We start from the raw sequence: 57,671 nt of genomic DNA, 5'->3' as shown, positions 1-57,671 counted from the left end.
AGAGGTATATCCGCATGGATTTGAAGAAATTCCAAATCGTCGGCCTGACGTAACCAAACTAAAAGAAATTTTACAGTTTCAGCCAAGTACGTCATGGGAGAAAGGTTTAAACGAAACTATAGCTTGGTTTCGTGGTACCAAAAATAAATAAGTTATTGTTTAATGAGTTATAAAGTAAACAAAAAAGAGTCCTGAATTACTAGAGACTCTTTTTTACTGTAAGTTCCTAAAAGATTTTAGTGCAAATATATTACTAGAAATTAGTTCGCCTAGGTATGTTTATTGCCACTAGTTAATAGTTTTGATTTTACTAGTTAGTAGATATGTATATATAGCCGTGCCTTTCTTTGTTATTCCACATAATTTAGTAATGAAAATATAAATGAAATGGAGGGAAATTAATGGCTTGTACAAGTAGGAAATGCTTTAATATTTGTTTAGAAACCAAGATTAATCCAAATGGCGGCGCAGAAATAGTTGTAAGATGCAATGATGAGTGTTCGTCTAATTTTAAAGTCATACCGTTTATTGCATGTATTGATATTACATTAAATGATGATTTGAGTTTTTCATCTGAACTGTTTAGTCTTACAAAAAGATAGTTAGATAGTTACTATTAAGCGTTTTTCTTATTTTATTTAACTAATGAAATATACCGTTACCTTAATTTGTTAAGTGCATATTCTATAAGTAGATGTTAACAGAAAGGAGGGACAGTTATGGCGTGTACTACAAATAATGTTTGTTTTGATGTATGTCTTGTGATTACCATTACTCCTGGAGGCGGAGTGACGGTAGGCGTAAATTGTGGTGGAACATGTGGGACAAGTCCTACTATTGTAATAGAACCTAGTGGAGCAATTGTTATTACATTACCATTAGTGGCATGTTTCTCAATCACATTAAATGATGACTTAAGTGTTTCATCTCTATTAACAAGTCTTTCTTTTCAAACTTCTTAAATTAGCAAATTCTTAGAAATGTAGTAAATAAAAAAATTCCTTCTTTATTTACTACTAATGAATAGTAAGATGTATAAAAATAGGAAAAAAAAGACGGTGTTAATCCGTCTTTTTTTCCTATTTTTATTTGAATTAATCCTATAAATTTGGGGGAATTATAAAATTAAAAAAGTCCCCTTTTTCCTTTTTGATTGATGAGATAAGAAATTCCTTCTATATGATCGCCAATAATTTGTTGTGTCGATAACGGAAGTTCTCCGTTTTTAGAAAAATGTTTTTCTGGACGAACACGATTCATTGTATCTATCCCAACTGAATGAACATTTTTAACTTTAAAACCTTCTATAATTGTTCTAACCTGACTTAATACTGGCGAGGTAAGTGCATCAAAACCAATTTTGTTAATAAAGTTCCGACTAAAAGCATGAGGGACTGCAATTGTTGAACCCATGCCTAAATCTTTACGATTACATGCTAAATTAACAGCATATTTGCAAGCAGTCATAATAGAATAAGGAAAACGATACATATAGTAATGTTCTAATTTGTTTAAAGCTAGATCTACACCATTTTGAACGGAATGAACGAAGGGTAATAAATTGGTCTAGAAATCAAAAAATCACCGTCAATAAACAATAAAATATCACCTTTTGCAAAATATGCACCAATAGCACGTCCAGTATCATTTCCAAGTGCCTCTTGGTAGGTGATAACAGTCACTCCGCACTTGTTCGCGATTTCTTCTGTATGATCTGTTGTTCCATTAACTACAATAATAATCTCAAGAGGATTTAATTTTCGTGTTTCTTGAATAACAGCTTCAATTGTACTTTCTTCATTTTGGACAGGAATTATAACGGATAATTGTTTCCCCCCGTAAGTATTAGAGTATAGTTCCTGACCTGTAGTGATTTTTGGCATATATTTTTGTTTTTTGAGTTTTAATCCTTCAACAATATCTCGCCGTCTGTTCCTATCTGTATATTGAGCTCGTGAATTTTGTTTATCACTAATCCACTTTGCTAATGCTTCAATGTGATTGCCAATGATTTGCTTTTCATAAACGGAAAGTGGTGTAGAGGGGGATAAATTTTGTTGTGGGTTGTAGCGATTTGATGGCATTGCATCAATCTCCATATCATGAGAAATACGAAACCCATTTTTAATAGCCTTTAACTGTGCTAGGATTGGATTTGCTAAACTATCAGCATCAATTCTCTCAACAGCTTTTTTTGGCATTGCGTAAGGAGAGAATACTAAGGAATCTATGTTTAAATCAGGGCGATGAAAAAAATGATTAGATATTTGCTGCCATATAGTTGCTGTGTCAGGGCGCTGTCTTTTGTAAAAAATATAATTTAAATTATTTAATACCATATCCATATTTTCTTCTAATAATGGTCGAATAAATTTTTTTAATGTAGAAGGTGGAATAACAACAGTAGTGTCTAAAAATAGCAAGTTATCCCCTTTAGCTTTTTTTGCCCCTATAGCATGGCTTACGTTATGATTAACCGGTTCATCACATGAAAGGATTCTACAACCGTAAGACTTTGCTATTCCAAAAGAACTATCAATATATCCGTTTATCACAATGATGATTTCTAAAGGTTCAAGCTGTAGGTACGATTGTAAAATGCTTGCTAGTGTTTTCACTTCATTATGGATAGGAATAATAATCGAAATAGACTTTTTGTGCATGACGATTCTCCTTTTTAAAATGAGGTAACTCTGGATGGAGATTACAAATAAAATAGGGAGAAAGGGATTGTTTATTTTTGCATTTGTGTGCTACACCTTTTGAGTAATTGAACAGTTACTTATTTTTTTTCGGATTCTTGATTGGTATTGGATGAATTTGAATTTTTTGCTATCCCTGAAGCAATTAAATTATTTAGGGCACCAAGATCAAGTTTTATAGGAATAGAGTTACCCATCGAGCTTTTTCCTTCTTCTTGTTTAGCATTTAATACCGTCATTATATTTTTGATTTCTTTGTATTGTTTTAATAAAAGGACGAATCTGCCTATTATCAATAGAAAAGAAACTGGAAGAGTTAGAGGGAAAGTATGATATGTTTGTGAAGAGAAATATAATAGAATAAATATAAAAAATGTGCTAACAAGTTTGCAAACGAACTGGTTAACACACATACGAAATAGATATAAAATATCTCTGATATATCTCTTAAAAAAACAGACTTAATCAAATAGATGAGACACGTAAACTATTAAAGGCTTAATGGATAATGGAACCATGCAGAGTAGATTGGGGAATACTAGATATTCAAATTTCTCTTATTCAATAATGAGATAATAAAATTTCACGTACCTTATATGAAAATAAAAAACAAATTTAAGCAATAGGGGATTTTAATAAAGAATGACCTTTGAATTATTTGAAGTTAATATATAAAATTATATTGATATAGATATAATTACTAGTTAAAAATGTAGATTAAATTTGATGTGGTTAAAGGTGAAAATTTCGATTTTACTTTACTTGAAACAAAATTGCTGAAAACTTTTAAAGAAGTGGATAATGTAGCAATAGTCGAAAAGGTTGAAGATAAACTTTTTGAAAGAGATGATGTGCGAACCCATTTAGCGGAGATTACTATCAATGTTACAGGAAAGAATATTGGATATAGATCAGTTTCAGCTAGTATATTTTTTGTTCTAGACAGTCTATCAATAAAGCTATTCAATATTAATATTAGTGTACATTAAGTATCCCAAATGGATGTTTTTAATTTGTTAAAAGTTAAAAAGAAATTCCGCATTGAACCAGTGAACATTCTAATTAGACAAGCATATGATGAATTCATGGGACGAATTATCATATGAGATGAAACTTTGGAGCACCATATTTATTTGTTAAAGGGTACCTTTTTTTGCACTTTTTAATAAGGACAGGCATATATTAGAGAATGGGGTAGCCCCACTTCATATATTTGAGCATCTGGAATCGTCAGGTGCTCTTTATTTTTTGGAAAAATGAATATTTATATTAAATGATTATATAAATAGATAAAATATAGTTATTTGATTCAGATTTAAACCAAGGGGTACAAATTCGCTGTGTCGTGAAAAGGATTTGTTTAAACAATGGAAGGCAGATTTACAAGCTGTTGTAGAAGAGGGTGAAGAAAAAAGCTAAGAAAAAGAATATGAAGTATAGCATTCCTGGTAATACAGCTGACTTCATGAATGGAAAAGATACTTTTCGTAAAGAGAATGGGTATTGAAGCAAAGTAATTAATAATTTGAGGATAAATGATTTTGATTAAGTGTATAGGAACTATAGTAGGCGCTGTCGTGATTTGGGCTGTGTCTTATTTTTTATTAAGAAAATATAACAAATTAAACAAACACAATGAACGAAAAAATACCTGAGACTATTGCCACAGGTAGACTTGTATAATTAATAAAAGCAATTATATTAATGTACTATTTTTGATGTCCACTAATACTTACCATCAGATTTGGTTCGGTTGCCACACAGACCTCATAAGCAAGAAATTGTACACAATATAAAATAGTAAAATAAATATCTAATCCCTTAACGTACAAGGAATCGGATATTTTGTTTCTAAATTGTGTCCAAACGTACAAGTTTCCTTTTTTGATATGGTGATCCTATGCACATCAAGCTAAGGTTTTTAATTACCCCCAAAGGAAAAATTTATCTCTCTACAGTCATTTATGAAAAATTAATCGAATTTCTTTTTTTAACAGATGATTAATTTTTCATAAATATACTCAAAGGTTAGGGTTTTATAATAACTTTTATGTACTGTTAATATTTCATAAAAGTTATTGTGAATTTTGTGAATGAATGTTTTTGACTTTCTACTTTAATAAATCCATGATGAGCTTCGATAATTGATTTTGATAGCGCTAAGCCAATTCCAATGGACCCTTCTTTATTAGAATTTTTTGTTTTGTAAAATCTATCGAATATATATGGCAAATCTTCTGATGCAATACCTTCACCAAAATCTTGAATTATTATTTCAGTATGAATAGGAGAGTTTGTGACTTCAATATAAATAGAACTATTATCATTTGAATGTTCAATGGAATTCTTTAAAATATTTAATAAAGCTTCTTGCATCCAAATACTGTCATGGAAAAGTGATATTTTTTCATTGGTTTTTAAATGTATGTTCATATTTTTTTTATTTAATTTACTGTTCAAACTAGCAATGACCTCATAAATTGTATCAATAATATCAGAGTTTTCTTTTTCAAATAGTATTGCTCTAGCATCTATTTTTGAAACTTTTAATAAATTATGTATTAAAAAGTTGATTCTTGAAATTTGAACATCATTATTGTGTAAAAAATGATATTGTTGTTCATTTAATTTACCTTGTAATAAGATATCATTGTTCACTGTTAGTGTTGAGAGGGGTGTTTTTAGTTGATGAGAAATATCTTGTAAAGTTTGAATTAAAAATTGTTTTTCTTCCATTAAATTATGCATACTTTTTCTAATAACATGTTTCAGTTTATGAAAAGAATTAGCAAGTTTAGCTAGATCACCTTCTCTATTTTCCTTGATATCAATGGTGTAATCACCTTCAATAATTTTATTCGCTGCAGCTGTTACATTTCTAATTTTTAAGAAAAAAGATTTATATTGTAAGTAATTTAGAAAAATTAGGATTAAGCTGAACCCTATTGCTCCAAGGAACATGTATATATTGTTTTGGGATATATGTTTATTTAAATAAGGAAAAAGTCTTGAATCCAATTCAGCAGATAGACCATATTGTTTTAATAGCATTTCTCCATCACTGGAATAATCTTTTTTATTGGCTGTATCATTTGTAAGTGCTTGTATTATTTCGTATTCATTTTCTGGGTTTTGTTCAATTAGTTTTCCAGTAATTTCACTCCAAATAGTAATATAATCATTTTTTAAATGGTCATAAAGAATATGAACTGTGATAACTTGATATATAATAAATAAAAAAGAGATTAATGCTAATGTAAGTATATTAATTTTTATTTCTCTATTTATCATTAAATTACTCCTTACTGACGTCTTTATTCCAGAAATATCCGACACCTCTTTGTGTGATTATACAATTAGGATTTTGTGGAATATCCTCAATTTTACTTCTTAATCTTTTTACATAAACAGAAAGAGTATTTTCATCGAAAAACACTTCCCCTTCATCTGCTATTTTTTTCAATATCTCATTTCTTTGTAACACTTTATGAGGATTTAGCATTAATGTTAATAAGAGCTTGTATTCTAAATGTGTTAAATTTATACTTTTCTCATGCTTAAAAGCCCTGGCTGCTTCAACTTCAAGCTGTATATTTTCAGACCTCAATATAGTATTAGAAGCTGTTTTAATTTTTTTTCTTAATTGTACTTTTACTCTAGATAATAGCTCTTTTACCCTGAAGGGTTTTGTTATATAATCATCTCCACCAATATCAAGGCCCATTACTACATTCGCCTCCTCATCCAGTGCTGTGAGAAAAATAATAGGTATATCACCTTTTCTTTTAAGATAGGTACATAAATCATACCCATTTCCATCTGGGAGTCCAACATCCAATATAGCTAAGTCAAATTTATTATTTTCATATTGATCTTTTGCATCTTGTACAGTAGAAACCCTTATAACCTCAAGTCCTTCTCCTTTTAGAGTAAACTCAATAGCCATTCCTAGATCGTTATCGTCTTCAACGAATAATACTTTATCCACAGTATCTCTCCTCATTTGTCTTTGATTATGGCAGTATTTTAGATTATGACAGTTATTTTACACGTTGATTGGCTAATTTAAAATAGTTTAGTATGGAAATGGACTTTTAGAGGCTTTTCTGAGTATAAGCATAATACCCAAATCGGCTTAAAGCTTTTCAGTACATAATGAGATACAACAATTACTTAAAGCAGAATATTTACGTAATTCATACATGTACTTGCTTATATTTTGAAAAACCTTGTAATAGTGTCTTGTTGAATTTGTACGTTTTTATACAATCAGTAATGTTTTGTTTAAGTTATCTTATACAAAAATGTTAAATGAAATTTAAATTCGCATTAATTATGTAAATGAATTTTAAAAAACAGATCATTGAGAATAAGAGCCGAATGGTAGCGGATTTTTTAGAATTTGAAAAGTATGTGTGTACTTAAATAAGTGTATAAAAGCCGTTTAATTTTAAAGTATATCTTGATCAGAGTTACGAGTATATAAAAAGTTAGATTTAGTAATCTTACTAAACTGTAAGATTAAAGTATATATAGTAAGACAAGCGTTATTCAATTAACAATTAAAGACGTCTATACTGAAGGTAATCATTCTTTATTAAGACTTGTAGCATTTTAGCCACTGTTTATATAAAGAAAAAACTACTGTTCTAATCCCAGATTAAACAAAGTATATGAGGAGGAAGAAAATGAAAAAGATAATAGGATTTCTAGTAGTAACAGCGATTTTTATAGGTATAGGGTTTGCTGTAAATCGGTATATAAATGGTCCCTCACAACCAGTAAACGGTATCATGGTATCTGGAACGAAAGAAAATATATCAGCTGTCAAAAATCTGTATAAAGATCAAAACGTACGAACAGCAGATTATAGTTATAAATTGGTCACAGAAATAATAAAACAAGAACTTACTACCGAACAGAAAGAAGATTTTAAGAAAGAATGGAAAGAAAAAGGAGGAAATATGACTGAAGAAGAGATAGACAAGGAACTTGATAAACCATCTGTTAGAAAGAAACAATATGCGGTTATTACAAAATCTACAGCTGAAAAATTCTTAAAAAAAGGAATTGTAAGAACACCCTTATCAAAAGAAGATAGTTCAATGATTTCAACCCAGGTAAAAGAAATAAAAGAATTAACGAGTGAAAAAAACTTATTTTATAGAAAAAATGTGGAAGATGAGGAAGTTAAGGATGGAAATTTAAATTTAAATGGACAAATGATACCTGTTCAACATATTGAACAAAATAATTGGATTGGCTATTTTTCATCACCGATAGTAATTGTTAATGAGGAAACATATAAACAATTAAAAGAAGAAGAAGTAAGCCTTTCGTTAATTCAGTTTGCAAAAGAAAATTTTGATTATAAAAATAAAAACAAGGTAAAAAAGGTGGTCGAAGACGTTTCGAAAGTGTATGCAGTGAAAGACGAGAATGGTGAGTACGATAAAGATAAAATCTATTTTGTAGAGGTTCAAAATTAATCGGTGAAAAGGATGAGTTGTATGGAGGTTGTTAGATTAGAAAATGTAGTAAAAACATATGGAGAGGGAGAAACCCAAGTACAGGCGTTAAAAGGAATTAATCTTTCCATTCATAGGGGGGAATTTGTAACCATAGTTGGAGCATCAGGCTCTGGTAAAAGTACCTTATTGCATATTTTAGGAGGGCTGGATCGTCCGAGTTCGGGAAATGTGTTTATAGGTGATGAAAATATCTACAATTATAAAGATAATGAACTCTCTATTTTTCGCCGAAGAAAAGTTGGCTTTATATTTCAGTTTTTTAATTTAATTCCTGTCTTGAATGTACAAGAAAATATTGCTTTGCCAGCTCTATTGGACGAAGAACAGGTAGATAATCATTACCTGGATGAAATTATAAGAACTCTTGGGTTAAATGAAAGACGAGATCATTTGCCTTCTGAATTATCGGGTGGTCAACAACAAAGGGTATCTATTGGTAGATCTCTTATAAATAAACCCGATATTATCTTAGCGGATGAACCAACCGGAAATCTAGACACAAAAAATACAAAAGAAGTTCTGAATTTATTAAAAGTAACGGCTAAAAAATATAATCAGACGGTGATTTTAATTACCCATGATCCTGCTATCGCATCAAACTCTGATCGAATTATAACTATTACAGATGGCATGATTATTTCAGATAAACAATTAGTGCAAAATCAAGAAAAATGTGGAGGGGAGGAGTATTGATTCATAGTTACAAACAGTTAAGTCAAAAATATCTCAGAAGTAATATAAAACGTACTCTGCTAACATTAACAGGTATTATTCTAGCATTGGCGCTAATAACAACGATTGGACTTTTTTTAAATAGTGGATACACTTCGGGAATTGAAAATGCTAAAAAAGGTTCTATGGGTTCTGCAAATATTTCAGTTGAAAATTATAATCAAAAGCTTTTCAATATGATAAAAAGTAATCCGAATATATCTTCTTATGGCATCATAACTCCAGGAGAGGTGCTCCATGTTGATGATATAGCTGTTTCTTATATGTATGCAGATCACCAAGCATTGAAGCTGTTAAAGTCTAGTATTCCTGTAGAAGGTAAGCTACCTTCAAATGAAAACGAGGCTGTTTTAGAAAAATGGATGCTGCCTTACTTCGGGCCTAATCTTAAATTAGGCGGTATGTTTACTATTCATGAAAAAAAATATAAACTTGTTGGTTTGTTAAATAAGTCTAGTAGTAATCAGGAAAATAAACCCGGTCAATTATTGACATATAAAAATAAGTTTAAAGTTGGAGAAGGTAGCGTATTGATTGAATTACATAAGTACGCAAACTTTGATGAAGTTGAAAATCAATTTAAATTATTGACGAATAAAGAAAATATAAGAGTGAATGACCAATTAAAGAAAGCCTTAAAGCCTAGTGTGGAGATAATGGCGGCAGCAGCTATTAGTATTGGGATTGTTGTGATTTCTACAATTGTTATTATTTATAATGCATTTCAAATTAGTATAGTAGAGCGAATGAAACAGTTTGGCCTACTGAGGAGTATAGGAGCTACAAAAAAACAAATCAGGAAAATTGTGATAAGAGAAGCAACATTTCTTTCTATTATTGCTATCTTTTTTGGGATTTTGTGTAGTATATTAGTAGTCTTTTTACTTAATCAAGTACTGATAAACGTACTTCAAAACTCTATGGGATATACAATTAAATTAGATTGGTTAATTATATGTGTAAGTTCTTTAATTACATTGATAACTGTTTATATTTCAAGCTATTTCCCTGCTTTTTTTGCAGGTAGAATTTCACCGTTATTGGCCGTGAGTAGCCGATTAGCTATAAAAAAAGAAAAAATAAAGAAAAAAAAGAGAACAAAACTAAAGAAACCATTATCTTTTCCGTTAAGTATGGCATTAAAAAATATCCAAAGGAATCCAAATAGATATACAGTTACAATCTTGTCTATTATCATAAGTAGTGTACTGTATATCACGTTTACGTTTCTCATAGACACTGTCATTCAGCGTAAACAACCGGAAATTCAAGCTCTAAAATCGGACATATCAGTTACGGTTAAGTCTAATTTAGACAAGCCTAGCATAGATCGTATGAGTCAAAATATTCATAAAGTTAATAACGTAGAGAATCTGTACAAGCAATATCAGGCAAATGATTTTTATACGAAAGTACCAAAAAATAAACAAATTAAAGAATTAAAAGGAAATGAATCGCTATATCAAAAAGTAAAATATAATAATCAAACTATAGAAATTATGAAAACACAAATAAAAGCATACGATGAGAATAGTTTAAAGAAACTAGCTGAAAATGTAACTAGTGGAAGAATTGATATTTCAAAATTAAATCGTGAAAAAGAGGTTATTTTAGTAAAACAAGCTGCATCAAATGATATGAATACAAGTAAAAAATATATAGGTTCTCTAAGTACTTTTCAGGTAGGGGATGAAATCCAAATAACAAGTCAGCAGGAAAGAAAACCTACAGAGGAAATCTCTTACAATGAAGAAAAACTAGAAACTTTAAAAATAGCTGCAATTGTAGAATTGGATATTTTTAATATGAGCAGAGTAATGGATACCATAACTTTTATTACTAGTGAAAAAATAGCCGAATATATTACACCATCTCCACAAAAATTAACAGGTTTTGAAATTGATTTAGAGAATCAATCTCAGGCTGATGCTACAATTTTAGATATACAAAAGAAACTGGGTGGAGATGCATCTATAGATGTAAAAAATAATATTGTTCAAAGTAATTTCCATACAGACAATATACTTTATATAAAAATATTAGGGTACGGATTTATAGCTGTTATTACACTAATTGGTTGTGTAAATATTTTAAATACCATTACAGTCAGCATTATTATGAGAAGAAAAGAATTAGCTGCTTTAAAATCAATTGGTATGTCGCAAAAGGATTTGAAAAAGATGGTTATATATGAAGGACTCCTGTACGGTTTCTTTGGAAGTATACAAGGGATCTTTTTCGGCTGTATGTTGTCGTATATTCTTTATGTAGCACTGTCAAATACGGTGTCTTTTGAATGGATTATTCCTTATCAATCTAGTTTTATCACATTTATTACTGCACTGTTGATTAGTTATGTATCGGTACTAATTCCGCTTCGGAAAATTAAAAAGGATAACGTTATAGATGTAATTAGAGAAGAATAGAAGTAGTTATAACAATATGTGATTCTGAGGTTCATCCGGGATACGTGTAAAACGGTTCGTAATCTGTATTATATTTCAATTTTACAGTTTAAATCGAGGAATTCTAAAATAAAAAATACAAAAGATACGTTTACTGAAGTTCTTTAGGTAGTTAGGGTTTGATATACTAACTTAAAATAAAAATGTTGAGTAGTTCATTGTTAGTATACATCAATATATCTGAATTAAATATGCAATTTTGCATCGAAATATCTGCGTGATCAATTCCATACAAGCGTCAAGTCTATTACAGTGGGAGCATTGTTGTTACTAGTTGGTGGAGTCATTTTCTTAAAACATAAAAATACATAAAAAGAGAAGTAAGGACGAGTTACGTAAAATTGAATATGATTACACGCAGTGAGAAACAAGAATTAGAAATGTGTATGATGTATTGATGGCTACATGTTATGGGGGGAGGATGCTTGTTATTGGAAAAAGTATTTAGTGAAAACATAAATTGAAGTGTTTGTAAAAAAACCTCCCAAAGGAGGTTTTTTATGAAGATAAACGTTTTGAAGCAGTCATCTTTTTAACTTTCATAATAATTTCACGTTCTAACATTTCATTTTTCTTACCAATTCGGCTTCCAATAAAGAAAACATCGATTAAAGCCCAGAAACCAAGTCCGCCAAGAGTCAGTGTCATGGCAATTGCCATACCAAAGTCACGTGCGTAGTAGCGGTGACCACCAAGTCCGCCTAGAAAAAACCAAATTAGGTAAGCAAGTCCTTTTGATTTTTTCTTTTTCTCAAACTCTGAAGTAACAAGAACCATTTGATCCGTTGTTAAGTCCTTTTTCAATAGTAAGTTATCCATTAAAATTCTCCCTTTAAATGTAATATATAATTATTCCGAATATAAATATATCACAATATTAACTTTAATGTAATAACCAAGAAAAATATTATTGGTAATTCAAAAATTAATGGTTAAATACAATTTAAGGAATATGGTCAATCATTTGTGTGAAATAGCTTGTGTATACCATTTGGGATACTATAATTAATTTTCAATTTCATTTCAAGAACAACGGAAACAAAAGAGAAATCGAAATGAAATCATGAAAGAAACTATATTAAAAGCACTACGATTTAAAAATAGAAAAGGCCTCATCAAATAAAGGTGACATTGGTGGGTCAGTTTCAAGTTGTATAAAATTTAAAACGCATTTGTAGAATCATGGAGAAATAAGAGATTGTTTGTTCGGTTCGCATAGCGAATCTGTTATTTAATTAAAACAAGAGATTTAGAAATATATAACATACATAATTATTATAGATGTCAATGGAATTCAAAAAAGGTGAAACTATTGAATATAGAAATAGTTTTTTGATGTTGCCTAGCTTTTTTAATGTCCTTTACAAAGGAGACAGATCACTTTATAAGAATTCGTTGTTACTATATATAATCATTAAGAGTGTGTTTTGTTGGATCAGTATTTCTCAATAACAACAGCTACACATTCCATTTACATTTATTGTATGTAGAGCGTATGCTAGATTTAGTTGTAATAAATGGAAGGGAGCTGTATTTTTGAACAGAAAAGTTTTTTCTTCAGTTTTATTATCGTCACTTTTGTTTTTAGGAGTAACTGCTTCAGGAGGAGTAGAGGCTTCTATGATTACACAAATAAAGTATAAACAAGGAGGGGCAAAGTACATATATACAAATGCACCAGAAAATGTATACGATAATCCAAATATGGGATCAAACTTTGAAGCTGGTAAGTATGCTTACTACACAAATGAAAGAATATTAGAAGCTAATCAAGAGTATAGTGCTGAATTTTTTAATCGAAATTATACTGGAGGTCAATTGAAATTTGGATATGCTATACACAATGAAGATCGTCAACCGCAAACTATAAGAATTAAAAATAGTGCTGTAAATGCAGCATATCCGGTTAGTTCTGATGGTTCATGGGATATAATGGGCATTACATCTAGTACTATAGTTCAATATGGAAATAGTAACAATGATCAAGTTATTACTATTCCAGCAGATGGGCATGTATTTATATTAGAAAAAGATGTAGAAGATACTTTTGCAGTTAATGGGAAAATTAAGTTTATTCCGAACGCAAAATTAACCCTACGTCAATTTGTTTCAAAGAAAAAACCAGATGGACAGTTCTCTAGCCCATCAGAAATTTTTGATCCTATAAAAACAACACAGGTTAAAAATTATAATAAAACTACTTCAACTGCTAATTATAATTACGATGAAAGGTATGCTGTTATTGATAATGTAACAACAAGTACCTTTTATGTAGGTTCAAAGACAAGTAAAGCCTATCCTCAACCTCGTGTTGGTATTAATGAATACGAAGCACCTATATGGTATCTAGAAAATTCTAACCCGACGCTTGAAGGAAACTATGGAATTGTTTATGATTTTCAATTTAAAAATGCGGCAGGAAAGAAAATTAGAATTAAGCCTGAAATTATATCAGAAAATGATAAGTCAACCGATCCAGAGAAATTCCCGCCACTAGCATTTTTTTCACAAGTAACGTACTGGACTTCAGGAACTTGGAAAAGTACAACCAAATTAACTAAACCTGATCAATATCATTATATAACTATTCCAGCAGATCAACATGTGAAATTTATATTACCGGGTGGTAATAATGGCAATAACCTTTTTGAAATTATAGAATAATGTTTTGGAAGTTAGAATTAAATAAATAGACAGAGTCAAATTATTGATGCCAATTTAAATAAAAATGTAAGAGAATAAAAAAATCGTCAGTTGCTTTTTAAAAGCGCTGACGATTTTTTGTATAGTCTTATAGCTAGACTTAATTATTAAAAGCTAAATAAATTTCTATATAGTGTAAAATTAAAGAAATTAAATAGGAATTTGGGACTATATTTGTTTTAGAGGGATTGAGGTGGATCTAATTTCATTGAATCTATCATAACTTTAATATTTTTCGAATTACCTTTAACAGATAGTTTCACTTTTTCAATTTCCAATGTTTTTGAAAAATCTTCATTTCCTATTGAATCAATTAACTGATCTAATTCGTTAGTCCATGTAATGTTAGTAGCTTGAATCATTGCCTTAATCGTAGGTATATCTGCGTAGCCAGTATACATAATTCCATCAATTACTTTTCCGTTTTCTCCTAACATGACACTTATCCATTTCATATCTTGATCTGATTTATCTACTTCTTTAGGGTAATAAAACCTATATGTATTGGATTTCTTTTCTAGTTCAAGATTAAATGGAAGAATTTCAATACCTTGTTTAGACACAGTACTCTTAATGTTATTATAGTTTTTTAAATATTCTTCTGCTGTCATATGTTTAAGTGCAACTTTTTCTTTTACATCCACTGGTTCTTTTTCGGGGGCTTCTATTTTGTTGAGAGTATCTTTGTGTTCTATATCTGTGCAACCTAAAAGGCTAACAGCTATCAGAAAGGTTCCGAGTATAAGTATTTTCTTTGGCATAAAAATCTCTCCTTAAGTGATATAGGAAAAATGCCGAAAGAGTTGATATCCTTAACAATTTCGACATTTTTCAAGTTTGGATACTTAAATATTTTTATAACGAAAAAGAATCATTTATATAATCTAATTGATTTAAGAAAGAACAGTACAATTAGTCCTGAAATAAATAATAAGACCCCATTTATTAATAAGATTAATGGTGGACCATAAATGTCAGCGAAAAATGAGGAAATTGCTAAAGCAACTGGTGATGCAATACTCGTAAGAGAACCAAGTGTTCCAAAAGTCCTTCCCTGTAACTCAGGATCTACCTCAACTTTAATAATCACATTGACAAGCAATGTACAAAATGAAAAAAGTATTCCTAAGAGGAGAATTAATGGTACTGCATAAAGAACAGATGGAGCAAAAGATAGCCCTACAAAGATTGGAGCTAGTAAAACCATACTAAGGATTATCCACCAACCCCGTCGATGTAACTTATTATCAAAAAAGATAATAATGCCTGCGCCTAACATATAACCTATTGGAATGCTAGATTCAATTATCCCAAATTCAATCGGATTTGCCTTCCACACTTTTACAGACATTACTTGAATAAGCATTAATGAAGCAGTGAAAAATGTGATTAAAGTAGGTGAGAGTATAATAACAGATTTAGCAAAAGGGTTCTGCCATATATACTTGAAGCCTGCAACAAGATCCTCCTGAAATGAATTTTTTATCCCTGTTTTCTTTGTAGAATTAGGAAACTTTCCACTTAATAACACTAAAATAGCGGATAACATAAAAGTAACTGCGTCAACTGAGATAGCGATGCTACCACCAAATGCTGCAACTACAACTCCTCCTATTGCTAGCCCCGAAATACGAGATACATTATCTGCTACATTTAATACTCCAGTAGCTTGTTGAACTTTGTCTTTTCCTACAATATCAACTAAGGAAGCATGGAATGCAGGAGACTGAAATAATCCTGCACAAGAAGTAAGAGCGGTTAAGATAATAATAAGAATAAAGGGGGTACCGGGTATTGCAATACAAAATGCGATGCTTAGTATTAAAAGACTTCTTATTATATCTGTTATCCACATCAGTTTTCTGCGATCTACCCTATCTGCAACAGTACCTGCAATGGAAGAAAACAACATGCTCATGACCATATGAGTTATGGCAATTGTAGACATTAATTTGGCACTTCCTGTTGCTTGTAGTACCCAAAGGTTTAAAGCAATACTGTGAAATGAATTTCCGAACATTGATAAGGTATAACCTGTAAATACAAAAGTAAATGTACGATTTTTCCATAATGTCTTTTTCGAAGAAACAGCAAGAGCGGAATCTAATTCGACCTGTTGTTGCATAGTATTGTCACCTCACAAATTTAAGTATCTAATTTATAAAAATTTGTTTGCAAACTAATAGTGGTGAACTGTAGTAATCAAGTTAATTAGATGATTAATGAAATGGAATCTAATTGTAAAAGAGCTATATTAATATAAAATATTGTTATTTTGAGGTAAAAAAGGTAGGTATGAAATGGATGTAAGTACATAAATGTTTGAAAAATAAAACGCAATATAAATTGCCCATAGAAATCTTAGAAAGTAAGTGGATTTAAATTGTTATGAAATTAAATTACTAAAAAATATCTACCAATGGCATTATCAAATTTGTAGAAGTAAATCTTAAATTTATAGAGAAAATTTTAATTAGCATTTAAGAAGGAACATTTTAACTGTACAATATTGTTTTAATTTTTATATAAGATTTTTACAAATAAAATATTTCTCCAGATTATTTTGAAATTTCTTTACAGCTTTTCCCTAGATTTTTAATATTTGTAAGATCGGAAGCTATATTTATATTTTATAGTTTATTTTGGAATATAAGATTGGTATTAGTAGTATAAATAGTATTTTATTAATAATCTAGTATTTATTTTTTAATACTCCTCTCCGCATAAAGTTTTACCAAATATTTTCAGGTGAATATTACCAAATAAAAAATGTTTTGTCTATGTATTTTATTGGGGCTATATTTTGTAAGCATAATTCTATGTAAGAATTTTCTATATTTATCCTCCCTATATAATGACATTTTTTCCCTTACTTCGACATAAATCAAATGGTACAGTTTATAGGACAAATATAGAACCTACTTGTAGACATTATTTTGTATGAAAAATGGAATCGAAACATGAGTTACTAGTTAGGAGGCGAAATATATTGTAACTATTTTTCAAATGGTACTTAAGGGTAGAGTGCTAAACGTTTGAAAATAGCTGGTAAATGCTTCTATGGGATGGAGGATGTCATTTGAAAGAAAAAGATAAACTTAAGGTGAATGGGAACAACGTTAATTTTTCTAAAGATATAATCTATCAAATTGTAACGGACAGATTCCATAATGGATGCCCATCATATAATCCCAAAGGGGGATTATATGATGAATCTAGGAAAAATAAAAAGAAATACTTTGGTGGAGATTGGATAGGGATTATTGAAAAATTAAATACAAATTATTTTACTGAACTAGGTGTGACGTCATTATGGATATCTCAACCGGTAGAAAATATCTTTACTCCAATAAATGATTTGGTAGGAAGTACTTCATATCATGGATATTGGGCTCGTGATTTTAAAAGAACAAATCCTTTTTTTGGGACATTTGAAGACTTTCAAACCTTAATAACAACCGCTCATGCAAAAGATATAAAAATCATTATGGATTTTGCACCTAATCACACTTCGCCTGCATTACATAATGATGCGACCTATGCTGAAAATGGTAGATTATATGATAATGGATTGTTACTTGGTGGATACGATAATGATTACAATCATTATTTTCATCATAATGGTGGGACGGATTTTGAAGAATATGAAGACGGAGTTTATCGTAATTTATTCGATCTTGCAGATCTAAATCACCAAAATATAGCTATTGATTTGTATTTTAAAGAAGCTATTAAACTATGGCTAGACCAAGGGATAGATGGTATACGAGTTGACGCAGTAAAACACATGTCATATGGCTGGCAAAAAAGTTGGCTAAATTCAATTTATAATTATAGACCAGTATTTATTTTTGGTGAATGGTATATCAATCCGAATGAGTATGACCATAGAAATATTCATTTTGCAAATAATAGTGGTATGAGTTTATTAGATTTTAGTTTTGCTCATAAAGTACGTGAAGTTTTTCGAGATGGAATGGATTCCATGCGTGGGTTACACAAAATGATTGAAGAAACTTATCAAATTTATAATGATGTAAATAATCTTGTTACTTTTATTGATAATCATGATATGGACCGTTTTCACATTAATGGACAAAGTAAACGTAGAATAGAACAATCATTAGCATTCTTGTTAACTTCAAGGGGAATACCTTCTGTATACTATGGTACAGAGCAGTATATGGTTGGAAATGGAGATCCGAACAATCGTGGTCAAATGGAATCTTTTGATGTGAATACAGATAACTTTAAGATAATACAATCTTTATCTTCGCTTCGTAGTTTAAATTATGCACTTCCATATGGAAATACCAAAGAAAGATATATAACTGATGATATTTATGTATATGAAAGGTACTTTGGAAGTGATGTGGTATTAATAGCGTTGAATCGAAATTTAACAGAAGGATATGAAATAAAAGATGTTAAAACAATTCTTCCTTCTAGAAAGTATAAGGACATATTAGATGGCCTTTTAGATGGTGAAGCAATTAGAGTTGAAAATAATAATATAGAGTCATTATGGCTTGGACCTGGGTCAGTACATGTTTGGCACCATAAAGGAGTAAATAGTATACCTTTAATAGGAACTGTGGGACATAAAATGACAACAGTTGGTCAAATAATTTGTATTGAAGGATGTGGTTTTACTTCTAAAAAAGGATCAGTATTATTTGAGAAAAAAGAGGCGGAAGTTATTTCATGGTCACACACTAGTATAAAAGTAAAAGTTCCAGCAGTGAACGATGGTAAATATGAAATTACTGTTGTAACAGATACAGGAACTAGGAGTAATATCTATAAACATGTAGAGGTCTTCAATACAAAGCAAGTTTGTATTCGATTTGTTATTGAAAATGGATGTGAAATACCAGAGAGTGAAGTTTTTATAATGGGGAACACATATTCATTAGGAAATATGAATCCTGGCAAGGCAGTAGGGCCATTTTTTAATCAAATAATGTATCAATTTCCTACGGGTTATTTTGATATAAGTGTTCCGGCTGATACCTTGCTTGAATTTAAATTTATTAGAAAGATCAATAACACACTATTGATTGAAGGCGGAGAGAATCATAAGTATCAAACCCCGAGTTTTGGAACTGGAGAAGTGGTTGTAAAGTGGCAAACTGCAGAAAAAACTATCTTGGTGGAGTCTTAACTATATGGGTCTACTTTTTTTACAATTGTATTTAAAATCGGGGGATTTCATCCTGGTAGCTAAAACAAAAGCTTATACTGAAAAATTCTCTTAAAAGTTAATAAAGGGTACGATTTTAAAGAAAAAACTAGAAAAGAACTGTATTAATGAAAGTGAAAAATAGAAAATTGGAGGTTACCATGGAACGAGCTTCTAAAGTGATTACGATTGAAAATTTTCATTCTGAAATACTTGAGAATAGTAGGAAACTATTTATATATTTACCGCCAGGTTATGAAAGCAATTCGTACCAAAAATATCCTGTATTATATATGCATGCTGGGCAGCGTTTGTTTGAGCCAGTAATAAAAAATGATGAATCATGGAATGTCCATAAGACGACTGATATGCTAATTTATGAAGGTAAAATTCAGGAGATAATAATAGTAGGTATAGCACATAAAAGAATCATAGAAAATAATGAGTTTTGTCATTTCATTTCACCAGATAAACATATAGAATGCTCAGGGTTATTATATGAAAAATTTATAATCAATGAGGTGAAACCTTACATTGATGAAAATTTTAGAACATTGACTAATGCTGAAAATACAGCTCTAATAGGGTCATCAGCAGGTGGTTTATCAACTTATAATATTGGTTTCCGCAATCCTGAAGTGTTTGGGAAAATTGGGATGTTATCTCCATTCTTTGTGAAAGTTGAAGATGATCATTCGGAATTAAAATTATATGAAATGTATGAAGGAAAAAAAGACTTGAAAATATGGATGGATATAGGTAGTGCGGAAGGTTTTTTCTTGGTAAAACATGTGAGAGATATTGCAGAAACTTTATTGGAAAATGGTTACAAATATAGAGATGATTTAATTTTTTATCAGGATCCAAATGGTGCACATTTTGAGAAAGACTGGGGAGAACGTATGCATCTACCATTAATATATTTCTTTGGAGATGTTGGCAATATAGTTAATGTTACATTAGATGGTCGAGATGTAGTTGGATTAACTGGAATGAAAGTGAAAATTAATCCAATTGTTACGTACGATAGTGGTTTTGAAATGAGTGTTTTAGATGGTGTATTTGTAGTTGATAACCCAGACGTGCTAGAGGTTTTGGGGGATGGAACAATTATACCTAAGAAAATAGGAGAAGCCGAAGTTATCTTTGTGACTCAAGGTGTAAAAGGAATACCTAAAAAATATAAGGTAATAGAAACATTATCAGAATTTGTAGATGTTTCTGTAACAGTCGAAGTACCTGAAAATACACCAGTTGGTGAACGAATTTATATGAGTGTAGGCATGATACTAGATAGAATAGAAAAAAATCGTTTTGCAGGGAATTTTAAAGTGCCAAGGGACCTTGCATGCAGGTTTAAGTTTTCAAGAGGCTTTAGGCTCTTTGAAGTGGATAAATTAGGACAACCTATTCCAAATAGAAAATTTAAAGCTACTAAGGACTTACAGTTGAATTATACTGTTGAGAACTGGATAGGGCTGTAAAAAAATAAATATGGGGTGAGTGCTGTAGTGAAAATGAAAGAATTAATTCCAACTTTCGATGTCCCTTATTATTATTCATGCTATATACCAATTCTTCACGATAAATTAAAAAGTATGGGTAGCGTTAGTTACATGAGTTTAATAGCGAATGAAGAGTTATATAGTATACCATCATATCGTATGGATACTATCACATCGATACCTTCTGTAGCAAGATATACACAGTTGTTAGAATATAATCAAACATTTCGTATGGAGAAACATGTATATTCTAATTTCGAAAAGGGGCTTCAATATATAAAAGAATGTTTAAATCGTCAAGAAGTATTTATTGCCTTAGGAAGCACCTTTTTTCTACCATATAGTAATGATTATTTGAACCCCAAATTTATAAAAAGTCATATAGATGTCCATACGGATAAATATGTTACAGACCATTACCTCGCAATTAACAAACTTACAGAAGATAGAGTATTTGTTCAAGATCCAGTTCCTAATAAATTTATGGGTGAGATATCAATGGAGGAGTTCCATTCTTTTTGGAAAGGAGGAAAAGCTATACCTGAATTGGCTCAAGCAAAAGGTATAGAAAGGATTTCATCTTACTCATCAATTGATGTAATTATACAAGAAAAAATAAGCATGGAAAATCTTAGAGATATTTTTTTAAGAACACTAAAAAAAATATCAAGTGAGTATGTTCGAGGTTTAGTTATGCAAAAAAACAATAAGATATATTATTTTGGTAAGATTGCAGCCCTTGAACTTAAAGAAAATATAAATGAAGATTTTCATAAACAAAGAAATATGTTTCCTTTGTATTTGAAATGTTTATTTGATATGAGATGGAGTAGATATTTTTTATATGACTTACTTATAGACATGAATGAGTTATTTGAAGATAAATTTATTCATGTTACTAGTGAGTTAATGGATATAAAACAATCATGGGAAAGACTGTATAAAATTGCACATATTAAATTATTAAAAAAAGATAGTAACTTAAGTGATCTCGAATCTTTTAATTTGATAATGATGGATATTATTAATAGAGAGTGTGTCTTACATGAGAATATTTTATTTCTTCTGCAACATAATTATAGTCTTCAGTCTTAATAGGGAAAAGATAATTCAGAGAAAGTAGAGTAAGGCTACTACGTATACTTACAAACTTTATCAGTAGAAGAATAAGTGTATTTATTGTTCATGTTATATACTACTACAATTGCCGGAAGGAAATCTTCATAGTAAAAAGATGATTTATAAAAAGGAGTGTATTTACTTGGAAGATACAAATAAAGAAAAGATTATTCAAATCGTATTGTGCTGTGTTGAAGAAGTGAATGAAAATCTTGAAAATAAAATTGATCTTGAAAAAGGCTTGAAAGCACATCTTTATGATTGGGAGGGGTATTTAGATTCGTTAGGGTTGGTATCTCTACTGGTAAGTATTGAACAAGGCTTAGAAGATGAATTGGGTTTATCAGTTGATTTGGTGAATTTAGACACAATGTCACAACATAATAGCCCATTTAAAACAATAGAAGCATTAGTTGCGTATATTTTAGAATGCCAGGAACAATTAAAATCACTAACATAACAAAATATTAAAGGAGGTTAGGTATGCATATTGATTTTTTATTTGAAAGATTTGAAATGAATAAAGAATGCGAAGCTATTGTTTGGGAGGATAAAACTTACACATATGAGTGGTTTCTAAATCAAATAAAGATTTATACAAGGGAGTTAAATGAACATAAGAAGATAGATTATACAATAGTTTCTTTGGAAGCGGATTATTCTCCATACTCTATAGCTATGTTTTTAGCACTTATTGAATTAGGATGTACTGTAGTACCAATCTTAAATTCATTGGTTGACAGTAAGAAGAAAGAATACTATGAAATAGTTGAATTAGAAAATGTAATTAAAGTTGAAAGCGGAAGCTTTGAAATAATCAATATACAAAGGGATTACATTCAAAATGAATTATTAATACAGCTGAAAAAATTAAAACATCCAGGATTAGTATTGTTTTCATCTGGTACAACTGGACGTAGTAAAGCAATTGTCCATGATTTTACATTACTTCAAAAGAAGTACAGTGTCGCAAGGAGTGCAAAACGTGTTATACCATTTATGTTATTTGATCATATTGGAGGGGTTAATACTCTCTTCCAAATTATTTCCAGTTTAGGATGTTTGGTAATAATTGATGATCGTACCCCTAATCGAGTATGTAACATGATTGAGAAACATCAGGTACAAGCTTTACCTGCATCACCAACTTTTATAAATTTACTTATACTGAGCGAGGTTTATAAAAAGTATAATTTAAATAGTTTACAGACTATTTCTTATGGATCAGAAGTTATGCCTGAGGCTACACTAAGTAAAATAAACGAAATATTCCCTCATGTTAAAATTACACAAATGTATGGGTTATCAGAATATGGGGTTTTATATTCGAAATCTAAATCGAATGACTCTTTGTGGATCAAACTAAGTGATGAGAATATTGAGTCAAGAATTGTGGATGGCATGTTGCAGATCAAATCAATGTCTACAATGATTGGTTATATTAATGCTCCAAGTCCATTTACCAAGGATGGCTGGCTTATGACAGGAGATATGGTGGAAGTAGATGGAGATTATATTAAAATTTTAGGAAGAAAATCAGAGATTATAAATATTGGCGGAGAAAAAGTATTTCCAGCTGAAGTTGAAAATGTAATACAGCTAATGGATGGAGTAGAAGAGGTTGCTGTTGTTGGTGAAAAAAATACAATCACAGGCCAAATGGTTAAGGCTGTGGTTAAATTAAATACAAATGAAAGTGTAAGTGAATTTAGAAAGCGACTAAGAGAGTTCTGTAAAGATAAACTACCATTATATAAGATTCCACAGAAAGTGGTATTAACAACTGAGAAAATGCATACAGAGCGTTTTAAAAAAGATAAGAAGGTATTTATGTAACCAAAAGTTGAAGTCCTTTTTATACAATAATTTGAAAGTAAATTAGAAATCCCTTATATTTTGAAAAAACTTTTTCAAAATATAAGGGATTCTTTTTATTTTTTTCGGATCTAAATTGAGTAATTCATATAAATAAGCTTCTTGGCAAAATAAAAATTTATGTGTTGAGGAGAAACTTTATGTTTATAGAGTTTGTTGTTGTTTATTATTACGATTCGATAGGAATTGATCTAATGAAATAGATTGGCTGTTATTTATTACAAAAAATAAAGAAACAGCCAATAATAATAAATCAAATTCATACCCTCCTATAAATCCTTGATCAAATTTCACAGTAATAATGGCTCCGGCTATAAGTAAAGAAAATAAGGTTGAAATAATTCGTGTACCAAGCCCCAGAATAACTAAAATACCACCCACTAGTTCAAGAATTGCTACTGGATATGCAAGCCAATCGAATATTCCTAGGCTGTTGAAGAAATTTTCCGTATTATGAATGCCATCTTGAAATTTTCCGAGTCCATGAGCAAAAAAAGTTAACCCTAATACTAATCTAATAATGAAAAAACTTAACTCATTTTTGTTTGACAATTGATTTTCCTCCATTCAATGATTTTGAAGTATTATTAGCCATAGATTTTTCCCTTTCCTTATTCTAATGATCTATATATGATATAGAATGAAAAAACAGTATATTTTTTTGTTTTTTTAACTTTACTACTTGATCACTTTTTGTTTATTGGAATAAGGTTCTATCCCTTTAATTTGTATTTCAATATCCTGAAGTACTGTATTGTTAATGGATCCTTCAATTATTCCAAATGTTTTATTTAGGATGTGGCCAGCACTTTTAAACCCAACATAATGTCCACGAACCATACGTGGAAAACATGCACCAAACATGCCTTGTACCGTTATAATTGATTGGAAATGGAGAACCTCAGTAATTAATGTTCCAATCATTTCTATTTTCATTTTACTATTTGGAGGTACTTTAATAGACTGTTCAATTGAAGGAGAGGTATGAATTGCTTTTGAATTGCTTTCTCCTACAAAAGTTGAAATATTAAATTCATTACCCGATTGAAATTTACCTACGATAATAAGATCTGATTTTAAAGTTAAACCTGTAATAGATTTCGAAGTCCAAGATTGTATATTGGCCCATTGTTCTTTTATTGTGACTACAATCTCTTTTTCTTCATTATTAGGATTATATACAAATTGTTCGTTTAGGGTTATTTCATTTATTGAGGGTTTTTCAAGATCTCGAAATATAAACGGTCCCAGCATTTTATAACAAGCGTGATCATAACGTTCAGTAATAGCAGGCTTATTATGAATTGGAAACGTCTCATTATTTACTGCGATTTCATCAGGAAGTATTCCATAAAGATCTTTAAACGCATCCATTATGGAATCTGTAGTTGAATCTAATGAATCTAGATCTGAAAAAGATAATTTTTCTTGTATAATCATACTAATGCTCCTTACCTATTTGTGTATTTTATTTGTTTGATCGTGGTCAAAAGACAATTAAAATATGAAGAAGAGGTAAACTAATAGTTTGACAGATAGAATAATTAATAACTTTTGAGAATAAATTCCATTTTCTGTTGTGGGATTCCTATCAATTAATACTAGTTAGAAATTTATAAAGATTTAATTGAATTTTAGGAAAATAAAGGTTGTTATTGAAAATCTAACTAAGAATAGATGTTATCTAGTCTTTTTAATGGACAGTGAAGGAGTATTAATATGTTTGAATTATGATGAAATGACATAAAAAAGAACAATTAATTTGCTTACTTTTTTATTTTTATAATTTTCTTTCTATAAGACTGTCTTCTTCTGCTTACAGTTACTGAACCATCTTCTAGTGTAATGTTAAAGACTTTTGTGATGGCTGTTTGTGTTATAAAGATAATTAATTCTATATATGAGATGTTGAAGAGTGGTTGTTATTATGCGGTAATGAAGATGAATAGATTTAATAATGGGTTTAATCAATATATCTAATTTCGCATTTTATATAGATGATCGATATTCTAGGGAAGGAGAAGTCAGTTTGTTAGAGAGAGGAAGGAAAAGAATACTTGTAATCATTTTGCTGGGATTAGTCCTTACTGTAAATCTAATGGCTAAACAGTTAGGTTATTACGGCGTTGCAGGTGTAAGTATTCTTTTTGGTATCGATGTTTCTTTAGCCTGGATTGTTGAAACAATCATAGATAATAAAAAAGAAATTAAAAATAATGAGAAAAAGTATCCATAACGGGTGCTTTTCCCCTTATTATATAGAATTCGTATATTAAACGGATTTAATGTTTTAGCTAGGTATAAAGAAAATCAATAAATTATAAATGATATGGAAGGATCTTTTCTAGCTTGTTAGTTGCTTGGATTTTTATAATATAAAGGATGCGCTGTCTCATGTAAAGGCACTTTGTATTATAAAGAACTAATATATCAGATACTTATTGTTTTGATTCAGACAAGCTATCATATAGTTGAAATAATTAGATTAAAGTAATGAATCTACATTTGCTAAAACACTTTAAGGGGAAATAAGAATGGAAAATGAAAGATTAAAAGGAGACTTTAATAAAAAAATACTGTTGCTAAAAGGAATAAGAAATGAAGAAAAATGTATCGAGGATGCCAAGAATGAGACGCTGTACTTTACAAATGCAGAAGTTTTTAGAAAAATGGGTCGAGAAAGTAAAGATGATTTATTTGGAGATGCACTAGAAGGATATTACGTTCGTCCTTACAAAGAAAAGAATAATTTTCTAAATATAAAAAAGGGACAAAAAGATGCTTTTGACAAGCAATACCTCGCAAAAATATATACTGAGATGAAAGAGGTCTATATAAGTAGTTTCTTCTATATTACAATTGAAGAGTTTGAAAATAATAAAATACCAGAAAGTATTATCAATGTCTTCCGAAATGAATTCTCGGATAGGAAAATAGCAGTTTTTTATGGAGTGCAAAATCTCTTAGATGGATTAGAACGTGAACAAGGTACAAACGGCAATTCTTGGGCAAATTACGTTCATTATCAAGGGATTGATGAAAAGCCGATCTTTGAAGAGGAAGAATACGATAAAGATCCAAGACTAGGATACTTGTTAAAAAGGAAGGGTTTGTATGAAAATCAAAGGGAGTTCAGAATTTGCTTTCACAAAAATTGCTTCACCGATAAATTTATAGAGGCAAATAAAAACGGGTTTAATCTTTCCTATGGCCGTATTGGAGAGGAAAAGATCCCTAGTATAACTATACTAGATGATATTAATGACTTGAAATATTTATCTATTGGAGAAAAGAAATAGCATTCGTATCAAAAAAATGTAATAAAAGAATATATAATTCCAAATGGTAAAAGGCTATTCGTGTATGAATACGTACATCAATAGCCTTTTTTCATTATAGGGGTAATTCTTTATGAAAGTTAGGCATGGCAAAACTCCTTGGATATATAGAATATTTTAATATGTTGTTGGTCTATTTAAAAAGAAAAACATAACTTGGTACATTGGATTAGAGGATATATACATAAATAGGTAGAATCTAATTATTTGGTTCACATTTTAATCCAAGGGGTACAAATTCGATGCGAAATGAAAAGGATTTGTTGAAACAATGGAAGGCGGATTTGCAAGCTATTCAAGAAGAGAAAAGGCTGAAGAAGAAGGCTAAGAAAAAGAATAAGAAATATAGCATTCCGGGTAATACGGCTGACTTCATGGATGGCAAGAATACTTATCGTAAAGATAATGGGGTATGGAAGCAAAGAAATAAATAATGTGAGGATAAATGATTTTGATTAAATGTATAGGAAATATAGTAGGCGCTGCCTTAATTTTGGCGGCGTCTTATTTGTTGTTAAGGAAAGATAACAAAACAAATAAATACAATGAACGAAAAAATACCTGAGACTATTGCCACAGGTAGGCTTGTACAGTTAGTAAAAACAATTCTATTTTCATGGTTCCAATCTTTAAACCCTATTTATATTATTTTACTAGCACCAGTATTTGCTTGGCTTTGGGTAAAGCTGAATTCACGCCAACCAAGTACAGCAAATAAATTTGCTATCGGTTTATTATTTGCTGGTTTATCATTCTTAGTGATAATAATAGGTTAGTTTTGAAAGATGGAACTCCCGCATTCGAAAATGATATACATAAGTTTTCCAAATGGGCAGCTTATTTTTTGTTTTGGGGTTACTTCAATATCTAAGCTAAATGCCTATGGAGCAAAACTAAAAAAAGACGCCAAATGGCGCCCCCAACTTGGGTTAATGAGGTTTTAGTTTTCCAATCTAAAGAAATACTGTATCAGCTCACAAAGAGAGTATATCATAACATCCAAGAAAAATAATATGCATTCTTACATATCGAAATAAATTTTGTATTCTTGCACTGACGGACCAGGAATAGCAAGATATGAAGCAAATAAACGCTGTAAAAATATCAATTCATAGAAGCGATTAATTTCTGATATGACATGTTTTAATATCACAAAAGCCATCACGAAATGATGATTGCATGATGGCTTTTGTTGTTTTCTTATTTCTTTGTCTCATGGACCCATGTAACGATGTCCTGGATGACATACGCAGGAACATTGGAAGGGACTTCGTATTCACTAGGGTGACTGAATTCCCCGTCGCCCTCCGTGAAGAGGTGATTCAATTTCGGGTATTCTTTGAACTGAACATTATTGCGGCTTGAAAGTCCTTCTTGCCATCTCGTAAACTCTTCTTTTACAGTTACTTGATAATCACGTGCGCCTTGCAGAATCAGTAATGGCTCTTTTCGTGATTTCGCTTCCTCAACTGGACGCCAACGAGTCACATCATACATGAAATGTGGAGAAGGATAATTATAACCAGCTGGTGGGTGATCTGGATCAAAAGTAGGATCCTTAATATAAGCGAATTGTTTTTTTAGTTCATCAATAAATTCCTTAGGTGCCCCGAGGTACTGATACTGATCAAGGAGCATGTCAGTAAAAGGACGTGCAGGGGGTGCCATTAAAATACTTCCTCTTACAAGTGATGAAGGTGCTTTGCTTAGTATACGCGGCATGGTGCCAGCTCCTTGGCTATGCCCGAGAATGAAGATATTATCTGGGTCAATGCCTTCCTGCTGCGCTGCTGATTTTGCTGCATATATGGCATCATCTGTAGTATCGTGATCTAATGTAGCAGGTTCTGCACTTATTTTAAAACCGTGTTCTAAGGAACGTTTCTCGTAACGTAGCACTGCGATACCGCTTGATGAAAGACCAGCTGCAAGGTCTCTAAAGATTTTAGCTCCCATAAATGTACTGTCACGATCTTGTGGACCAGAACCGTGAACAAGAACAACAGCAGGTACTTTTTCGCCAGGTTTATGTTTTGGAACCGTTAATGTGGCTGGTAACGGGTATGTAGTATTTCCAATTACGATTTCACGTTCTTGGTAGGAATCAGGTTGGTCATAACTAGGATGTGGGATGGTATAAGATTTCTGTGGCGTCGTCCTTACGCCAACTTCATCAATTTTGCCGCCAGGCGTGAGTTTAAGGAGTAGTGAAATAGTAGTTCCTTCGATAGCTCCTGGAATTTCAACCGTTTGATGGACTAAGTTTCGTTCTTTAATAACAGGTGTCCCCATGCTTGTAATCATACTCCCGCCACTTTGTGTCCACCAGCTTTGTAATATGTTTGCCGTAAACTTGGATTGAAAAGCAGCAGATGTTAACTGAAGTGCCTCTGCATATTTACCTTGCTGGAGATATTTAAAAAATAAAGTCGTACGCTCTGTTAAAGAGATTGGTTTCTTTTCTGCAGTTTGTGCCTCTTGTGTATTCGCATGAATCGTTGTTGTAAACGGAAAAGAAGAAACACCTAAAGAAAAGAGTAAGGTAAAAGAAAGTGCTGATTTTTGTAACTTCTTTTTTTTCATCCTGTTTAACCTCCAAATGTATAATGGTATGAAATGAGAATGGTAATTAGTGGAATGTTTTCCCTATTGGGGTTTCGTTACATGTATGGGGGAATCCTGCATATATATCATAAAAAGTCCGTTTGAAAGAATAGAGGAGTTAAGCAATGGATTTATACATAAATCTTTGTTCAATCATAGAAATTAATAGTTTTTCAAACACTGATTCCAATCTCGTTATGATGTAAGGGAAGAAAAACAAGAAGAGAGGGAGGCATACGATGAAGAAATTTTTATGGTTCATTTCTACATTGTGCAGGATTTTAGGATTGGTAACAGGGGGTAGTAGCTCCGTTACAAGAAATGTAGCGGAGAAAGACCAGCAGAAAGGAAGCGAGACAAAACAAAATAAAACTGAACAGGATAGTTATGAGGTAGCGTCCGTACCTGTAAAAAAAGAAGAGTATATGGATAAAATGAAGCATCCAGAATTGGTAGAGCAGGCGATAAAGCCAGTATCTGGGGAGAGTAAGAAACAAAACGATAATAGAATCATCAAAGCTAAGATACTGAAACATATCAATGGTGATACGTTTCGCGTGAAGTTAGCAAACGGTATGGTAGAAGATGTGAGATTTATGTATTGATACATCTGAAGTACATCATCCAAGACTAGGACTCCAACCGTTTGGATTAGAAGGAGCAGCATTTACCGCTAAGTATGCGACAGTGGGAAAAGAAGTAGAGTTAGAAATGGATGTAGGAGAACGTGATAAGTTTAAAAGATTAGTGGCCTACGTATGGGTCAATGGACAACTCTTAAATCGAATGCTTGTGGAAAGGGGATTAGCGCGAGTTTCCTATATTTATCAGCCCAATACGAAGTATGTAGATTATTTAGAGAAGACGCAAAATAAGACACAAAAAGAAAAACGTGGCATATGGAGTGTGGAGGATTATGCTACATCAAAAGGGTTACAACTGAAAAAGTAACGTTTCCTATTAAAAATAGGAAACGTTTTTTATATTGTGGTGTACTCGAACAGGCTAGAGCGACTATAGTGATGTAATTATGTTGTCTGTGTAATACTATGATATTATGCTTTTACAGATACAAAAAAGGAGCTGTTAGTAAAGCTAACTGCTCCAGATCAAGGAATCTCCAAGGGGAAAGGAGAAAGACTAAGGACTTTAAATGAGTTTTGGCTAATGCCTATCCCTATTATTGACGGAATAATAAGTTTTATTCAATCGTAACGAAAGTAATGTGTAAGTATGTTACAAGAATAGTCCACTTATTCCACACAAAGTAAGAGCTAATAGTAGTAAAGTACTAGTCATCCTGATCACTCCTAGTATATGGATATTCTTATTGTATACCAAGCTGCAGACCATAAAAATAGTAATGTTATCGTATCTTTTCTATGAAGTATGTAAAGTGTGACGTGAATCTTCAATGGATAGAGATCGTGTAAAGTAACTTTCAGTATTAGAAGTATGAATATTGCGTGAAAGGAATGCAGACTGTTGAAAATATAAAAAACGTATAGTACAATAAGGGTGTAAGCTAGATTATAACGAACAAGAAGTCGGGTGGTTCTGATTCTCGTTCTATTGATAGGTCGTAAGCTTTTTGAAAAGTCTTGGTTTGGTCACCAAGGCTTTTTTTCGTACGCAGACAGGAATAAAAGCACTGCATGTCGCAATACTATATAGAGTAGTAATCTGGGTTTCAACGTCTTTGCACTTCAAAATGATACTGCATTGGTCGTGTGCAATGAAAGTATGGTCAGTACTTCACCTTGGAACCCAATCATAACTACAAACTGGTCTTAGTGTCGCTACTTATAGCGGCACTTTTTTTATTTAAGAAGATGTCTTACATATTCAGTTATATCCTTACCTATTTCACTTTTGGTGAAAAAGTAATGTATATTTCTAAGGAAACTGAATGCTGTAACGATTGTGCCAAAAGAAAAAAGACGCTTACGTTTCTTTTCTCTCTCTGAACGTTTACGGGCGGTTCTAGTATTCTCCACGTTCTATTGTCACCTCCTCTAAAAAGAGAAGGGCAAAGACGGCACGTATTCAGTGTACAGTGTTTGACAAATCTCTACAAGAACTTATTTTCTGGTATGGAACATTCGAATATGTAGGATCAATTTCGAGTAAGGTGTTTGAAGAAACGTACAAAGGTTATATGTACTGATTCTCTTTTACTAGATAAATAGTATCAGTGGATTTACGATTTTTTTCATGTTGTAATTAAGATAAGTTAATGGAATACTATGATGAAATTTAGTGTGATAAAGGGCATAAGTGAATGGAGGGAATTGAATGGTTCATAACATAATACATAATAGATTCAAACTATGAGAAATCGAAGAAAATGATTGGAAGGATATACATATATACACATCACAGTCCATTGTGTGCCGATACCAAGCATGGGGCCCTAATTCGGAAACGGAAACAAAAGAATTTGTAAACCAAGTTCTTCAAGATGCAAGTAGGTTCCCGAAAAGTCGATTTTCTTTTGCATTGGTTGAATTGGAGTACGAAAGAGTGGTAGGGGCAGGTGCGATTACGATTCGAGATTTTACTAATAGGGAGGGAGAAATAGGGTATAACATAAATCCAGATTATTGGGGAAAGGGACTTGCAACGGGAGTAGCAAGGTTGCTGATTACATTTGGATTTGAGGAATTAAATCTTCATCGTATTATCATGATGAGTGCGAATGCTGATGTACGGATTTGCACTTACATGAAGCAGAAAGCACACAGAATGTGGTTACACCGAGTGGTAAAGTAGGGGAGGAATGTGACTTGAAAAACGGCTATATAAAGGGATTTATAATAAATTACTTTTAATCAGTTTACATAACATATCTAATAGAGTTTTATAAAAAACAAGTGAATAAATCTCAAAACGAAAAGAATACTTATATCATTGAGACGGAAAGAGAAATTTAGTAGTTATATTTTGAAATTTGTATTTAAATAATATTTAGCAGAATGCTTAGCTAAACCGGCTATAATAAAAAGAATTAAAGGAAATGCTCTATTTCGACATCACAACAATTAAATTTTGTAAAATACACTATCTATTTAGTCTTAAGGAGTTAAAGTAAACTGTCTCGCATTAAAATGTTATATATTGGATATGTTCCATAAGCAATCATTTATAATGTTAATATGTATAGCTGAACGTACCAGAAACTAAAAGATATTTCTACTGATGAAAGGTAGGGTATATGATGCCTTTATAAAAGCGTGGAAAAATAATCACTAACAACTTCGCACGAAATACCAATTTTACGAACAATAAGATGTATAAATAAAAATCTAATACAGTATTTAGGGATTTAGAACTTGTTATCATGAATCTCCGAATATTGGTATGTGTCTATATAATTGATATTTTATATAGAAATTATCAACTACTAAGTTACTCATTGCAAAATTTTATAGTAAATTACATTTAAATTTATAAAAGTTTTTCTTATGTTGATCTATTTAACTCCTTATAATCATGATTAAATTAACCAATTCATGTTAAATAACGAATTTTAAACTGTTTTTATATATTAATTTTTTGTATGAATTTATATATAAAAATTGTTTTATTTTACATGCATTTATATGTAGTTTTTACACTGAATTTTATGGTCTTATACAAATTTATCACATAGTTAGCTATAATTTTCATTTGACTAACTACACTGTACCATTCAGTTTTGAACATATTTTAGTATTTCATAATTTAATTATGTAAATAAGTTTGTGTAAAAATTGAATTTAATGCGAACTTGTGTTCGCTTCTGTTTTCTGTTATATTATATATGAGGTGATTTTTATGGACTACAGCAAGCAACGTCAAAAATCCGTACATCGTAAAAAATTATACGAAAATCTAAATGAAATGCCCTTTTACATAGAAGAATTTGTGGAGTACAAAGAATTGCATGATGCCTCTCCCTCCACCCTACTCAATTATGTATATGATTTTAGAGTCTTCTTTAACTGGCTATTATCTGAACAAGTTATTGAATTAAAACCCATTAAAGACATATCCTTCGCTGATTTGGAGAATTTAAAGAAAAAAGATGTTGAAAACTTTATGAGATTTCTAAAACTACAACAGAACATGCAGAATTCTTCTGTTAACAGGAAAATTTCAGCCTTAAAATCTTTATTTAAATACCTTACCTCCCTGTCAGAGAACGAAGATGGAGAATGTTATTTTTATAGAAATGTAATGGCTAAAATCGAAATACATAAAGATAAAGAAACATTAAATGCCCGTGCAAAACGTATGAGATCTAAAATATTTCATAATAATGATGATCAAGAGTTTTTAAATTACGTTAAGTATGAGCACGAAAAATCTTTAACAAAACATCAGTTGTTCTATTTCCTAAGAGATAAAGATCGCGACGTAGCAATCCTCTCTCTTTTTCTTGGCAGTGGCATTCGTGTAAGTGAATTGGCGGATCTTCGTATGGAAGATATAAACTTAAAAGAAAGACTCATTGATGTAATCCGAAAAGGAAACAAAGAAGATTCTGTATGGATTACCCCAATAGCATTAAATGATCTTGAAAAATATATGGAAATTCGAGATAACAAATATGCTCCAGGGAAAGAATTAAAAAATGTGTTTTTATCGAAGTATAAACATACTGCACAGCCTCTTTCGGTTAGGGCTATCCAAGATATCGTAGAAAAATATACTAAAGCCTACGGTAAAAGAATGTCTCCTCATAAATTAAGACATACATTGGCAAATAAATTATATATGGAAGAAAAAGACTCGTTACAAGTGATGCAGCAACTTGGGCATACGAGTCAAGATACAGCGTTATTATACACTCAACTTGGGGAAACAACTATTAAAGATAGTTTAGGCAGAATAGGAAAGAATAAGGAATAAAAGTTCAGCAATTTTGTGTTGTTGAACTTTTATTCCTTTACATGCTTAAAGATTTAAACGCTATTTATTATTCGTTTTAAATTTGATTTTATTATGTAAAAAATACATAATTTGAATCCTTCTATAATTGGTATATAAAGACTCTCTCTTGATAGATATGAATGGAAATTTTAGATTCCTACAATTGTTGGTTACGTTAAACACGGATTTAATGTAAAATTGATAGTTTGAGGTATTTCCTCCCTTTTTTACAATAACGTTATTGTTGTACAAAGACCTGAAAATAGATAATTTTTAGACAAGAAAGTGTTACTTTTATTTTATTAATAACTTTTTCAGACAGAACATCATCCTAAATGTTAATGGTTAGTCGTTTTTCGAACTGATGCTTAGTATATTCATATTTTTATTTCTATTTATAAAGTACCCACTCTCGTGTCTTTTTACAAAAACCAACGTTTCCAATTGAAGTTATAATAAGTTATAATAATTTATTATAAAATTGTCATATTTAACTGTATTGTAACATTCGAGATGCGCAAGCTATTAATTTATATGGTAACATTTACCTGTAAGGAGAATTATTAAAATAGGAGGCAGATTTATTATGAAAGCAAGAAAACCAAAATCATTTGTAAAACAATGTACAGGAATCGCGTTGGCCAGTATGATTGGATGTAGTGGTATTGGCGTTTTCGCAACAAGTGTAAGTGCTGCCGAGAATGCTAATCCAGCTCCTATGAACCAATCTCTTCAAGCAGAAGTGATGACAATTACACAGTTACAAGATGCTATTCAGCATAAAAATGATCCTTTTATTAATCAGGTGAAAATATTTATTGATAAACACAAGGCAGAATCAGAATTTTTATGGGGAAAAGTGAGTACTTCATTAAAAAACGACATTGTAGACCTGCTCACAGGTGACCCAAAAAATTACTCTAATAAAATCAATAGAGCCCTTGTAAAACATTTTAGAGAGGTCCCTAAATTATTGAAATTAGCAAGTCCAGAGTTTAAAAATGAAATTATTCAATTACTAAAATACTTATAAAAATGTCTATTAAGGGTTTATATTTCAAAGGTTTTGATATTAGTATTTCCGTAAATTTGTATTTACAAAGCACCTTTCAGTTAATAAGATTTGTATATAAATATATAAAGAAGTTATTTGTATAGAATGGAAATAGGTTTAAATGCACATAGGGTAAATCAATCTATAGTGTATTCAGCCATGGATACACTAAAAAACTCATGATCCCCCTTTTACTCAAGCTAGAAAGATGAAAAAAACCTGAAGATGAATCCTTTTTAAAAGGATTCATCTTCAGGTTTTATAATTATCTTTATCACACTTAGAATAAGTGGTGTCATAGTGCTAGAAGCTCCAATAACTTCAGATTTTTTCGTTTAGTCCCCAAATCTCATTTCTAATAACGTTATTACTTTATATAAAATTAACACGAAATAAGGACGTTAGGTAAACGCCTTTATTTATATTATATTTCTTCCTTTAAAATATCTCATGTCTGATGCTCCTAAATCCTGTTTTCTAGAGTGTAGCTTCATGTAGAAAACTTTGCAGCAGAACCAAAATTACTAAATATCGCCTAAATTCCTTTTTTATTTTATTTAGGAATAGCTGCTATACGTAAAGATGCCCAATGGTATCCCGGTAGAGAAGTAGTTAGATAATAACTTTTATCACTTTTAGCATTTAATACAACCCAGCCATCATCTTCTCTAACTGTATTTATTAAAACACCTCTATCGTCAGCGTCTAAAGCCAAATAATGTTCTTTTCGCGTTGTACGTTGATCCTCAGAAAGATTAGGAGCAAATACAATTTGGACATCTTCTCTTGGTTTTATTCCAATTTCATAAGTCATACCATAATTTCCGTAGTTATATACCGTTTTATTATTAGATGCTTCATCTATACCTTTAGAGATATCATTGTCAGGAATCTTCCAAGGTGAATTTAAGTTATTGTTTTTAACGTGTGTATAACTAGGGCTAAAGCTAATTTGCTCACCTGCATATGCTCTCCATTTGAATGACTTTATAGCAGTAGGAAATAACCCTCTTATTTGATGTCCATCGTCTTTCAGCACTGTATTCTCTTTAATCACACGACTTGGATCTCCTTTGCCATCATAGGTCGCATAAGTCTTTAGTTCAATTCCACCTGTTACATAATCATCATTTTCGTCAGTAATCGTAATATCATACATACCCGAGCCATAATATCTTTTTGCTACCGGAAACCCAACATACGTTGATTGATTTTTTGATAATGTCGCATACTTATAAGTCTTGTGGCTAGACTCTAAATATTTTTGGAGGACTTCTTGTCCTAATTTGGCACCATCACGACTTTCTACGTGAGCACGTTTTTTGAAGTTGACATTTATCTTTTTCCCAGACGTATTCTTGATATAGAAACCGACGTAATTTTCTGAATCATTATAGTTTTGGTGTGCCCAATAAATACGAAACTTACCAGTCCGATTTACTTCCGTACTATAAGCTAAAATACCCTGACGATTAAACATTTCAGGACTATTACTAACAAATAGGGGCCATTTCGTATTATCCTCAAACTCTAAAGATCTTGATACATTAGTGTAATCTTTTGGGTAGGAAATAACATCGTCTAAATCATAAGATGATCTCAGAAGAGATTTACTAGATCGGTTGTTTTGAACTTCAGTTAAAACACTAAAATTAGTATTTTTACCTTTATTATCCTCGAAAGAATCAGTTTCTGCCTGAGCAACACTATAAGAACTAGAAATTATGAATAGGGATAATACTGTTGGGACTAACTTTTTAAATACTTTCATACTAAAATTCCTTTCTCTACCTATTTTCATTAAAAATACTACTTCTAATTGTTAGCGCTTACATTCATACTACTTGCAAATGATATGCTTCCTCCCATACCTGTTAAAGCTAAATTGATTGCTGGAATAACTAACATTTTCTACATAATAAAAATCCCCCTTAATAATTTTTTCTGTTCACAAAACAAACTTAACACATTTTACAAATAATGTTAGTTATTTAAATTTGATAAAATAATATTTTAATATTCTGTAATTCAAATTAAATATAGTTAATAGAATTATATAGACTTTTCTTAATGGATGTGTGGCCTCATAAAGAAATTCACTATTGATTGATTTTTTTAAAAATAAATTAAAATCAATCAAATAATGTTGCTAGTTTGCTATGATGGTAATAAATAGGATTAGGATACTTCTATGCGAGGCAGGAATTTATCATGAGTATTTGAGTAAAGAGGGGACGTTATCTGTACAGAAACTTGTTAAATTTTTCATTATATTGTACTTTAAGTTTTTTTATATATTTAACAATTTATTTCATCCCAATAAAACCTGCTATTATTACTGCAACATCAATAGATTATAATAGGCTGCAATTTGTTACGCTATTACTTCTACATATTTTAGTTTCTATGGTAAATAGTTTAATAATAAAAAAATTAATTCGTCACAATTCTAGATCATCCGATTCTATTGCAAATGAAAGTGTATTATTTATATTTAGTCATATTTTCACTGCACTTATTCTCTTTTTTATTATATCTATTTAGGCTTTTAAACGAGTACCAAGTATATCACCAAAAAAATATAGTTTTTTCCAGCGTGATAAAGAAAGAGACATAGCTATTATAAGCCTTATTTTAGGTACTGGACTTCGAGTTTCTGAGGTAGCTAGTCTTACTATCTCTAGTATAAACTTCCGTCAGGGAAAAGTTAAAGTGACTCGTAAAGGTAATAAAAGATCTTCCATATTAGCCACCCGCTCATGCTTAGATGATATTCAGGAATACATTAAGGTGCGTCCTATTAAATATAACTGCCCTCAAGATGAAGACTTACTTTTCGTAACAAATTATAAGGGGAAATATACGCAGTTAACTGTTAGAGCTATACAGAAGTTATGTGACAAGTATTCAAGTGCATTTGATGAGAAGCGCAGCCCTCATAAACTACGACACACATATGCAACAAACCATTATAAAGAAAACAAGGATCTTGTATTGCTGCGAGATCAACTTGGCCACACTTCTGTAGAAGTTACTAGTATCTATACAAATATTAATAATGAAAAGAAACGTGAGGCTGTTGATCGTCTAGAACGTAGACAATTTGAATAAAGATAGTTAATAATTGCACATTCTTCTCTATTTACTTATACTTATATTTTTTATAATTTATTAGTAAATATATATTATTTACTAGTTAGCTCCTTAACCTTCATAGTGATTTTATAATAAAAACAAAGAAGAGATTGTACTTGCTTCATTTAAAAGAAGCACGGAAATCATGTGGAAACATTTTTATAAAGCAATGGAAAATAAAGAGCATGCAGTCGATAAAATTATTGCAATTTTCCTTGTATACCAAGATGCTGCCAATAATCCACCAATTCCTGGCGGATGCCCTTTACTTAATAATGCAGTTGAAAGTAGAGGTCTATTCCCAGAGTTACAAAACGCTACTAAAAAAGGCTATAATAATACAGTAATACTACTGGAATCCCTTATAAAAGAAGGGATAGAGAAAAAAGAATTCATGGCAGATATAGACACTTTATCGCTAGCTTCCTTTCTTGCATCATCAATTGAGGGAGTTATTATGGCTAGTCGAGTATGTAATGATAATATTCACCACTATTATTTTATTGAGCAAGTAAAACATTTGCTTACTTCTTATTCTAAATAATACTTTTATCTTATCCTAAACATCGCTCAAACAGGTCGTCACTCTTCGAAGAAAGACACGCTGTCGCCTTTCCAAATAAAGAAATGACCCCGCCCATTTGATCACTCTATTTTTCCAATGGGCGGGGCTTTTATTTTTATATTCTTTCTTAATTGTGTTTACAACAATAGTTATGAATAGGTCATAGTAAAGGGCAATCTTAATCCTTTTGAGGCAGTACAATCCTCTTATATAATTGAACAGTCAGCATATAATAAGCCCCATAAATAATTATAAAAATAGAAATTGGCATCCATATGTTTAAATAAGGATTAACAACGTAAGCGGAAAAAATATTCATCCCAACAAATACATGAGTAATACCGACAATTGCAGGGAATACAAAGACAAAGAATAATTCTTTATAGATTGACTTTGTTAATAATTCACGGCGAACTCCAATTTTACGAAGCATTTGATAACGCGCCACATCGCTCGAAGCACCTGATAATATTTTAAACATGAGACAACTCGCCATCATTGTTAGGAAAGCAATCCCTAGGAAAAACGCCATAAACAATATTCCGTTTACAAAACCTGAATATATTGTGTAGAGATGGTATTTTGTTGATTCTAATAATACTGATTTTGCATTCTTTACTTCCTTTTCTAACTCAGTAATTAAATCTTTATACTTCACTAGTTGCAAATCATTAATTTCTTTCCATTCCTTCATATATTTCATGTAAGCATCTGATTTCCCAATAAATGCTACACTCTCTGATTTTACTATGTTCTCATACATATTTTGATCAACAATTTTAATAGGATGCTTCAAATGAAAAGCTACGTAATAAGGCACGATTACCTCAAAGCTCTTTTTCCATTTTGGAGACATTTCTTTCATAGCGTCTCCATCTTTTATATCTCCCCCTAATAGAGAGTTTAAAGGTAGTTCCTCTGTATTACGTATTAGCTTTTTTTGTCCAACCGCATCATTTTCTATTAATAAAGGATCCTTTTCTAAATCTTCCTTAACGAAATAAACGAACTTCTCATCTACTTTATAGCGATATTCTCTTGTTTCTGTAAATTTAATATCACTTAATATTTTCTTTTCCTCAGCTGTTGGATTATGAATAGTAACATCATAATGGGTAAATTTATCTAATTGGAATGGAATATTATTTTTAAAAGCCATCCCTCCAGATATTGCTCCAGCACCTAATGCTACTAACATTGTAATCGTAGCTAAGACTTTCGTTAGATTACTAATCCGATAGTTTAATTGAGCAAATGTAAAAGCGTTAATTCCTTTTTCATTAAACTTCTTATTAGATTTAATCATTTTTACGATAAGCGGTAATACAGCTCCAAATAACATATACGTTCCTGATGTTACAGTGATTAAAGATACGACTATGCCGATAACCTTTAACCTCCACATATTAATCATGGCAAAATACCCAACCGCTAATAAAATCAAGGCAAATACTGCAAGTACTGCCGTTTTTATTCCTCCTACCTTTACTTGATCCGTTTTTGCATTTCCATGCACTAGTTGCAATACCGAAGTATTTGATAATTTAAAGCTATTGATAACCGCATTAATAAAAAAGATGGTTAAGAAAAATGTACAAGTTGTTTTTAATGCTGGTAGATGAAATGCATTATATCCAACTGCATCAAATGCAAGTTGTGTCATAAGCAATTTGCCTGTCGTATGCGAGAGAACGATTCCAACTAATCCCCCAATTACAAGAGATGCAATTCCTAACCCCATCGTCTCCATAAACATAAGGGTTACAACTTTATCCCGTTTTGCCCCTAACATCATGTACATTCCAAATTCCCTTTGACGTAGAGAAAATAGAAATGAATTAGCATATAGAATATAGAAAAATGTCACAGTCCCAACTAAAAATGAGCCTGCTTTAAATATAAATAAAATCGCACCGATTGAATTATTTTCTTTCAAAAACACTTCATTAGTTCCTAATGTTTGGAACATATAAAAAATAGAAATGGCTATAATTAATCCCGTCAGCAAGATGCCATAATCTTTCTTCTTGCTTTGGATAGCCCCAATAGCTAATTTGAATAACATCATTGAACTTCCCCTCTTATATTTGTTTCGTATCCATGTTTGCCATAACATTTAAAATTTCTTTATAAAATATTTCACGATCACTCGTACAATGTAATTCTTTATATAACCCTCCGTCTTTAATAAATAAAATCCGTTCACAATAGCTCGCACTATAAGGATCATGAGTAACCATCATAATAGATACATTTTGCTTTCTATTTAGGTTTTTCATCGCCTCAAGTAAACTTTTCGCATTTTTGGAATCGAGTGCTCCTGTTGGCTCATCCCCTAAAATAATTGCTGGCTCGTGTACAAGCGCACGTGCTGCAGCAGTACGCTGTTTTTGCCCTCCAGACACTTCCGCGGGATACTTTGGAAGAATTGATGAAATATCTAACATTTCCGCTACTTTCTCTACCTTTGGTTTAATATTTCGTGATGGAACACCTTGAAGTGATAAGGGGAGAGCAATATTCTCATACACAGATAAGTTTTCCAACAGATTAAAATCTTGGAATATAAATCCTAATTTTTGAGAACGAAAATCAGAAAGCTCATCCTGTTTCATTTTTGTAATATCCGTACCTGCAATTTCAATTACACCATCTGTCGCCTTATCTAATGTTGAAATAGCATTTAGCAAAGTGGTTTTCCCTGAACCAGACGGCCCCATAATTCCAACAAACTCTCCTTCTCTTACCGAGAATGAAACATTATTTAAAGCATGCGATTGATTTTCACCTTGTTTTCCATACGTTTTTTTCACATTTTCAACTTTTACAACTGCTTTATTCATTTAAACCCCTCCAGGTATTTAATTTTATTCAAAACACTCTACTAATTTTAAAATGATTATGCTTTTTTCTTTCCATATGTCATAGTTCGCCACATTTTCTCTAACGGTCCCATTTTAAAGAATTTAAACCAAATCGAAGTATATATAATTTGGATAGTAAAAATAAGTAACGCTATCCAAACAGTTTGTGTTGGTGATACAATTTCAATATTTGCAAATGAAAATATCACTTTGGCAATAATACTTTGTGCTACATAATTTGTAAGAGCCATTTTTCCTACAGAGGCAATAGGTGTAAACAACTTAGCAATTGTTTTATTTTCTAACAATAAAAACATCGTACTTAAATACAAAACAACTGTTGGAATACTACTTAGTTTAATAATTAGGGATACTTGATCACTGTTTGCACTAGATGCTAGCCAAATCCAGACAGAACCACCAATGACTAACGGTAACATCGCCAATTGCATTCTCATAATTTGTTTTTTAAATTCCCCAATTCTTCGTATCCACCCTGCTTTAGATACCCCAAAGCCAGCTAAGAACATCAAGAAAATTAAAGTCGAATCTGTTGTCATAGATATTGCGATTGAAGTAACCATTTCATTTTTAATATTTACAAGTTGTATCACGATACAAAATAAATAAGCACTAGCAATCCCGCCTAGCCACTTAGCTATCGTAGATAAACTTGCATGATAAAATGGGATTAGTAATAAACCGATACATGCATAAGCAGGTAAAATACTCCCAAAGAATATAAAAATATGGAAAAGACTTATAATAAAAAGTGTTCCTAAACGTCTAGCAAATCGTCTTTTAGGATTATCACCACGCTTCTCAACATTTGAAGCAAAAATATAAAAGCCTACCCCAAATAAAAATGAAAAAATAGAAAAGAACTTCTTTGTAATTATCACATCAATTAATATAGGAATGACTTCATCTATACCACTATAATTCGTAGGTGCTGAAGACCCCTCGACTACTATTTGAAATGCTGGTATGTTAATAAATAAAATACCTAACAATGCGAATCCACGAATAATATCAAGTGATATGATTCTATTTTTTGAATTTATTATGGAATTCATGATTTCCTCCTCTAATTAAATTACAGGTCGACCGAACCGGACGGTTCGGTCTAATTTTGTTAAGATTAATGGTATATTCTCGCTAGCTTATAACACTTTATAAAACAGCATCTAATTTTTCTAAGATCGCTTTGTCAATCTTGGTTTTATCGACTTTTTCTTTCTTAGAAATAATGCCTCTTCTATCTTCCCAATGTATAATATAATATTGATTTTTCTCAAAAACATCATTTGATGCAATTCGAAGCTTTCTTTCTTTTCCTTCTTTATCGTACCCTGTCACGTTATAAACTTTGTTTGTGCTCATTTCACCACTACTTAATCTGTCTCTTTCAACTATAGGATCGGCTATCATCTTTACGTAATACTCTTTCGTTGAATAATATCCATTGCTAGAGGTAAGATAATAAAAAGCACCACCGCAAATTACTACTAAAACCATAAAAGCTCTAAAAAACCATTTCATAAAAACACTTCTCCTTTTGTATTGATTAAACATCCATCATTAAGCTAGCTTCTTAAGTATGACTTAAAACTATATAGCTTACCATCCAACTTTCTTACATTAACATTACAAACCTGTAATGTTCCGCTCAATCTTTTTTCGAAATATATGCTGTGAATTTTAATCTACGTATTATCAGTAAACCCTATATAATGAACAATTCAACAATATATGTTAGCGGACATGAAAGACCCATTTCAGGTATTGTGATGTCCGTTAATGCTTGTTGTGTCATCTGTTCCATTGCTACAAAAAATCTAAATGTAAATAGATTATAAAAAAAAGTCTTAGAGATTACTTAAAAACTCTTTATTTCCTGTTCCACCTACTAGTTCACTTCGAAAAGCTACTGCCATCTGTTTAAACTTTTCAGCATCTATACTACTCATTGCAAATAAAACAATAAACAAAGCAAATAACAATGTTAGCATATCAGAATACGGAATTAACCAGGTTTCATCAATATGCTCATCTTGTTTTTTCTTTTGTCTTCTTCTATTTCTCTTACTTCGCATTTTTCCGCTCCTTTTTCTAGCTTTTTACGCTTATTCACAGAAAGCGCACCTAAAATATATTTTTCACAATAAACGGATATACGCCTTCTAATAGCATTAAGAAGCAATCAATAATTAAACATTTTTTCTCTAATTCATCGGCAAATTTTGAGTTCATTTATTTTTAAATGAACGCCACCATAGTACATAACCTGAACAAGATAACAAATCACCTAAAATCCCCAATATAGATTTATAAGTACTTACTTGTAAAAACCCCAAACCATAGACCTTATTAAAGTGTCCACGATCTGGGGTACAGTTTATTTAGCAATGAAGTCTGCTTTATTTTTCAAATTCCTTAAAAGTATCTTTTAAAGATTTATCGATTACTTTTATATCCGCTTGTTTGAATAAGTTTTTAAAGAATTCTTGCTGCCATTGTTGATCTTTTAGACGTTTTGCTTCAAGTTCTTTACGAATATTTTCTTTTTCTTGATCAAAAGGCTTTAATTCTCCTTTTTCAGTTAATTTAATAATATGATAACCATATGACGATTTAATGGGATCGCTCACCTGGCCAACTTCTAATTTATAAGCAGCTTCCTCAAATTTAGAATCCATTTCACCTGGACCGAATTCACCTAATTCTCCACCTTTTTCTTTTGAACCAGGATCGTCTGAGTATTGTTTTGCTAATGCGGTAAATTCTTCTCCATTATTTAATTTTTCTTTTATTTCTTTTACTGTCTTTTCCTCTTTCACTAAAATATGACTTGCCTTTAATTTTGGTTTATAGTGATCTTTTATCTCTTTTTCCGTAACAGATGCTTTAACAGCTTTTTCAAAAGCTAATTGTGATTTGAGTTTATCCTTTAATCCATCTTCATTTTTAGCACCCATTTGTGTTAAATACATGTTAAAATTGTTTCCCATTTGTTTTTTTAACTCTTCCACTTTTTCCTTTGCTTCATCATCTGAAACTTTATATTTATCAAGTAAAATTTTATTCAACATTGTTTGCTGTAAAATAGCTTTTCCAGCTTTTTCTTTTAAATCTTTATTAAACTCTTCTTTTGTTAGATTTCCTGATTTTGATGTTGCGATAGTGTCTGAATTACCACATGCTGATAATAGTAAAGTGCTACTTAATGTAACAACAATGAAGATGTGTTGTTTCTTCAATTTTTATACCTCGCTCTATTTATAAATTTATTGCCACTCTTCAGCAATTGCAAAGTTTCTCATTCCGTATTTCGTTGGATATTCCTCTTTTTTAATAACATCTACTTCGCCAGGAACTTGGAAGTAAAAACCAGGTGCACGGTATTCTGTTCGCTTCTTGAATCCAGAATGAACTAAGATCAGCCCTGTAGACTTAGCTTCTAAAGCTGTTTGTTTTATTGGTAATCCTCTATCTTCTAGACTCTTTCTTTGTGATTTGTTAAGTAGAAACTTATATTCCAATGTTTCTCCTGGAATTTGATTACTATTAGTTTGTTTATTTGTTGACTGTGTATTTTCGACTTTATTTTCTTTTTCAATAGAAGACTCTGTTGTTTTTGCATTCATTAAAGAAAATATAGACAAACCAATGATTGTTGCTATCCCTAAAATTGACCAACGGTATGATTTTTTGTTAAATTTTTTGATCATCCCAATTCTCCTCTTTAATGCATATTTATTTCCACTGAAATTCGCTATAGTTGGCGTTTTTTTGTAATTCGAGTAGTATTCTAATAGCGTAATAATGGTATGACCGTATGCTAATTTTTCTTTGTGACCAATAAACGTAAGTGCTAACGCATCACATGCAATTTCTTGATCTTCACGCATCACATAATACGCATACCAAAGGATAGGATTAAACCAATGTAAGATGAGTAAGCTATACATGAGCCAATTTACTCCTACATCTTTTCGTTTAAAGTGAGCTAACTCATGATAAAAAATAAATCGTAACTGATTGTCATCTAACTGTTCAATATGTCTCTCACAAAGTAAAATCCTAGGCCTTATATATCCAAAAAGTGTTGGGCTTGAAACTTTACTAGTTAATAACAATGAAATATTACGTTTAATTGACATTGTTTCTTTGCAACTTTCAAAAATACGTAAAACTCTATCATCTTTTATAACAGATTGTTTCTGTAAATAAACATACAAACGTTTGTTTACAATCAAGATAAAAAAACTTAAGCAAAGTATACCTAATAACCACACATACAAAAGAACTTCATGTATAGATAAACTCCAAGTAGCTTTATCTGTATCCTGAAATGTCCCTACCTTTTTTACTTCATTCTCTCCTTTTAAATAAAAAGAAGATGTTTTTTGTTCATTAATTTCATTTAAAGTTTGTACTTTTAAATTTTCCTGCATAGGATAACGGAGATATTCATAGCCTTGCGAGAACATAGAATACATACTGAATGAGCTATTAGGTGACCAAGGTAATAAAAGTCTTACAAGAAGAATTAACCATAATGCATATTGCCATCTTGGTGTTAATTGCTTTTTTAATAACATTTTTATACATAAAATCAAACCAACTAATATGCTTGCCATAATAGAAGTTTCTATTACCCAATCAAAAATAATAGGAAGATAAGTATTTCTTAATAGATCAAGCATAATTATCTCTTCCCTCTTCGATGAGGTTCAGCTTTGTCATCTAAAATTTTCTTAAGCTCATCAATTTCTTCTAAAGAAAGTTTTTCTTCTCTTATAAAATTTACAAGTAATGGCTTTAATGCAGCACCATAAAAACGTTTCAAAAAAGATTTTGTTTCTAATTGCAAATAATTATCTTGAGAAATTAGTGGAGTATATGTGAACATTTTTCCTTTTTCTTGATTAGAAGAAATTGCTTTCTTTTGTACTAATCTGTTGAGCAATGTTCGTATGGTTTTGGGGCTCCAATCACTTTTTCCCTCAAGGGATTGAATGACTTCATTTGCAGTAAGTGAGGATTTCGTGGCCCAAAGAACTTTCATTACTTCTAATTCAGCTTCAGATATCTTGGGTAGATTATTCATATTAGATCTCCTTTTCGATAGATTACAAGTGTAATACTTTTATCATACTACACTTGTAATCTATCGAGGTCAAGAGTATAGTAAAAAATGATTATTGACTAATTACACCTACTAAGAAGGATATTACACTGTTTTTATTCTACAATGGTTTAGCTTTTTATTCAGAATAGGAGATGAGATGCATGGAGAAAAAGAGGATAGGAGTTGCTATTTTAGGGACTATCTTAATATTTTTAATTTCTTTTATAGGATGGACAGTTGTATGGTTGGGCGTAGCATGGGGTATTAGCTTTATTTTTAATGTTAATTACATGACGGTATTTACAGTTAGTTCGATTGTTTATATATTACTTATCATTACGAAAGTACTTCTTGCTTATGTAGGCTCGCAGGTTTTAGATAAGTTAACGGCGGGATATTATCAGCGTTTTAGAAAGAAACGTTAAGGAAAGGAATAATTTTAAATTAAATTATATATAAGTTGACTGTTTCAAACACATTGTTTTGCGTTAAATATTTTTAACAGTGCTACAGCCATTCTCTTAACGTAGAAGTTTTCCGATTTACGATCTGTACCCCATTACTATCAAGATAAGGTTATGTAAAGTTAATTTTACAAGAAACCTAATAGGCGTACCACCCACATTTTAACGAGAATATACTCTAAGAAATTTTCGAAATAAAATGTAGGTGGGACCACTTTTTGTTTTTAACAGGTCCAGTATACTCATCACTTTCTACCCAGCTGTTAAAGTACGTTTTTTATAATATAAAAGGATACAAAATCCATACAAAATCTATGGCCTGTAAAGATATTAGCGTATTTTTGTAACATAAATTATATTAATTTATTAACATTTCTGTTATAATTGACGAAAAGTACTACTATAGTAATACTTGTTTGTCCATAATAAAAAGAGAGATGTTGGTCCATCTCCCTTGGTAACTGATAATGTAAATTAATCGGTTGCTAAATATTATTTACGTTTAGAAGACTTACCACGCTTGCGAGGCTGAAGGTGAGTCTTCTTTTTATTTTTAGAAGTAAGCTTTTTAAATCCATAGGTAACTACTTCTTTTATGATAGTTCTTAAGATTTCTAGCACAATCAATGTAGCGATCTCCATGTATGCACCTCCTCTCCCTCTAAAAATACTTGAGAAAGGATAGCAATCCGACCGCCTAACTATATCAGTTGAACTAATCATAACATGAAAAATGGTAAATTTAATAATCCTTATTAATAAAATTTATTTCAGTAATTCTTACAAAATTATTAACTTTCCATATTTGGCTTACCACCAACATTTTAACGAAAATATATGCTAAGCAATTTTCAACGTAAAAAACGTTGGTTTTACTACTCTAAGCGACTATTTCAATCTCGAAAACGAGGGTAATTGAGACAAATGTAATTCAGCATAAAATATGCTAAAATAGCTCGAAATACGTCTCAAAACCCATCTCTAAATCAAAGTCTCAATTGAAACAAGCAATATTGAGTTTTGAGAATCCCTTAACGTATAAAAAGGTTAAAATTTGCGCCCTACCCCTAATATAATAAAAAAACAAAAAGAACTTGTAGGAATCCCTACAAGTTCTTTTTTAGATAATGTAAAAAAGTTAAAACAAACTATCTCATAATTTGAATCGGAGCAAACACTCTAACTACGGGTTGCTTTCATTATATACCAAATCTTAACAAGTAAGGTTTTAAAATTCGAAAATTATGTGAATTAAGAAAAACTAAGTATTAGGTTCTTTTATTCCTAAAAATACTAATTGTTCATTTGTACAAAATGTTTTTAATTAGCATCTATATCGTAATAAGTTAATGAAAATGTAATTATAGGTTAAAAAAGAAGAATGGTGCATTCTTATAGAAGAACATATATTTAGACTACAATTCATCAAATATTATCTTAACTAAAACTTATCATAATGTGAATTTGCTTTTATTATTCCTTCATTCTCCAATATTATTTCTTTAAAAACTTGCTGTTTATCTTGAATTCGTTCTGAAACTTTCATAATTATAGGTATAATTTTTTCTATTACTTCTTCTCTTTTCTCTTCCCCTAAAGATACAAGCCATTGATTGAATTTATCTTGTTTCTTTTGAAATATCTCTTCTGATAATTTTAAGTCACCAAGTTCATAAATAGAATTTACAAACTCTTCATAGACTTTATCATCCATTTTTAATCTCTCCCTTACAACTAAAAACTTAATACTAATCTAATTAAATATATAAATTTTTAAATTAGATGAATTCTCTTCTTTATCTAATCATCGATCTCATTATATTCATCTGATTATTAAGTAATAAAGATGCAATTTCCAACCTTTGATATTTATCTACATTGCCATCCTGTTTTTCTTTATTATAAAAATCAATATAGCTAATTCTATTTTCTAAATCATTTATGCGGGAATTGATATTTTTAATTCGATCACTAATAATACTATTATCACCAAAGATTTCCTCAAATGATTTCCCCATCACTTTTCCTAACCCTTCCGTGCTAAAAAAGAATTGCTTTATAGCCCCTGGATGCTCTTCCAAGGCTTTTGTTAGTTTTGCATCATTTACTTTCATTGCGCCTTCATCTGTAAGTTGAATACCAAATGTAGATAAGTAATTACCACCTTGTGAAAATCTAACTACATTATTCATCTCATGATAGATATCCGCCATTATCGCATGTCCTTGTAAACTTCCCATCGGACTAGCATACTCCTCATAGGACGAAGCAATATTATTATAATCTGCAACCATTTTTTTTATTAATTTAGTTGCATCTGACACACCAGAATTACTTACTGTAAATTTTAATTCTTTACTTTTTCCATTGGTGTTTTCTGTAGTTCCTTTTAGTAATTCAATCTCTACACCAGGAAGTGGTTTTAATGTGTTACTATCACTTGTTCCTTCGATACCATTAAGAATATATTTCGCATCTTTCGCTGTATTAATGGTATTAAGTACAAAGTTTTGTGTATTATTATCAGGTTCATCTATTTGACTTGTTTCCACCGGGGTATAAAACAACTTTTTAAATAAATCTGATGCACTATCTTTTAATTCAATTTTATTTGATTCACCAACTTTTTTAGCATGCATAAAAATCTTATCGCCTTGTGTGTAAGCAGTTACTCCATAATCCCCATTATTAATTAGGTGAATTAAATCCTTGTATGTCATATCACTAGTTATCTTTAATTCTTTATCGGCAATTTGCAATACATCATTTACATTCAACTTCTTATCGACATTAATAGCATTTGAAACAATTTGATGATGCTCTGCAAGTTGTGTAACTGTCATATGAAATGTTCCTTCAATAGCATCACGATTTGCTTTTACTTTAATGTGTCCCTCTTGTGATGTTGTTACTTTTTTCTCTTCCCCTTTAAAAGTAGCCATTTCATTAAGAGTTTGTGAAAAAGAATTAAATTCTGATTTTAAATTCATGTATACTTGTTTATCTTTTAAAAGTTCATCTTTTTCATTTGTATAAGCTTTATTTTTGATTTCAAACTCGCTTTTTTCTGTACTCCGCATTTTAGAGGTTCCCATTAAATCACTTGATACATTCCAAACACGTGGTCTACCCATAAAACTTGTAAATTTTGTTCCTAACATTTTCAATTCATTCCTTTTCAATGTATTTTTAGGGAAACTTGTAATCAGCTATATCTCAACCTCCCCTAAAAATACACCTGCAATATTATATGCGGAATAATATTTTGTTTTTTATTAAAATGGACATTAAAATTCATTTTAACAACTTCCTCTCTGCTTCTTTTTATACGTTATTATTAAGCTAAAGCATTTATAACACTTCGCTCATCTTATAATTCTAACTTATTTATCAAAGTATAAAAACTTCATAACATGACATTAACATTACAGATTTGTAAGGAAATCAAATTGTTTAACCGTCATGTATCAACTAAAGTTAGTAAATTTCGTCAGTAATGCTTTCAAAATTCCTATTAATACATCCTAGTAACAAGATATAGTCTTTGAATCATCCTTAAAGTGGGGTTTTTATTTAAAACAAGTTTCTTCTATAAAAAACTAGCAATCCAAAAGAACTTGCAGTAATTACTACAAGTTCTTTTTTAAAATATAGAAATGAAGGAATATTTATATAAAAGGTCAATGTTATAAAATCAAGGTTTATCGCGTTTATAAACATGTCACGAAACATTTATAAACGTTTATTAAGTCTAGATAACCTTTTTGAACTACCCCCACTTTCACTTCGTTTAGAAGTGAGGGATTCCTAAGTAAAGAGTTCTATCGAACTCTAATTGATTAGGCTAACCCCGCAGTCCTTGCGGTTAGAAGCCTTATCGCTTCATTCTTTAGATTGATACTTGCGTTAATATCTCTATCATGGTGTGTACGACAAGAAGGACAGTCCCATTCACGTAGGTTTAGATTTTTAACGTCTTTATTTTGATATCCACAACAAGAACATAATTGGCTGGAAGCAAATGTTTTCGATACGACAATGACTTGTTTGCCATACCATTTTGCTTTGTATTCTAACATTGATCGAAATTGCAACCAAGATACCTCACTAATTGCTTTTGCTAACTTATGATTCTTTAACATATTCGATACTTGCAAATCCTCTATACCGATAACATCGTGGTTTTTGATGATTTCAGTTGAAATTTTGCCCAAGTAATCTTTTCTAGTATTTGATATGTATTCATGAATTCTAGCTACCTTTACTCGTTGTTTATTCCAGCGAGAAGATCCTTTCATTCTTCTAGAAAGAACACGCTGTGCTTTCGCCAACTTATCTTCTAATGATCGGAAAAACTTCGGATTTTCATAGTGTGTTCCATCTGACAAAATAGCGAAATCTTTTAGTCCTACATCTATTCCAATGTAAGAACTTGTTTTCGGAAGTTCTTGTACTTCAGTTTCAACTAACAATGACACAAAGTATCTGTCAGAAGGGTTACGTCTAACCGTAGCATTTACAATACGCCCCTCTACTTCGCGACTTTTGGCAAATCGAACAAGGCCTAGTTTCGGCAACTTTATTTTGTTCCCTACAACGGCAATGTTTTCATTTGTTTGTTTTGTGGTATAAGATTGTACGTTGTTCTTCTTAGATTTAAAGCGCGGTGCGCTGTTTTGTTTTTTGAAAAAGCGCGTATAAGCATCCGCAAGGTTGCGAACAGACGACTGAATTGCAATACTATCCACTTCTTTTAGCCAAACAAGCTCTTTCTTCATGGCAGGTAGTTTGGCAGAACATATACCATAGGTCAAGCCTTTTCCTGTCCCTTTGTATGCGTGATCCCATAAGGATAGGAAATGATTGAATACAAAGCGAGAACAACCTATCGTTTTGTTGATTAGAATCGCTTGTGCTTGATTTGGATAGATACGAAACTTATAGGCTTTATTAATCATTATTTGATTCACCTCCATTTCGGTATATGACTATTATACACCAAACGTACATTCGATAGATAGTGGAGTAATACTTTCTATATGTCGAACAATTAAGATGGCTTCCTGCCATCCCTTGTTCGAAGCCAATTCATCTCCCACCTACTCACTGGACTGTGACCCTTCACGCTCCTTAAGGAAGGAGTCTTCTTGGCTAAAATGATAAATCTCTTAGCGTACAATTCCCTTAAAATTTGGTCCTATTGAGTGGTTATGGAGAAAAGGAGTTTACAAGAAATAGGGGGCCCGCCCCATCACCATCAAGCTAACAGAACAGATTGCTCCCTAAACGAAAATTTTGTGGCTTTTTTAGAAGTAAATACTTCTAAAACCTTGAAGTATTTGAAAATCAATTTTATCTGCTTTTGTCCTTTGAATTATAAAATCTAATCCATTTTTGGTATTGTCCGCATATTTAGGCATTGCTTCAAGAGTATCTGTCAATGGTTTGTTGAAATCGTCCCAGTGTATTGGAATAACAAGCTTCGGTCGTACTTTTCGTACAGTTTGCTCGTAATACGTATTTTGGAAAGTACTTTCCTGTTTTCCTAATACCCCTATTCCTAAAAACAAGACATCAGCTCGAATATCATCTAATGCCCCTTCTATATAGTTAGCACTTGGTTTAACAAGGAAAGTTTTATTATTATACGTAATCAAGTAATCATATGAAGAGTCTTCATGATAATCTAGGGCTTTAGCTGGTTGTTTAAGTGGCTTTTTTATTTTTTCTCCTTCATCAAAGGTTGGTGAATGTTTCGATGGCAGGACAGTAACAGTAAAATCACCAAACTCCATAGCCTTATTCACTTCATATACAGACATCTGGTTCTTATTTATATCACCACCAGTACCTATATTAATTGCTGATTCTGAACCATATACATGTGTTCCAGTTCGTTTAGCTATATAAGCTAAATCAAACGCATGATCATAATGTGTATGTGCAATAAATAATCCCTTAAGTTTATTATTATCAACCCCTATTTGATTAAAAACTTTATCCACAGTATCTTCATCTGTTTTTATATTGCTGAACAATATTTTTGGTAGGGATGGCCTAGAAATAAAACCATCAACCATTAATTGTGTATTTCCATCATCAAATAGTAATGATGATGTTCCTAAAAATGTGACCTTTACCTCACCTTGATTCAATACTTTTTGTGTTGTTTTTGGAGCATAATACTCCTTGTATTGTTGAATATCTGCTGCAGGTGTTAGAAACTTATAATAAACGAAAATAGAAGCGATTATTACTAATACTAATAATCCTATAAAAAACACTCTTAATTTTTTTCTTAATGTGTAGTTCAAAAAACATTCTCCTTTCTAGACAAAAGATATTATTGTTTGACTGTGCTAAATCCTCCTACTTGGGGTTATCAAAAAGTATCTATAAAATTAAAAAAAGCCATCCTTTCCTATGATTCTACAGAAAGAATAGCGTATTTTTTCATTTTGAGATATTTCTTTTTTGCAAATTTGATAGTAATGAGTTAGAACACTTTACTATATTAAATCACGTTTTAAGAACACCACATAGGAAATCCCTAAAAATATGAGTAAATAAATAAAGAGCATACTAGAAGCAAATGGTAGTGTTATCCCTGGAATAAAACTACCTCCTTTTAAAATTCCATATAACCCTGTATTCGCTGGTAATAAATATTTTGCCCATTCATATCTTGCAAATGGATATAATACGAGACTATCAGATAACGCCATGAATAAAGAAATACCGATTGCGCCACCGCTGGATTTCGTTAGAACGGAGATCATAAAGGCGAATGCTGCATATACTAAAGTTGGTAGCCATGATAACAAGTAATATTTACTCACTTCTAAGAGAATATTTTGTTTAACAATATGACCATTTTGTACAAAAAACTCCGTCCATGCAGGTTGTTGGAATTTGTAAATAATTAAACCATAAAAAAATGAGAATAGCATACTAAATATAAATAACAATGCTGAAAATATAACAATCGCAATATATTTGGCAGTTAAAATCTTGAATCGGGTTGCTGGACGAGTCATTAAGAATTTATACGTCCCCCAATTGTATTCATTTGCAAAAATAGTACTTGCATATACAAGAATAAAAGGTAATAAGACAGGAAATACAACCTGTCCAGTATTTTTCATAAAGGAAAGAGGAGAATCGCCAGCTGGTGGAGTATTTGTGTCTAAGTACTTCATTTTTAACTGGTATTCTTTAACAAGCTCATCTCCTGATTTTTGATTTATAAGATCTTGCTTTGTGCTTCCAAGTCTTTTTTCAATCTCCGCTGTTCTTTCTGTATACTCTTTCTTCCAATCTCCTGATGTATTTGGAAAATATTGTACTGCAATGAATCCAAAACCCATTATCAAAATTGCAATAGCTATAAAGAGTAATGATGTTTGCTTTCTCTTAAAAATTTTATATATCTCGTTATAAACTAAGTTAAACAATATCTTTCCCCTCCGTAAGTTCTAAAAACTTTTCTTCTAACGTTTTTCTTTCTTCCTCAATACGATAAATACGAATGTTATTTTCTGTTAATATTTTAACGATATTAGGAATCTCTTCATCTTTAACTGTAAGAATAATATCATTATCTTGAATTTCAACATTATACTTTAAAAGAATTGCTGCTTGTTGTACATTATCAACACGTATATGAATAGTTGCTGAATCCTTTTGGACATCATGTTGAATCACTTGTGTTGCAATATACCGTCCATGTTGGATGATAATTACTCGATCACACATCAATTCAACTTCTGATAATAGATGGCTAGACACAAGGACAGCTTTCCCTTGCTCATGAGCAATCTTTTTTATGTACATTCGCATTTCATGAATGCCATTGGGATCTAATCCATTTGTTGGTTCATCTAAAATAAGTACATCTGGATTGTGTATAAGTGCTTGTGCAATTCCTAAACGTTGCCTCATTCCAAGCGAATATGCTTTTACTTTACGGTCAATAACTTGTTGCATACCTAATAGTTGAACAACTTCTTCTATTCGTTCTTTGGTAACGTTCCCATTCATTCGTCCAAAATAAGTTAAATTTTCGTAACCACTTAAAAAAGGATAGAACTCTGGATTTTCAATCACTGCACCAATTTTTGCAGTTGCATTTTCAAATTGCTCTTTTATCGATTGCCCTTTTATCCATACTTCACCTTTAGTCATACTAATCATACCAACCATCATCCGCATTAATGTTGTTTTTCCAGCACCATTTGGACCTAACAAACCAACAACTTCACCTTTATTTACTTCAAAGCTTACATTTTCTACTAATGTCTTTGAGCCAATCTGTTTTGTTAATTGGTCTACTGTTATTATAGATTGTTCATTTCTCATTTGGATACAACCTTTCTCTCTAACGCTTTTCAAACAATATTTACTATATCAAAGTTATTTTCCACCGTAAAATGTCTATATCCTTATAGAAAGGTGAATTCTGTGTAGTGATGGAACAAATTTATACAATAAGCAATAGTGAACGGTATTTTTTACAAAGTCTTAGATTCCAATGATACCCATTGTAAAAGAACAAAACAAGGTGTAATATGTACCAGTATTTACATAACAAACATTGATTGAACTTTTAATCGACATTTAAAAGGAGAATACAATGAACAAAATAAACAGATTATTAAAACGAAAAACGACTTGGGTCATTTTTATCCTAATCGTATTTATCTATGTGAATAATAGTTCTTTTTTTGCTAAGCGTAACGTTGATTCCCCTCTTCTTCTTGCTCATCGAGGGCTATCTCAAACATTTGCTATGGAGGACATAGAGGGGGATACTTGTACAGCTGAGCGTATACATGAACCTGAACACTCTTATTTAGAAAATACAATTCCATCTATGGAGGCGGCATTTAAAGCGGGCGCAGATTTAGTAGAGTTTGATGTTCAACCAACTAAAGATAATAATTTTGTCATTTTTCATGATTGGACTCTTGATTGTCGTACTAATGGTAAAGGTATTACAAGGGATTTTACAACAAAAGAATTACAGGCACTTGATATTGGTTATGGTTATACAGCTGATGGGGGAAAAACATTCCCGTTTCGTGGTAAAGGAATAAATCTTATGCCAACATTGGATGAAGTACTTAACCATTTCCCAGATCGTTCTTTCCTTATTCATATTAAAAGTGATGATGAAAAAGAAGGAATTCAAATGGCAGATTACCTCAAAAAACTCCCAGCTAAACGTCTTGAACAGCTAACTGTATATGGCGGCGATAAACCGATTGCTGCGATAAAAGAGCGTATCCCTAGTTTACGCACCATGTCAAAAGCAACCCTGAAAAAAGATCTTCTTACTTATATCGCGTTAGGGTGGACTGGATACATGCCTTCAAGCCTGAAACATGGAGAGTTACATATACCTGAAAAAGTGGCACCTTGGCTTTGGGGATGGCCAAACCGATTTCTTAATCGAATGGATAAAGCAGATACCCGAGTTATCGTTGTAGGAGGAAATGGACTTGGATTTTCAAGTGGATTTGATTCGCAAGATGACATAAAACGCCTTCCCAATGATTACACAGGTGGAATTTGGACAAATCGCATTGATAAAATCGCATCTTTATTTAATAAGTAAGAAATCTTATAACAATCGAAGTTTTATATGCCAATAATAAACAAATCTGGTTTCCTAAGCTAGTGGAAATCAGGTTTGTTTTTTGTATAAATAGAATTTGCTTGATGTATATTCAGACGGTGATACAACTACAATCAAAGTATTAGCCGCTAGATAAAAACCATTTTGA

General features: G+C 31.2%; 48 protein-coding genes and 7 pseudogenes (1 of these 55 cut by a window edge). 28 read left to right on the top strand and 27 right to left on the bottom strand.

The window, feature by feature from the left end; translation table 11 throughout:
* From DN407_RS28675 to DN407_RS28665, 3 genes are all read left to right on the top strand, one after another.
* Positions 1-151, top strand: the end of a protein-coding gene (locus tag DN407_RS28675) for a UDP-N-acetyl-alpha-D-glucosaminuronate decarboxylase (RefSeq protein ID WP_097919488.1). The gene continues 815 nt to the left of window position 1, outside the view; 151 of the gene's 966 nt are visible here — the last part of the coding sequence; its start codon lies off the left edge, out of view; it ends in the stop codon at positions 149-151.
* Between the two features lie 250 nt (positions 152-401).
* Positions 402-602, top strand: coding sequence for a hypothetical protein (locus tag DN407_RS28670; protein ID WP_098569876.1), 201 nt, complete (start codon positions 402-404; stop codon positions 600-602).
* A gap of 117 nt (positions 603-719) precedes the next feature.
* Positions 720-962: a hypothetical protein gene (locus DN407_RS28665; protein ID WP_097919490.1), complete on the top strand. Its 243-nt coding sequence runs from the start codon at positions 720-722 to the stop codon at positions 960-962.
* A gap of 163 nt (positions 963-1,125) precedes the next feature.
* Here the strand turns inward: DN407_RS28665 and DN407_RS28660 are convergent.
* Positions 1,126-2,663, bottom strand: a pseudogene (locus DN407_RS28660) (glycosyltransferase family 2 protein).
* 119 nt (positions 2,664-2,782) lie between these two features.
* On the bottom strand, positions 2,783-3,064 hold the full coding sequence (locus DN407_RS28655) for a hypothetical protein (protein ID WP_149217104.1): 282 nt from the start codon (positions 3,062-3,064) through the stop codon (positions 2,783-2,785).
* Between the two features lie 354 nt (positions 3,065-3,418).
* Between DN407_RS28655 and DN407_RS28650 the strand changes: the two genes are divergently transcribed.
* Positions 3,419-3,691, top strand: coding sequence for a hypothetical protein (locus tag DN407_RS28650; RefSeq protein WP_227593391.1), 273 nt, complete (start codon positions 3,419-3,421; stop codon positions 3,689-3,691).
* 1,069 nt (positions 3,692-4,760) lie between these two features.
* On the opposite strand, the gene DN407_RS28645 is transcribed toward DN407_RS28650, so the two are convergent.
* Both DN407_RS28645 and DN407_RS28640 read right to left on the bottom strand, forming a co-directional pair.
* The gene (locus DN407_RS28645) at positions 4,761-5,993 is read right to left on the bottom strand and encodes a sensor histidine kinase (RefSeq protein WP_149216956.1); all 1,233 of its coding nucleotides are present in this window, start codon (positions 5,991-5,993) and stop codon (positions 4,761-4,763) included.
* Between the two features lie 4 nt (positions 5,994-5,997).
* Entirely contained in the window at positions 5,998-6,690 is a 693-nt protein-coding gene (locus DN407_RS28640; protein ID WP_098396981.1) for a response regulator transcription factor, read from the bottom strand.
* 700 nt (positions 6,691-7,390) lie between these two features.
* Between DN407_RS28640 and DN407_RS28635 the strand changes: the two genes are divergently transcribed.
* From DN407_RS28635 to DN407_RS28625, 3 genes are read left to right on the top strand one after another with little or no spacing between them, the layout of a single operon-like run.
* Complete coding sequence (locus DN407_RS28635; RefSeq protein WP_149216955.1) at positions 7,391-8,191, top strand: lipoprotein BA_5634 family protein; 801 nt, start codon at positions 7,391-7,393, stop codon at positions 8,189-8,191.
* A 21-nt stretch (positions 8,192-8,212) separates the two neighbouring features.
* Complete coding sequence (locus DN407_RS28630) at positions 8,213-8,926, top strand: ABC transporter ATP-binding protein (protein ID WP_149216954.1); 714 nt, start codon at positions 8,213-8,215, stop codon at positions 8,924-8,926.
* Complete coding sequence (locus DN407_RS28625) at positions 8,923-11,391, top strand: ABC transporter permease (protein ID WP_149216953.1); 2,469 nt, start codon at positions 8,923-8,925, stop codon at positions 11,389-11,391. Before DN407_RS28630 ends, DN407_RS28625 begins: the two co-directional genes overlap by 4 nt.
* Positions 11,392-11,928: 537 nt before the next feature.
* Here the strand turns inward: DN407_RS28625 and DN407_RS28620 are convergent.
* Positions 11,929-12,249, bottom strand: coding sequence for a TM2 domain-containing protein (locus DN407_RS28620; RefSeq protein WP_000369371.1), 321 nt, complete (start codon positions 12,247-12,249; stop codon positions 11,929-11,931).
* Between the two features lie 112 nt (positions 12,250-12,361).
* Here DN407_RS28620 and DN407_RS32390 point away from each other — a divergent pair.
* Together DN407_RS32390 and DN407_RS28615 are read left to right on the top strand one after the other, a co-directional pair.
* Positions 12,362-12,621 (top strand): annotated as a pseudogene (locus tag DN407_RS32390) (IS3 family transposase); the annotation flags it as partial.
* A 345-nt stretch (positions 12,622-12,966) separates the two neighbouring features.
* A complete protein-coding gene (locus tag DN407_RS28615; RefSeq protein WP_149216952.1) occupies positions 12,967-14,094 on the top strand; it encodes a copper amine oxidase in 1,128 nt (375 codons plus the stop codon).
* 218 nt (positions 14,095-14,312) lie between these two features.
* Here DN407_RS28615 and DN407_RS28610 read toward each other — a convergent pair whose 3' ends face one another.
* Positions 14,313-14,894 (bottom strand): hypothetical protein, encoded by a 582-nt coding sequence (locus tag DN407_RS28610; RefSeq protein WP_149216951.1) that lies wholly within the window; start codon positions 14,892-14,894, stop codon positions 14,313-14,315.
* A gap of 110 nt (positions 14,895-15,004) precedes the next feature.
* Positions 15,005-16,258, bottom strand: coding sequence for an MFS transporter (locus DN407_RS28605; protein WP_149216950.1), 1,254 nt, complete (start codon positions 16,256-16,258; stop codon positions 15,005-15,007).
* Positions 16,259-17,212: 954 nt separating this feature from the next.
* On the opposite strand from DN407_RS28605, the gene DN407_RS28600 reads away from it, so the two are divergent.
* From DN407_RS28600 to DN407_RS28580, 5 genes are all read left to right on the top strand, one after another.
* Entirely contained in the window at positions 17,213-19,297 is a 2,085-nt protein-coding gene (locus tag DN407_RS28600) for an alpha-amylase family glycosyl hydrolase (protein WP_149216949.1), read from the top strand.
* A gap of 179 nt (positions 19,298-19,476) precedes the next feature.
* Entirely contained in the window at positions 19,477-20,799 is a 1,323-nt protein-coding gene (locus DN407_RS28595; protein WP_149216948.1) for an alpha/beta hydrolase, read from the top strand.
* A 27-nt stretch (positions 20,800-20,826) separates the two neighbouring features.
* Complete coding sequence (locus DN407_RS28590; RefSeq protein ID WP_149216947.1) at positions 20,827-21,915, top strand: cysteine peptidase family C39 domain-containing protein; 1,089 nt, start codon at positions 20,827-20,829, stop codon at positions 21,913-21,915.
* A 166-nt stretch (positions 21,916-22,081) separates the two neighbouring features.
* On the top strand, positions 22,082-22,399 hold the full coding sequence (locus DN407_RS28585) for a hypothetical protein (protein ID WP_000390267.1): 318 nt from the start codon (positions 22,082-22,084) through the stop codon (positions 22,397-22,399).
* 23 nt (positions 22,400-22,422) lie between these two features.
* A complete protein-coding gene (locus DN407_RS28580; protein ID WP_149216946.1) occupies positions 22,423-23,775 on the top strand; it encodes an ANL family adenylate-forming protein in 1,353 nt (450 codons plus the stop codon).
* A 183-nt stretch (positions 23,776-23,958) separates the two neighbouring features.
* On the opposite strand, the gene DN407_RS28575 is transcribed toward DN407_RS28580, so the two are convergent.
* Together DN407_RS28575 and DN407_RS28570 are read right to left on the bottom strand one after the other, a co-directional pair.
* Positions 23,959-24,366: a DoxX family protein gene (locus tag DN407_RS28575; protein ID WP_176328023.1), complete on the bottom strand. Its 408-nt coding sequence runs from the start codon at positions 24,364-24,366 to the stop codon at positions 23,959-23,961.
* Between the two features lie 126 nt (positions 24,367-24,492).
* Positions 24,493-25,254: a hydralysin-2 gene (locus DN407_RS28570; RefSeq protein WP_086389158.1), complete on the bottom strand. Its 762-nt coding sequence runs from the start codon at positions 25,252-25,254 to the stop codon at positions 24,493-24,495.
* Between the two features lie 589 nt (positions 25,255-25,843).
* Here DN407_RS28570 and DN407_RS28565 point away from each other — a divergent pair.
* The 4 genes and pseudogenes from DN407_RS28565 to DN407_RS28550 all read left to right on the top strand — a co-directional run.
* Entirely contained in the window at positions 25,844-26,050 is a 207-nt protein-coding gene (locus tag DN407_RS28565) for a hypothetical protein (RefSeq protein ID WP_242292143.1), read from the top strand.
* Positions 26,051-26,348: 298 nt separating this feature from the next.
* Complete coding sequence (locus DN407_RS28560; protein WP_149216945.1) at positions 26,349-27,113, top strand: hypothetical protein; 765 nt, start codon at positions 26,349-26,351, stop codon at positions 27,111-27,113.
* A 281-nt stretch (positions 27,114-27,394) separates the two neighbouring features.
* Positions 27,395-27,586: a hypothetical protein gene (locus tag DN407_RS28555; RefSeq protein WP_086389156.1), complete on the top strand. Its 192-nt coding sequence runs from the start codon at positions 27,395-27,397 to the stop codon at positions 27,584-27,586.
* Between the two features lie 180 nt (positions 27,587-27,766).
* Positions 27,767-27,922: pseudogene (locus tag DN407_RS28550) on the top strand (POT-type proton-dependent oligopeptide transporter); the annotation flags it as partial.
* 430 nt (positions 27,923-28,352) lie between these two features.
* Here the strand turns inward: DN407_RS28550 and DN407_RS28545 are convergent.
* Positions 28,353-29,735, bottom strand: a complete 1,383-nt coding sequence (locus tag DN407_RS28545) for an alpha/beta hydrolase family protein (protein WP_149216944.1) — start codon at positions 29,733-29,735, stop codon at positions 28,353-28,355.
* Positions 29,736-29,995: 260 nt separating this feature from the next.
* Between DN407_RS28545 and DN407_RS32385 the strand changes: the two genes are divergently transcribed.
* The 5 genes from DN407_RS32385 (at position 29,996) to DN407_RS28525 (ending at position 35,703) form a co-directional block, all read left to right on the top strand.
* Entirely contained in the window at positions 29,996-30,361 is a 366-nt protein-coding gene (locus tag DN407_RS32385) for a hypothetical protein (RefSeq protein ID WP_255446526.1), read from the top strand.
* Positions 30,357-30,707, top strand: a complete 351-nt coding sequence (locus DN407_RS28540; protein ID WP_242292178.1) for a thermonuclease family protein — start codon at positions 30,357-30,359, stop codon at positions 30,705-30,707. The genes DN407_RS32385 and DN407_RS28540 overlap by 5 nt, the downstream gene beginning before the upstream one ends.
* 1,437 nt (positions 30,708-32,144) lie before the next feature.
* A complete protein-coding gene (locus DN407_RS28535; RefSeq protein ID WP_255446525.1) occupies positions 32,145-32,528 on the top strand; it encodes a GNAT family N-acetyltransferase in 384 nt (127 codons plus the stop codon).
* Between the two features lie 1,044 nt (positions 32,529-33,572).
* Positions 33,573-34,649, top strand: coding sequence for a tyrosine recombinase XerS (xerS, locus tag DN407_RS28530; RefSeq protein ID WP_000386619.1), 1,077 nt, complete (start codon positions 33,573-33,575; stop codon positions 34,647-34,649).
* A 607-nt stretch (positions 34,650-35,256) separates the two neighbouring features.
* Positions 35,257-35,703 (top strand): hypothetical protein, encoded by a 447-nt coding sequence (locus DN407_RS28525; protein WP_149216943.1) that lies wholly within the window; start codon positions 35,257-35,259, stop codon positions 35,701-35,703.
* A 574-nt stretch (positions 35,704-36,277) separates the two neighbouring features.
* On the opposite strand, the gene DN407_RS28520 is transcribed toward DN407_RS28525, so the two are convergent.
* Entirely contained in the window at positions 36,278-37,495 is a 1,218-nt protein-coding gene (locus DN407_RS28520) for a hypothetical protein (RefSeq protein ID WP_149216942.1), read from the bottom strand.
* A gap of 470 nt (positions 37,496-37,965) precedes the next feature.
* On the opposite strand from DN407_RS28520, the gene DN407_RS32805 reads away from it, so the two are divergent.
* The 3 genes and pseudogenes from DN407_RS32805 to DN407_RS28505 all read left to right on the top strand — a co-directional run.
* A complete protein-coding gene (locus DN407_RS32805) occupies positions 37,966-38,268 on the top strand; it encodes a hypothetical protein (RefSeq protein ID WP_149217103.1) in 303 nt (100 codons plus the stop codon).
* 21 nt (positions 38,269-38,289) lie between these two features.
* Positions 38,290-38,835: pseudogene (locus DN407_RS28510) on the top strand (tyrosine-type recombinase/integrase); the annotation flags it as partial.
* A gap of 118 nt (positions 38,836-38,953) precedes the next feature.
* Positions 38,954-39,403 (top strand): annotated as a pseudogene (locus tag DN407_RS28505) (TetR family transcriptional regulator C-terminal domain-containing protein); the annotation flags it as partial.
* 199 nt (positions 39,404-39,602) lie between these two features.
* On the opposite strand, the gene DN407_RS28500 reads toward DN407_RS28505, so the two are convergent.
* From DN407_RS28500 to DN407_RS28460, 9 genes and pseudogenes are all read right to left on the bottom strand, one after another.
* Positions 39,603-41,489 carry an ABC transporter permease gene (locus DN407_RS28500; RefSeq protein ID WP_149217102.1) on the bottom strand — a complete coding sequence of 629 codons (1,887 nt, stop codon included), beginning with the start codon at positions 41,487-41,489 and terminating at the stop codon, positions 39,603-39,605.
* Between the two features lie 16 nt (positions 41,490-41,505).
* Positions 41,506-42,267, bottom strand: coding sequence for an ABC transporter ATP-binding protein (locus tag DN407_RS28495; protein ID WP_149216940.1), 762 nt, complete (start codon positions 42,265-42,267; stop codon positions 41,506-41,508).
* Positions 42,268-42,323: 56 nt separating this feature from the next.
* Entirely contained in the window at positions 42,324-43,364 is a 1,041-nt protein-coding gene (locus tag DN407_RS28490; RefSeq protein ID WP_149216939.1) for a DUF418 domain-containing protein, read from the bottom strand.
* A 97-nt stretch (positions 43,365-43,461) separates the two neighbouring features.
* The gene (locus tag DN407_RS28485) at positions 43,462-43,830 is read right to left on the bottom strand and encodes a YxeA family protein (RefSeq protein WP_131252118.1); all 369 of its coding nucleotides are present in this window, start codon (positions 43,828-43,830) and stop codon (positions 43,462-43,464) included.
* 332 nt (positions 43,831-44,162) lie between these two features.
* Positions 44,163-44,384: pseudogene (locus DN407_RS28480) on the bottom strand (flagellar motor protein MotB); the annotation flags it as partial.
* Positions 44,384-44,639 (bottom strand): annotated as a pseudogene (locus tag DN407_RS28475) (flagellar motor protein MotA); the annotation flags it as partial. The pseudogenes DN407_RS28475 and DN407_RS28480, both read right to left, overlap by 1 nt.
* Positions 44,640-44,708: 69 nt before the next feature.
* A complete protein-coding gene (locus DN407_RS28470) occupies positions 44,709-45,548 on the bottom strand; it encodes a peptidylprolyl isomerase (protein WP_149216938.1) in 840 nt (279 codons plus the stop codon).
* A gap of 27 nt (positions 45,549-45,575) precedes the next feature.
* Complete coding sequence (locus DN407_RS28465; protein ID WP_149216937.1) at positions 45,576-46,997, bottom strand: M56 family metallopeptidase; 1,422 nt, start codon at positions 46,995-46,997, stop codon at positions 45,576-45,578.
* A 2-nt stretch (positions 46,998-46,999) separates the two neighbouring features.
* Positions 47,000-47,401 carry a BlaI/MecI/CopY family transcriptional regulator gene (locus tag DN407_RS28460; RefSeq protein WP_149216936.1) on the bottom strand — a complete coding sequence of 134 codons (402 nt, stop codon included), beginning with the start codon at positions 47,399-47,401 and terminating at the stop codon, positions 47,000-47,002.
* 182 nt (positions 47,402-47,583) lie between these two features.
* Between DN407_RS28460 and DN407_RS28455 the strand changes: the two genes are divergently transcribed.
* Positions 47,584-47,847: a hypothetical protein gene (locus DN407_RS28455; protein WP_149216935.1), complete on the top strand. Its 264-nt coding sequence runs from the start codon at positions 47,584-47,586 to the stop codon at positions 47,845-47,847.
* A gap of 531 nt (positions 47,848-48,378) precedes the next feature.
* Here the strand turns inward: DN407_RS28455 and DN407_RS31825 are convergent.
* From DN407_RS31825 to DN407_RS28420, 7 genes are all read right to left on the bottom strand, one after another.
* Entirely contained in the window at positions 48,379-48,528 is a 150-nt protein-coding gene (locus DN407_RS31825; RefSeq protein ID WP_179955845.1) for a hypothetical protein, read from the bottom strand.
* A 799-nt stretch (positions 48,529-49,327) separates the two neighbouring features.
* Complete coding sequence (locus DN407_RS28450) at positions 49,328-49,600, bottom strand: flagellar biosynthesis protein FlgG (protein WP_149216934.1); 273 nt, start codon at positions 49,598-49,600, stop codon at positions 49,328-49,330.
* 82 nt (positions 49,601-49,682) lie between these two features.
* Positions 49,683-51,047, bottom strand: a complete 1,365-nt coding sequence (locus tag DN407_RS28445) for a flagellar hook-associated protein 2 (RefSeq protein ID WP_149216933.1) — start codon at positions 51,045-51,047, stop codon at positions 49,683-49,685.
* A gap of 678 nt (positions 51,048-51,725) precedes the next feature.
* Positions 51,726-52,844 (bottom strand): IS200/IS605 family element RNA-guided endonuclease TnpB, encoded by a 1,119-nt coding sequence (tnpB, locus tag DN407_RS28440; protein WP_149216932.1) that lies wholly within the window; start codon positions 52,842-52,844, stop codon positions 51,726-51,728.
* Positions 52,845-53,192: 348 nt separating this feature from the next.
* Positions 53,193-54,200, bottom strand: a complete 1,008-nt coding sequence (locus tag DN407_RS28430) for an MBL fold metallo-hydrolase (protein WP_149216931.1) — start codon at positions 54,198-54,200, stop codon at positions 53,193-53,195.
* A 195-nt stretch (positions 54,201-54,395) separates the two neighbouring features.
* Positions 54,396-55,340: an ABC transporter permease gene (locus tag DN407_RS28425; RefSeq protein ID WP_113304807.1), complete on the bottom strand. Its 945-nt coding sequence runs from the start codon at positions 55,338-55,340 to the stop codon at positions 54,396-54,398.
* Positions 55,333-56,244 carry an ABC transporter ATP-binding protein gene (locus tag DN407_RS28420; RefSeq protein ID WP_149216930.1) on the bottom strand — a complete coding sequence of 304 codons (912 nt, stop codon included), beginning with the start codon at positions 56,242-56,244 and terminating at the stop codon, positions 55,333-55,335. Before DN407_RS28420 ends, DN407_RS28425 begins: the two co-directional genes overlap by 8 nt.
* A 274-nt stretch (positions 56,245-56,518) precedes the next feature.
* Between DN407_RS28420 and DN407_RS28415 the strand changes: the two genes are divergently transcribed.
* Positions 56,519-57,502 (top strand): glycerophosphodiester phosphodiesterase family protein, encoded by a 984-nt coding sequence (locus DN407_RS28415; RefSeq protein WP_149216929.1) that lies wholly within the window; start codon positions 56,519-56,521, stop codon positions 57,500-57,502.
* Positions 57,503-57,671: the final 169 nt, after the last annotated feature.

Origin of the sequence: Bacillus sp. JAS24-2 (assembly GCF_008274905.1) — a bacterium.
GTDB lineage: Bacteria > Bacillota > Bacilli > Bacillales > Bacillaceae_G > Bacillus_A > Bacillus_A cereus.
This window is presented reverse-complemented; position numbering and strand designations above follow the sequence as displayed.

Coding starts and splice junctions, on each gene's coding strand:
- DN407_RS28670 (WP_098569876.1), top strand. CDS start 402: ATGGCTTGTACAAGTAGGAAATGCTTTAATATTTGTTTAGAAACCAAG.
- DN407_RS28665 (WP_097919490.1), top strand. CDS start 720: ATGGCGTGTACTACAAATAATGTTTGTTTTGATGTATGTCTTGTGATT.
- DN407_RS28645 (WP_149216956.1), bottom strand. CDS start 5,993: ATGATAAATAGAGAAATAAAAATTAATATACTTACATTAGCATTAATC.
- DN407_RS28635 (WP_149216955.1), top strand. CDS start 7,391: ATGAAAAAGATAATAGGATTTCTAGTAGTAACAGCGATTTTTATAGGT.
- DN407_RS28630 (WP_149216954.1), top strand. CDS start 8,213: ATGGAGGTTGTTAGATTAGAAAATGTAGTAAAAACATATGGAGAGGGA.
- DN407_RS28620 (WP_000369371.1), bottom strand. CDS start 12,249: ATGGATAACTTACTATTGAAAAAGGACTTAACAACGGATCAAATGGTT.
- DN407_RS28610 (WP_149216951.1), bottom strand. CDS start 14,894: ATGCCAAAGAAAATACTTATACTCGGAACCTTTCTGATAGCTGTTAGC.
- DN407_RS28605 (WP_149216950.1), bottom strand. CDS start 16,258: ATGCAACAACAGGTCGAATTAGATTCCGCTCTTGCTGTTTCTTCGAAA.
- DN407_RS28595 (WP_149216948.1), top strand. CDS start 19,477: ATGGAACGAGCTTCTAAAGTGATTACGATTGAAAATTTTCATTCTGAA.
- DN407_RS28580 (WP_149216946.1), top strand. CDS start 22,423: ATGCATATTGATTTTTTATTTGAAAGATTTGAAATGAATAAAGAATGC.
- DN407_RS28570 (WP_086389158.1), bottom strand. CDS start 25,254: ATGATTATACAAGAAAAATTATCTTTTTCAGATCTAGATTCATTAGAT.
- DN407_RS28560 (WP_149216945.1), top strand. CDS start 26,349: ATGGAAAATGAAAGATTAAAAGGAGACTTTAATAAAAAAATACTGTTG.
- DN407_RS28555 (WP_086389156.1), top strand. CDS start 27,395: ATGCGAAATGAAAAGGATTTGTTGAAACAATGGAAGGCGGATTTGCAA.
- DN407_RS28545 (WP_149216944.1), bottom strand. CDS start 29,735: ATGAAAAAAAAGAAGTTACAAAAATCAGCACTTTCTTTTACCTTACTC.
- DN407_RS32385 (WP_255446526.1), top strand. CDS start 29,996: ATGAAGAAATTTTTATGGTTCATTTCTACATTGTGCAGGATTTTAGGA.
- xerS (WP_000386619.1), top strand. CDS start 33,573: ATGGACTACAGCAAGCAACGTCAAAAATCCGTACATCGTAAAAAATTA.
- DN407_RS28525 (WP_149216943.1), top strand. CDS start 35,257: ATGAAAGCAAGAAAACCAAAATCATTTGTAAAACAATGTACAGGAATC.
- DN407_RS28520 (WP_149216942.1), bottom strand. CDS start 37,495: ATGAAAGTATTTAAAAAGTTAGTCCCAACAGTATTATCCCTATTCATA.
- DN407_RS28500 (WP_149217102.1), bottom strand. CDS start 41,489: ATGTTATTCAAATTAGCTATTGGGGCTATCCAAAGCAAGAAGAAAGAT.
- DN407_RS28495 (WP_149216940.1), bottom strand. CDS start 42,267: ATGAATAAAGCAGTTGTAAAAGTTGAAAATGTGAAAAAAACGTATGGA.
- DN407_RS28490 (WP_149216939.1), bottom strand. CDS start 43,364: ATGAATTCCATAATAAATTCAAAAAATAGAATCATATCACTTGATATT.
- DN407_RS28485 (WP_131252118.1), bottom strand. CDS start 43,830: ATGAAATGGTTTTTTAGAGCTTTTATGGTTTTAGTAGTAATTTGCGGT.
- DN407_RS28465 (WP_149216937.1), bottom strand. CDS start 46,997: ATGCTTGATCTATTAAGAAATACTTATCTTCCTATTATTTTTGATTGG.
- DN407_RS28460 (WP_149216936.1), bottom strand. CDS start 47,401: ATGAATAATCTACCCAAGATATCTGAAGCTGAATTAGAAGTAATGAAA.
- DN407_RS28455 (WP_149216935.1), top strand. CDS start 47,584: ATGGAGAAAAAGAGGATAGGAGTTGCTATTTTAGGGACTATCTTAATA.
- DN407_RS31825 (WP_179955845.1), bottom strand. CDS start 48,528: ATGGAGATCGCTACATTGATTGTGCTAGAAATCTTAAGAACTATCATA.
- DN407_RS28450 (WP_149216934.1), bottom strand. CDS start 49,600: ATGGATGATAAAGTCTATGAAGAGTTTGTAAATTCTATTTATGAACTT.
- DN407_RS28445 (WP_149216933.1), bottom strand. CDS start 51,047: ATGTTAGGAACAAAATTTACAAGTTTTATGGGTAGACCACGTGTTTGG.
- tnpB (WP_149216932.1), bottom strand. CDS start 52,844: ATGATTAATAAAGCCTATAAGTTTCGTATCTATCCAAATCAAGCACAA.
- DN407_RS28420 (WP_149216930.1), bottom strand. CDS start 56,244: ATGAGAAATGAACAATCTATAATAACAGTAGACCAATTAACAAAACAG.
- DN407_RS28415 (WP_149216929.1), top strand. CDS start 56,519: ATGAACAAAATAAACAGATTATTAAAACGAAAAACGACTTGGGTCATT.